Source organism: [Rhizobium] kunmingense (genome assembly GCF_977018605.1).
On the sequence record NZ_CDRNXG010000001.1, the window covers coordinates 1,092,501 to 1,150,171 of the forward strand.

52 protein-coding genes (2 of these 52 cut by a window edge) are annotated in these 57,671 nt (G+C 62.3%); 28 read left to right on the forward strand and 24 right to left on the reverse strand.

What is annotated here, in order from left to right:
• From hrpB to AC0JZ4_RS05505, 3 genes are all read left to right on the forward strand, one after another.
• A protein-coding gene (gene hrpB / locus AC0JZ4_RS05495) for an ATP-dependent helicase HrpB (RefSeq protein ID WP_471885413.1) crosses the window boundary here: on the forward strand, positions 1-1,735 show its 3' portion. The gene continues 746 nt to the left of window position 1, outside the view; only the last 1,735 of its 2,481 coding nucleotides appear in the window; its start codon lies off the left edge, out of view; the stop codon is at positions 1,733-1,735.
• 134 nt (positions 1,736-1,869) lie between these two features.
• Entirely contained in the window at positions 1,870-3,189 is a 1,320-nt protein-coding gene (locus AC0JZ4_RS05500) for an ActS/PrrB/RegB family redox-sensitive histidine kinase (protein WP_471885414.1), read from the forward strand.
• 64 nt (positions 3,190-3,253) lie between these two features.
• Positions 3,254-3,829 carry an ActR/PrrA/RegA family redox response regulator transcription factor gene (locus AC0JZ4_RS05505; protein WP_471885415.1) on the forward strand — a complete coding sequence of 192 codons (576 nt, stop codon included), beginning with the start codon at positions 3,254-3,256 and terminating at the stop codon, positions 3,827-3,829.
• 21 nt (positions 3,830-3,850) lie between these two features.
• Here the strand turns inward: AC0JZ4_RS05505 and AC0JZ4_RS05510 are convergent, their stop codons facing one another.
• Positions 3,851-4,339: an MmcB family DNA repair protein gene (locus AC0JZ4_RS05510; protein ID WP_471885416.1), complete on the reverse strand. Its 489-nt coding sequence runs from the start codon at positions 4,337-4,339 to the stop codon at positions 3,851-3,853.
• An 87-nt stretch (positions 4,340-4,426) separates the two neighbouring features.
• Positions 4,427-4,549 (reverse strand): hypothetical protein, encoded by a 123-nt coding sequence (locus tag AC0JZ4_RS05515; protein WP_471885417.1) that lies wholly within the window; start codon positions 4,547-4,549, stop codon positions 4,427-4,429.
• A 2-nt stretch (positions 4,550-4,551) separates the two neighbouring features.
• On the opposite strand from AC0JZ4_RS05515, the gene AC0JZ4_RS05520 reads away from it, so the two are divergent.
• Entirely contained in the window at positions 4,552-5,223 is a 672-nt protein-coding gene (locus AC0JZ4_RS05520; RefSeq protein WP_471885418.1) for a L,D-transpeptidase, read from the forward strand.
• 105 nt (positions 5,224-5,328) lie between these two features.
• On the opposite strand, the gene AC0JZ4_RS05525 is transcribed toward AC0JZ4_RS05520, so the two are convergent.
• The 6 genes from AC0JZ4_RS05525 to hslV all read right to left on the reverse strand — a co-directional run bounded on the left by AC0JZ4_RS05525 (position 5,329) and on the right by hslV (position 14,189).
• On the reverse strand, positions 5,329-7,506 hold the full coding sequence (locus AC0JZ4_RS05525) for a malate synthase G (RefSeq protein ID WP_471885419.1): 2,178 nt from the start codon (positions 7,504-7,506) through the stop codon (positions 5,329-5,331).
• Between the two features lie 106 nt (positions 7,507-7,612).
• Positions 7,613-9,622 (reverse strand): hydantoinase/oxoprolinase N-terminal domain-containing protein, encoded by a 2,010-nt coding sequence (locus tag AC0JZ4_RS05530; protein ID WP_471885420.1) that lies wholly within the window; start codon positions 9,620-9,622, stop codon positions 7,613-7,615.
• A gap of 53 nt (positions 9,623-9,675) precedes the next feature.
• A complete protein-coding gene (locus tag AC0JZ4_RS05535) occupies positions 9,676-11,103 on the reverse strand; it encodes a cytochrome P450 (protein WP_471885421.1) in 1,428 nt (475 codons plus the stop codon).
• Between the two features lie 41 nt (positions 11,104-11,144).
• Positions 11,145-12,080: a DUF1402 family protein gene (locus AC0JZ4_RS05540; protein ID WP_471885422.1), complete on the reverse strand. Its 936-nt coding sequence runs from the start codon at positions 12,078-12,080 to the stop codon at positions 11,145-11,147.
• Between the two features lie 199 nt (positions 12,081-12,279).
• On the reverse strand, positions 12,280-13,587 hold the full coding sequence (gene hslU, locus AC0JZ4_RS05545) for an ATP-dependent protease ATPase subunit HslU (RefSeq protein ID WP_471885423.1): 1,308 nt from the start codon (positions 13,585-13,587) through the stop codon (positions 12,280-12,282).
• Positions 13,588-13,661: 74 nt separating this feature from the next.
• A complete protein-coding gene (gene hslV, locus AC0JZ4_RS05550; RefSeq protein ID WP_471885424.1) occupies positions 13,662-14,189 on the reverse strand; it encodes an ATP-dependent protease subunit HslV in 528 nt (175 codons plus the stop codon).
• A 231-nt stretch (positions 14,190-14,420) separates the two neighbouring features.
• Here hslV and hisB point away from each other — a divergent pair, with 231 nt between their 5' ends.
• The 9 genes from hisB (at position 14,421) to coaA (ending at position 20,037) form a co-directional block, all read left to right on the forward strand.
• Positions 14,421-15,029, forward strand: coding sequence for an imidazoleglycerol-phosphate dehydratase HisB (gene hisB, locus AC0JZ4_RS05555; protein WP_471885425.1), 609 nt, complete (start codon positions 14,421-14,423; stop codon positions 15,027-15,029).
• Between the two features lie 20 nt (positions 15,030-15,049).
• On the forward strand, positions 15,050-15,532 hold the full coding sequence (locus AC0JZ4_RS05560; protein ID WP_471885426.1) for a DUF2628 domain-containing protein: 483 nt from the start codon (positions 15,050-15,052) through the stop codon (positions 15,530-15,532).
• Entirely contained in the window at positions 15,532-16,182 is a 651-nt protein-coding gene (gene hisH / locus AC0JZ4_RS05565) for an imidazole glycerol phosphate synthase subunit HisH (RefSeq protein ID WP_471885427.1), read from the forward strand. The genes AC0JZ4_RS05560 and hisH overlap by 1 nt, the downstream gene beginning before the upstream one ends.
• A 54-nt stretch (positions 16,183-16,236) precedes the next feature.
• Entirely contained in the window at positions 16,237-16,422 is a 186-nt protein-coding gene (locus AC0JZ4_RS05570) for a hypothetical protein (protein ID WP_471885428.1), read from the forward strand.
• A complete protein-coding gene (locus AC0JZ4_RS05575) occupies positions 16,419-16,970 on the forward strand; it encodes a hypothetical protein (protein WP_471885429.1) in 552 nt (183 codons plus the stop codon). Before AC0JZ4_RS05570 ends, AC0JZ4_RS05575 begins: the two co-directional genes overlap by 4 nt.
• Before the next feature lie 8 nt (positions 16,971-16,978).
• Positions 16,979-17,722, forward strand: a complete 744-nt coding sequence (gene hisA / locus AC0JZ4_RS05580; protein WP_471885430.1) for a 1-(5-phosphoribosyl)-5-[(5-phosphoribosylamino)methylideneamino]imidazole-4-carboxamide isomerase — start codon at positions 16,979-16,981, stop codon at positions 17,720-17,722.
• 103 nt (positions 17,723-17,825) lie between these two features.
• Positions 17,826-18,602: an imidazole glycerol phosphate synthase subunit HisF gene (hisF, locus tag AC0JZ4_RS05585; RefSeq protein ID WP_471885431.1), complete on the forward strand. Its 777-nt coding sequence runs from the start codon at positions 17,826-17,828 to the stop codon at positions 18,600-18,602.
• A 125-nt stretch (positions 18,603-18,727) separates the two neighbouring features.
• Positions 18,728-19,051 (forward strand): phosphoribosyl-ATP diphosphatase, encoded by a 324-nt coding sequence (locus AC0JZ4_RS05590; RefSeq protein WP_471885432.1) that lies wholly within the window; start codon positions 18,728-18,730, stop codon positions 19,049-19,051.
• On the forward strand, positions 19,048-20,037 hold the full coding sequence (gene coaA, locus AC0JZ4_RS05595; RefSeq protein ID WP_471885433.1) for a type I pantothenate kinase: 990 nt from the start codon (positions 19,048-19,050) through the stop codon (positions 20,035-20,037). Before AC0JZ4_RS05590 ends, coaA begins: the two co-directional genes overlap by 4 nt.
• Positions 20,038-20,050: 13 nt before the next feature.
• On the opposite strand, the gene AC0JZ4_RS05600 is transcribed toward coaA, so the two are convergent.
• From AC0JZ4_RS05600 to AC0JZ4_RS05610, 3 genes are all read right to left on the reverse strand, one after another.
• Positions 20,051-20,662 (reverse strand): alpha-ketoglutarate-dependent dioxygenase AlkB family protein, encoded by a 612-nt coding sequence (locus tag AC0JZ4_RS05600; protein ID WP_471885434.1) that lies wholly within the window; start codon positions 20,660-20,662, stop codon positions 20,051-20,053.
• A gap of 26 nt (positions 20,663-20,688) precedes the next feature.
• Positions 20,689-21,123, reverse strand: a complete 435-nt coding sequence (arfB, locus tag AC0JZ4_RS05605) for an alternative ribosome rescue aminoacyl-tRNA hydrolase ArfB (RefSeq protein ID WP_471885435.1) — start codon at positions 21,121-21,123, stop codon at positions 20,689-20,691.
• Between the two features lie 112 nt (positions 21,124-21,235).
• Positions 21,236-22,846 (reverse strand): phosphoenolpyruvate carboxykinase, encoded by a 1,611-nt coding sequence (locus tag AC0JZ4_RS05610; RefSeq protein WP_471885436.1) that lies wholly within the window; start codon positions 22,844-22,846, stop codon positions 21,236-21,238.
• 355 nt (positions 22,847-23,201) lie between these two features.
• Here AC0JZ4_RS05610 and AC0JZ4_RS05615 point away from each other — a divergent pair, with 355 nt between their 5' ends.
• The 12 genes from AC0JZ4_RS05615 (at position 23,202) to trxA (ending at position 40,836) form a co-directional block, all read left to right on the forward strand.
• Entirely contained in the window at positions 23,202-23,924 is a 723-nt protein-coding gene (locus tag AC0JZ4_RS05615) for a response regulator transcription factor (protein WP_471887801.1), read from the forward strand.
• A gap of 107 nt (positions 23,925-24,031) precedes the next feature.
• On the forward strand, positions 24,032-25,783 hold the full coding sequence (locus AC0JZ4_RS05620; protein ID WP_471887802.1) for a stimulus-sensing domain-containing protein: 1,752 nt from the start codon (positions 24,032-24,034) through the stop codon (positions 25,781-25,783).
• The gene (locus AC0JZ4_RS05625; RefSeq protein ID WP_471885437.1) at positions 25,780-26,247 is read left to right on the forward strand and encodes an HPr kinase/phosphorylase; all 468 of its coding nucleotides are present in this window, start codon (positions 25,780-25,782) and stop codon (positions 26,245-26,247) included. Before AC0JZ4_RS05620 ends, AC0JZ4_RS05625 begins: the two co-directional genes overlap by 4 nt.
• 124 nt (positions 26,248-26,371) lie before the next feature.
• On the forward strand, positions 26,372-26,773 hold the full coding sequence (locus AC0JZ4_RS05630; protein ID WP_471885438.1) for a PTS sugar transporter subunit IIA: 402 nt from the start codon (positions 26,372-26,374) through the stop codon (positions 26,771-26,773).
• 17 nt (positions 26,774-26,790) lie between these two features.
• Positions 26,791-27,066 carry an HPr family phosphocarrier protein gene (locus AC0JZ4_RS05635; RefSeq protein WP_471885439.1) on the forward strand — a complete coding sequence of 92 codons (276 nt, stop codon included), beginning with the start codon at positions 26,791-26,793 and terminating at the stop codon, positions 27,064-27,066.
• Positions 27,067-27,215: 149 nt separating this feature from the next.
• Positions 27,216-28,616 (forward strand): adenosylhomocysteinase, encoded by a 1,401-nt coding sequence (gene ahcY / locus AC0JZ4_RS05640; RefSeq protein WP_471885440.1) that lies wholly within the window; start codon positions 27,216-27,218, stop codon positions 28,614-28,616.
• Between the two features lie 207 nt (positions 28,617-28,823).
• Positions 28,824-31,394, forward strand: coding sequence for a sensor histidine kinase (locus AC0JZ4_RS05645; protein WP_471885441.1), 2,571 nt, complete (start codon positions 28,824-28,826; stop codon positions 31,392-31,394).
• Positions 31,391-32,917, forward strand: a complete 1,527-nt coding sequence (tsaE, locus tag AC0JZ4_RS05650) for a tRNA (adenosine(37)-N6)-threonylcarbamoyltransferase complex ATPase subunit type 1 TsaE (RefSeq protein ID WP_471885442.1) — start codon at positions 31,391-31,393, stop codon at positions 32,915-32,917. The genes AC0JZ4_RS05645 and tsaE overlap by 4 nt, the downstream gene beginning before the upstream one ends.
• A gap of 12 nt (positions 32,918-32,929) precedes the next feature.
• Positions 32,930-33,658, forward strand: coding sequence for a nucleotidyltransferase family protein (locus AC0JZ4_RS05655; protein WP_471885443.1), 729 nt, complete (start codon positions 32,930-32,932; stop codon positions 33,656-33,658).
• A 4-nt stretch (positions 33,659-33,662) separates the two neighbouring features.
• On the forward strand, positions 33,663-36,866 hold the full coding sequence (gene addB / locus AC0JZ4_RS05660; protein WP_471885444.1) for a double-strand break repair protein AddB: 3,204 nt from the start codon (positions 33,663-33,665) through the stop codon (positions 36,864-36,866).
• The gene (gene addA, locus AC0JZ4_RS05665) at positions 36,859-40,443 is read left to right on the forward strand and encodes a double-strand break repair helicase AddA (protein WP_471885445.1); all 3,585 of its coding nucleotides are present in this window, start codon (positions 36,859-36,861) and stop codon (positions 40,441-40,443) included. The genes addB and addA overlap by 8 nt, the downstream gene beginning before the upstream one ends.
• 72 nt (positions 40,444-40,515) lie before the next feature.
• Positions 40,516-40,836 carry a thioredoxin gene (gene trxA, locus AC0JZ4_RS05670; RefSeq protein ID WP_471885446.1) on the forward strand — a complete coding sequence of 107 codons (321 nt, stop codon included), beginning with the start codon at positions 40,516-40,518 and terminating at the stop codon, positions 40,834-40,836.
• A gap of 786 nt (positions 40,837-41,622) precedes the next feature.
• Here trxA and AC0JZ4_RS05675 read toward each other — a convergent pair.
• From AC0JZ4_RS05675 to AC0JZ4_RS05695, 5 genes are all read right to left on the reverse strand, one after another.
• Positions 41,623-42,966, reverse strand: coding sequence for a bifunctional folylpolyglutamate synthase/dihydrofolate synthase (locus AC0JZ4_RS05675; protein ID WP_471885447.1), 1,344 nt, complete (start codon positions 42,964-42,966; stop codon positions 41,623-41,625).
• 134 nt (positions 42,967-43,100) lie between these two features.
• Positions 43,101-44,009 (reverse strand): acetyl-CoA carboxylase, carboxyltransferase subunit beta, encoded by a 909-nt coding sequence (gene accD / locus AC0JZ4_RS05680; RefSeq protein ID WP_471885448.1) that lies wholly within the window; start codon positions 44,007-44,009, stop codon positions 43,101-43,103.
• A gap of 148 nt (positions 44,010-44,157) precedes the next feature.
• Complete coding sequence (gene trpA, locus AC0JZ4_RS05685; protein ID WP_471885449.1) at positions 44,158-44,997, reverse strand: tryptophan synthase subunit alpha; 840 nt, start codon at positions 44,995-44,997, stop codon at positions 44,158-44,160.
• A gap of 3 nt (positions 44,998-45,000) precedes the next feature.
• Entirely contained in the window at positions 45,001-46,221 is a 1,221-nt protein-coding gene (gene trpB, locus AC0JZ4_RS05690) for a tryptophan synthase subunit beta (protein WP_471885450.1), read from the reverse strand.
• Between the two features lie 11 nt (positions 46,222-46,232).
• The gene (locus AC0JZ4_RS05695) at positions 46,233-46,889 is read right to left on the reverse strand and encodes a phosphoribosylanthranilate isomerase (protein WP_471885451.1); all 657 of its coding nucleotides are present in this window, start codon (positions 46,887-46,889) and stop codon (positions 46,233-46,235) included.
• 356 nt (positions 46,890-47,245) lie between these two features.
• Here AC0JZ4_RS05695 and AC0JZ4_RS05700 point away from each other — a divergent pair, with 356 nt between their 5' ends.
• Positions 47,246-48,223, forward strand: coding sequence for a cell wall hydrolase (locus tag AC0JZ4_RS05700; protein ID WP_471885452.1), 978 nt, complete (start codon positions 47,246-47,248; stop codon positions 48,221-48,223).
• 97 nt (positions 48,224-48,320) lie between these two features.
• Here the strand turns inward: AC0JZ4_RS05700 and AC0JZ4_RS05705 are convergent, their stop codons facing one another.
• The 3 genes from AC0JZ4_RS05705 to AC0JZ4_RS05715 all read right to left on the reverse strand — a co-directional run bounded on the left by AC0JZ4_RS05705 (position 48,321) and on the right by AC0JZ4_RS05715 (position 51,071).
• Entirely contained in the window at positions 48,321-49,082 is a 762-nt protein-coding gene (locus AC0JZ4_RS05705) for a M48 family metallopeptidase (RefSeq protein ID WP_471885453.1), read from the reverse strand.
• A 90-nt stretch (positions 49,083-49,172) separates the two neighbouring features.
• Positions 49,173-49,655: a DUF2852 domain-containing protein gene (locus AC0JZ4_RS05710; protein WP_471885454.1), complete on the reverse strand. Its 483-nt coding sequence runs from the start codon at positions 49,653-49,655 to the stop codon at positions 49,173-49,175.
• A gap of 135 nt (positions 49,656-49,790) precedes the next feature.
• Positions 49,791-51,071, reverse strand: coding sequence for a polyhydroxyalkanoate depolymerase (locus tag AC0JZ4_RS05715; protein ID WP_471887803.1), 1,281 nt, complete (start codon positions 51,069-51,071; stop codon positions 49,791-49,793).
• A gap of 184 nt (positions 51,072-51,255) precedes the next feature.
• Here AC0JZ4_RS05715 and AC0JZ4_RS05720 point away from each other — a divergent pair, with 184 nt between their 5' ends.
• Positions 51,256-51,855, forward strand: coding sequence for a nitroreductase family protein (locus AC0JZ4_RS05720; protein WP_471885455.1), 600 nt, complete (start codon positions 51,256-51,258; stop codon positions 51,853-51,855).
• A 75-nt stretch (positions 51,856-51,930) separates the two neighbouring features.
• Here AC0JZ4_RS05720 and gyrB read toward each other — a convergent pair whose 3' ends face one another.
• From gyrB to AC0JZ4_RS05745, 5 genes are all read right to left on the reverse strand, one after another.
• The gene (gyrB, locus tag AC0JZ4_RS05725) at positions 51,931-54,366 is read right to left on the reverse strand and encodes a DNA topoisomerase (ATP-hydrolyzing) subunit B (protein WP_471885456.1); all 2,436 of its coding nucleotides are present in this window, start codon (positions 54,364-54,366) and stop codon (positions 51,931-51,933) included.
• A 147-nt stretch (positions 54,367-54,513) separates the two neighbouring features.
• Positions 54,514-54,870: a helix-turn-helix domain-containing protein gene (locus AC0JZ4_RS05730; protein ID WP_471885457.1), complete on the reverse strand. Its 357-nt coding sequence runs from the start codon at positions 54,868-54,870 to the stop codon at positions 54,514-54,516.
• Positions 54,867-55,430 carry a Smr/MutS family protein gene (locus tag AC0JZ4_RS05735; protein WP_471885458.1) on the reverse strand — a complete coding sequence of 188 codons (564 nt, stop codon included), beginning with the start codon at positions 55,428-55,430 and terminating at the stop codon, positions 54,867-54,869. Before AC0JZ4_RS05735 ends, AC0JZ4_RS05730 begins: the two co-directional genes overlap by 4 nt.
• A 10-nt stretch (positions 55,431-55,440) precedes the next feature.
• On the reverse strand, positions 55,441-56,565 hold the full coding sequence (gene mltA, locus AC0JZ4_RS05740; RefSeq protein ID WP_471885459.1) for a murein transglycosylase A: 1,125 nt from the start codon (positions 56,563-56,565) through the stop codon (positions 55,441-55,443).
• Positions 56,562-57,263 carry a Tim44/TimA family putative adaptor protein gene (locus AC0JZ4_RS05745; RefSeq protein ID WP_471885460.1) on the reverse strand — a complete coding sequence of 234 codons (702 nt, stop codon included), beginning with the start codon at positions 57,261-57,263 and terminating at the stop codon, positions 56,562-56,564. Before AC0JZ4_RS05745 ends, mltA begins: the two co-directional genes overlap by 4 nt.
• Positions 57,264-57,382: 119 nt before the next feature.
• Between AC0JZ4_RS05745 and AC0JZ4_RS05750 the strand changes: the two genes are divergently transcribed.
• Positions 57,383-57,671, forward strand: the 5' portion of a protein-coding gene (locus tag AC0JZ4_RS05750) for an FxsA family protein (protein WP_471885461.1). 254 nt of this gene lie beyond the right edge of the window; only the first 289 of its 543 coding nucleotides appear in the window; the start codon lies at positions 57,383-57,385; its stop codon lies beyond the right edge, outside the window.

Consider the following 57,671-nt stretch of genomic DNA (forward strand, 5'->3'; position numbering starts at 1 on the left):
GGAGACGGTGATTGCACCGCTCTATGGCAACCTGTCGCAACAGGAACAGGATCTCGCCATCAGGCCGGCACAGGAGGGCCGGCGCAAGATCGTGCTGTCGACCTCGATCGCCGAGACGTCAATCACCATCGACGGCGTGCGCATCGTCATCGACAGCGGCCTGCAGCGGCTGCCGGTGTTCGAACCGGCCACCGGCATCACCCGGCTGGAAACGGTGCGCGTCTCGCAGGCCTCGGCCGACCAGCGGGCCGGACGTGCGGGGCGAACGGCACCGGGCATCGCGATGCGGCTCTGGCACGCCGGGCAGACGGCGGCCCTGCCAGCCTTTACCCCGCCGCAGATCCTGGCGAGCGATCTTTCCGGACTGGTTCTCGACCTTGCCCATTGGGGGGTGACCGACCCTTCGACGCTCGCCTTTCTCGATCCGCCGCCGGCCGCCGCCTTTGCCGAAGCGAAAGGCCTGTTGCGGCAGCTCGGCGGGCTTGACGAGAGAGGCGCCTTGACGCCGGCGGGACGGCTGATGCGCGATCTGGCGCTGCCTCCCCGGCTCGCGGCCATGGTGCTTCATGCCGATCAGCGCGGGTTGGGGCGTATCGCGGCGGAGCTTGCCGTGCTTTTGACGGAACAGGGGCTGGGCGGCACCGATATCGATCTCGACGAGCGGCTGCGCCGGTTCCGCGCCGATCGCAGCGAGCGCGCGCAGTCGAGCAGGCGGCTTGCAGCGAGAATAGCGGACGGTCTGCCGCACCGGACACGGTCGAGCGATATCGCGACAGCCGGCTCCCTTCTGTTGCATGCCTATCCCGACCGGGTGGCGATGCAGCGCGGCGGGCGCGGGCGCTTCGTCATGGCAAACGGGCGCGGCGCCGAGCTGCAGCAGACGGAAAGGCTTGCGGCCTCAACCATGCTCGTCATCGCAGATCTGACCGGTCGCGCGGCCCAGGCACGAGTGCTGGCCGCAGCAGAGATTTCACGCGGCGAGGTGGAGGCGGAGCTTGGCGACGCGATCGTTTCGACGGAGGAATGCATTCTCGATCCGACCAGCCGCCAGGTGCGCGCCCGGCAGGTGACACGGCTGGGTGCCATCATCTTCGCCGAAAAGCCATTGCCGAGACCGCGCGGCGAGAAGGCAGCACAGGCGCTGGCCGGCGGCTTGCGCCAGTTCGGTCTGCAGGGCCTGCCGTTTTCGAAGGAAGCCCGGCAACTGAAGGAAAGGCTGGGCTTTCTCAATCGGTCGATCGGCGAGCCGTGGCCGGATGTCAGCGACGAAGCGCTGATGGGACGGCTGGACGCATGGTTCGTGCCGTTCCAGGCAGATGCCGCAGGGCTGGATCAGATTTCGGCGGAAAGCCTTTCGGAAGGTCTGCGCTCGCTTGTCCCGCATGCGCTGATGCGCGATCTCGACCGGCTGGCGCCAACGCATTTCGAAGCGCCGACGGGGCAGCGGCATCCGATCCAGTATGACGGCGAGGAGCCGATGCTGACGATCAGGGTTCAGGAACTGTTCGGATCGAGGGTTCACCCGTCGATTGCCGGGGGCCGCTGGCCGCTGCTTCTGGAACTCACCTCGCCGGCGCACCGGCCGATCCAGACGACGCGCGACCTCGTCGGGTTCTGGGCCGGTTCATGGAAGGATGTGCGTGCCGACATGCGCGGGCGCTATCCGAAACATCCATGGCCGGACGATCCGGCGAATGCCGCGCCGACCCACAGGGCAAAGCCGCGCGGCACGTGACCAACTATTGACGAGGGTCAATGCAAGGCCGCTGTAGCGTGACGGAATGTCACGCCGTTTGCATGGCAAATGCAATTTATAGAGACTGCAAAAACCGGGCAAAGAAACTGGACAGAAACGGGAAGCCGAAAGCCATGGTCATGAATGCGGAAACAGCCCTGTCGCGCGATGCGCAATCGGGGCAGTCCAGCCGGAATGTGCGTCTGCAGACGCTGGTGCGCCTGCGCTGGCTGGCGGTCGCCGGCCAGTGCGCCACCGTCCTTGCCATCTGGCTGATCTTCGGGTTTCCCCTGCCGATCGTCGAAGCGATCATCCTGATCGGCGCGCTGGCGCTTGCCAACCTCATCCTGTCCGCCTGGTTTCCGGCCACGCACCGGCTGGGACCGAAATCGGCGGTAGCGCTTCTATCCTTCGATCTTTTGCAGATGGCGGCACTTCTGTTCATCACCGGCGGGCTCGGCAATCCGTTCGCACCCTTGATCTGCGTGCCGGTGATCATCGCGTTCGCCTCGCAGCCGCTGCGGCATTCGCTGCTGCTGCTCTGTTTCGCCCTTCTGTGCACCACGGCGCTCGCCTTCTCCCATTACGATGTTCCCTGGTACGAGGGCCAGCAACTTGCGATCCAGCCCATCCTCGAACTCGGCATGTGGTTCTCGATCGTGTCGATGATGGTGTTCGCCGCCTTCTATGCCTATCGCGTATCCCACGAGGCCAACCTTCTGGCCGATGCGCTGGTGGCGACGGAACTGGTTCTGGAGCGGGAAAAACATCTGTCGCAGCTCGACGGGCTGGCGGCAGCCGCAGCCCATGAGCTCGGCACCCCGCTTGCAACGATCAGCGTCGTTGCCAAGGAGATGGAACGCGAGCTTGGCGAGGACGACCGCTTCCGCGAGGATGTGCAGTTGCTGCGCAGCCAGAGCGAACGCTGCCGCGATATCCTCAGGCGGCTGACATCCATGTCGGCCGAGGGCGACGAACATCTGCGGCGCCTGCCGTTCTCGTCGATGATCGAGGAGGTGATCGCGCCGCACCGGCAGTTCGATATCGATATCCGCCTGATCGAGACGAAGGGCGACGGCCACGAGCCGGTCGGGCAGCGCAATGCCGGCATTCTCTACGGTCTCGGCAACCTGATCGAGAATGCCGTCGACTATGCCAAGACGCAGGTGACGATCACGACCGGCTTCGATGCGCAGCGCGTGACGATCATGATCGAGGACGACGGTCCCGGCTACGCACCCGACATCCTGTCGCGCATCGGCGAGCCCTACATGACGACGCGCGCGAGAGAGAGCAACGAGACCGCCGGCGGCCTCGGCCTCGGCCTGTTCATCGCCAAGACATTGCTGGAGCGTTCGGGCGCCTCGATCCGCTTCAGCAACCGCCAGCCGGGTGAAGCCGGCGCCCGGATCAGAATAGAATGGCCAAGATCGACAATGGATGGTCCAATTTGATCTGGCTCCAATTCGAATTCCTCTGATAGTGTTATGGGGGTCCATCGGCCCCGGAGAATAAGAGATGGAAACGACATTGCTGAACTCCAATCCCACAGACGCGGACTATATCGGTCCCGATGCGTCGCTTCTGCTCGTCGATGACGACGGCCCCTTCCTTCGCCGGCTGGCGCGGGCCATGGAGACGCGCGGCTTCGCCGTCGAGGCCGCCGAGACGGTCGCCGACGGTATCGCCAAGGTTCGCCAGCGGGCGCCGAAATACGCGGTCGTCGATCTGCGGCTGGGCGACGGCAACGGCCTCGACGTGATCGAGACGATCCGCCAGTACCGCCAGGATACGCGCGTCATCGTGCTGACCGGCTACGGCAATATCGCAACCGCGGTGACCGCCGTTAAGCTCGGCGCGGTCGACTATCTGTCCAAGCCCGCCGATGCCGACGATGTGTTCAATGCGCTGACGCAGAAGCCGGGCGAGAAGGCAGACCTGCCGGAAAACCCGATGTCGGCCGACCGCGTGCGGTGGGAGCATATCCAGCGCGTCTACGAAATGTGCGAGCGCAATGTTTCCGAAACGGCACGGCGGCTCAACATGCACCGTCGCACGCTGCAGCGGATTCTGGCAAAGCGGGCGCCGAAATAGGCTCCCGCATCACCGAACGGCTCAAACCTCGTCGAAATTCTTGCCGGTGGACCATTCCGCAAGCATCAGCCGATGGGCGGCCGTCCGGGCAAAATCGAGCATCAGCGCCTTGCGGGTCGCGGGCGCAAGCCTGTGCAGTGGAGCGTCGCGCATCAGATGCGCGCCATAGCCATCCGACAGGATGAGCCCGCAATCTTCCGGGAATATGTCGAGCGGCACGTCCTTGTGCGTGGCGAACAGCAGGCGGTCGCAACAGGCCCGGTACTCCGGCCACTTGCGATCGACGCGAAAATCCTCGATCGAGGTCTTGATCTCGATGATCCAGATTTCGCCCTTGTCGGAGACCGTGATCAGGTCGGCGCGGCGACCGCCCGGCAACACCATTTCCGGCACGATCGCGTGGCGCATGTCGTGCAGCAGGATCTGCGCGCCCTTGCGCACCATCATGGCGCGGCCCGATTGACGCCCGTCGATCAGCGGATTGTCGTTCACGACGTTCAGAATGGTCATTCAAAACTCCCGCAGGCGCCGGCGCCGCCCGCTGTAATTCCCGTCGTCCGTGCCCGCTCGCAATGTTGCAAAAAGGCAATGATTTTTTCAATTCGTTGGCGGGTCTCCCGCACTGCGATAACGCGCCTTGCCAAGTGCAATCGAATGGAAAATAACCATTTCCAAGGGCGCTTCGACGCCCGCTTCAATCATTCGTTCATCAAGAGACATCCATGCGCTTCCGCACAAGCATGCTCGCACTCGGCCTTCTGGCAACTGCTGCCCTGGCCGGCTGCTCGACAACGTCCGAAACGGCAAGGTCCGATGCACCCGTCCGCGTCGAAACGGCCCAGATCTTCACCGACGGCTACGGCTCGGTGACCGATGCAGGTTACACCCTGCCGGCGATCCCGATCAACCGCGTCGACAAGAAGTATGTGCGCCAGATCGTCAATTACGAGACGGCGGAAAAGCCGGGTACGGTGATCGTCAACACGCGCGAGCGCTTCCTGTATTACATCATGCCGGGCGGCCGTGCGATGCGCTACGGTATCGGCGTCGGCAAGCAGGGCTTCGCATGGTCGGGCACGGCTTATGTCGCCTGGAAGCAGGAATGGCCGATGTGGCACCCGCCGAAGGAAATGGCGGCGCGCCGTCCCGAAATCGCCCGTTACGTCGAAGGCGGCATGGGCCCGGGCCTCAACAACCCACTCGGCGCCCGTGCCATGTATCTGTTCAACGAAAAGGGCCAGGATACGCTGTTCCGCCTGCACGGCACGCCGGAATGGGCCTCGATCGGCACCGCCGCCTCGTCGGGCTGCATCCGCCTGATGAACCAGGACGTCATCGACCTCTACAGCCGCGTCCGTCCGGGCCGCAGCACCAAGGTCGTCGTGATCCAGTAAGCCGGATACGCTTTCACAAGAAAAGCCGCCGAGGATTTTTCCCGGCGGCTTTTTTATTGGCGGCGATGGGAGCAAGACCCGCAAGCGGGCCGTGCTCGGTAATCGTCAGGCCTTCGCCTTCAGCTCCAGCCGGCGGCGATGCAGCACCGGCTCGGTATAGCCGTTCGGCTGTTCACGCCCCTTCAGCACCAGATCGAGCGCCGCCTGGAAGGCGATCGAGCCGTCGAAATCCTCAGCCATCGGCACATAGAGCGGGTCACCGGCATTCTGACCGTCGACGATCTTGGCCATGCGCTTCATCGTCTCGACGATCTGGTCCTGCGTGACCACCTTGTGGTGCAGCCAGTTGGCCATGTGCTGGGCCGAGATGCGCAGCGTCGCACGGTCTTCCATCAACCCGACATTGTTGATGTCCGGCACCTTGGAGCAGCCGACGCCCTGGTCGATCCAGCGCACGACATAGCCAAGAATACCCTGTGCGTTGTTGTCGAGCTCACGGCTTATTTCCTCCGGCGTCCAGTTCGGGCGCGGCGCGACCGGCACGGACAGGATGTCGGAGAGTTTTGCGCGGGCGCGGCTCTTGAGGCTCTTCTGCACCGCCGCCACATCGACCGTGTGATAGTGGGTGGCATGCAGGGTCGCCGCCGTCGGTGACGGAACCCAGGCTGTGTTGGCGCCGGCCTTCGGGTGGCCGATCTTCTGTTCCAGCATCGCTGCCATCAGGTCGGGCATGGCCCACATGCCCTTGCCGATCTGCGCATGGCCGGACAAGCCGCATTCGAGGCCGATATCGACATTCCAGTTCTCATAGGCCGCAATCCACGCCGCCTGCTTCATGTCGCCCTTGCGGATCATCGGCCCGGCTTCCATCGAGGTATGGATCTCGTCGCCGGTGCGGTCGAGGAAGCCGGTATTGATGAAGACGACGCGATCCTTTGCGGACCGGATCGCCTCCTTCAGGTTGACCGTCGTGCGGCGCTCCTCGTCCATGATGCCCATCTTCATGGCGTTCTCGGCCAAGCCGAGAACCTTCTCGACGCGCGAAAAGATTTCGGCGGCGAAAGCCACTTCTTCCGGTCCATGCATCTTCGGCTTGACCACATACATGGAGCCGAGACGCGAGTTTTTACGGCGACCTTCCGCGCCGCCCGGCCGGCCGATATCGTGGATGGCGATCAGCGCCGTCACCATCGCATCCATGATGCCTTCCGGCACCTCGTTTCCGTCGCGATCGAGGATCGCCGGGTTGGTCATCAGATGACCGACATTGCGCACCAGCATCAGCGAACGGCATTTAAGCTCGAAGGTGGAGCCGTCCGGCGCCGTGTAATCCAGGTCCGGATTGAGCTTGCGGGTAAAGGTCTTAGCCCCCTTCGACACCTCTTCCGTCAGGTCGCCCTTCATCAGGCCCAGCCAGTTGCGATAGACGACGACCTTGTCGTCCGCATCGACGGCGGCGACCGAATCCTCGCAGTCCATGATCGTGGTGATCGCCGATTCGACCCAGACATCCGAAATATGCGCCGGATCATCCTTGCCGATCGCCGTCGTCGCGTCGATCAGGATCTCGACATGCAGATTGTTCTTCTTCAACAGGATCTGCGTCGGCGCGGACACCGCCCCCAGATAGCCGGCAAACTGCGACGGATCGGTCAGTCCCGTCAGCTGCCCGTCGGCCAGCGTCACGAACAGCGCCTCGTCTTCAACCTTGAAGGATACGGCATCCGTCCAGCCGGCGCCGGAAAGCGGAGCAGAGCGATCGAGGAAATCACGCGCCCAGGCGATGACTTTCGCGCCGCGGACCGGATTATAGCCCTTGCCCTTCTCAGCGCCGTCAGCCTCGGAGATTGCATCGGTGCCGTAGAGCGCATCGTAGAGCGAACCCCAGCGGGCATTGGCGGCATTCAGTGCATAACGTGCATTCATCACCGGCACGACGAGCTGAGGACCCGCGATCTGCGCGATCTCCGGATCGACATTCTCGGTCGAGACGGCAAAGTCCGGCCCCTCCGGCAGAAGATAGCCGATCTCGCGCAGGAAGGTTTCGTAGGCGGCAAGATCGCTCGGCGCGCCGTTCTGCCTGTACCAGTCGTCGAGCTTTGCCTGGAAGGCATCGCGTTTGTCCAGGAGGGCGCGGTTCTTCGGCGCAAGGTCATGAACGATCGCCGAGAAACCGGCGAAGAAATGATCCTCATCCACGCCGGTGCCCGGCAAGGCTTCCTCTACCAGAAAGCGGTGAAGTTTCTCGTCGATCTGCAGGCCGGCAATATCCTTGCGTCGCATGCGGTTCCTCCCTCGAGTATGCATTTTGTCTTTGTCCACTTTGCCCGCGACATGACGGGTGTCAATGCAGCGAAAGCCCAAGGCGGTTCGGAAAAGGCGGTTCGGATCAGCCTTGTCCGCGCGTCATCCGCGGTCTGCCTGTCGCAGTCGCCACGATACGCGCCTCGACCAGTTTCCGCGTGCCCTCCACTTCGGCAGAGGCGATATCCGTCTCGACCGATATCAGGATATCGTCGGCTCCCTCGTTCCGCGCGCGCTCGCGCGCCACAGCCTGCGCCCTTTGCCGCGCGGTTTCGAGCGCCGCGGCCTCGCCGATCACCGACAGCGTCTCGCCGGCGCCGGCAACGGTATAGATCCCCTCTTCCGGCGAGGTAACCGAGACCGCGACGACGATCCTGATCTGGCCGACCACGGCGCCGATCGCGTTGGCGACATCGGCATCCGCCGGAATGATGCATTCGGCCCCCAGCATGGCGGCGATCGCCGGATAATAGGCGGGAGCCGACGCGCCGAGACCGACGAGCGGGCGATCGAGTGCCAGCGAGAACCGTGCGATCCCCGGCATGCGCCGAAGCGCCCGATCGACGACTTTCGAGACCGCCGGGTCGATCGCGTCACTGCCGTCTTCCGCCAGGCAGGCGGACAGCACCACTTCCGAGGATTGCCGCGTCAGCCGGGTAACGATCATCTCAGCAAGCTCTTCCGGCGAGGAGGCGATCTGCCGCCCTGCCCCGCTTTTCCTGCGCACCGCGATCTGCAGCCCGATCCGGGCGGCATCGCCGTTCCACTGGTCTTGCCGGCCCAGAACATGCAGCGCATCGGAGGGCGTGACACCGCTCAGATGCACCAGTCCGCGGGCAACCAGCCTGTCCAGCACGGACCTCTGCGAATTCATCGTCAGCAGCGCATTCAGCGCGACAGGTACGCTGCCGATTCTTTCAAGCAGCGCCTTTTCCTGCGGCTGCAGCCCGTTGTCCTCCGGCTCGCCGGCCATGATCCGCACGGCAAAACGGCCGTCATGCCGTCCCGCATGGGCACTGCGCATTTGCAAGTCGAGGACGGACAGCACGGCCTCCCCGTGTATCGCGGCCAGCAGGCTGAGCGGCAGCAGCCGGCGCGGGCCGAGCGTGATCTTCGCATCCAGTCCGCGGTCATCGACATGCACCTCGGAATCGCCGCCAAGTCCGAAGGTGCGCAGCGCCACCGCCTCGACCATCGTGTCATGCCCGCCCACATGAGCGCCGTCCGGTGCGAGCCTTGGGCGGCCGTTCTCGAGCACCGCGACATCCGTCGTCGTGCCGCCGATATCGGAAATGACAGCCGCATCCAGTCCGGTCAGATAACAGGCGCCGACAAGGCTTGCGGCCGGACCGGAGAGGATCGTCTCGATCGGCCGAAGCCGCGCCTCAACCGCCGACATCAGCGCCCCGTCGCCGCGCACGACCATGACCGGCGCATCGATACCCGCGCTTGCAAGAAAGGCCTCGGTCGAGCCGATCAGCCGGTCGATGATGGACACGAGACGGGCGTTCAGAAGCGTCGTCAGCGCACGCCGCGGGCCGCCGAGCCGGGACGACAGTTCATGGCTGCAGGTGACCGGCTTGTCGGTCAGTTGGCGAATGCGATCGCGCACGCGTATTTCATGATCCGGATTCCGCACAGCGAAATAGCCGGCGACGGCGAAGGATGAGACGGTGGGGCCAAGCCCCGGCAGGGCTTCTTCCAGCGCCGTTATGTCGAGCGGCGTTTCGTTGCCGTGAACATCATGGCCGCCGGGCAGGAAGATCACCGGATCGGTCCCAAGCGCCTCCGACAATCCGCCCCGCGCAACGTCGTCCGGGGCAAAGCCGATCATCACCAGCGCAGCCCTTTGCCCCTGCCCTTCCACAAGCGCATTGGTGGCAAGCGTGGTCGACAGGGATACCATGGCTATGTCGGTCGCCTCGGCGTCACTTTTTCCAAGCGCGGCCTGCACGGCACCGGCAATGCCTTGCGACAGATCATGACGGGTGGTCAGCGATTTTGCCTTGGCGATAACGCCTTCGCCCTCGCGAAAGAGAACTGCATCCGTGTAGGTGCCGCCCGTATCGATGCCGAGAAGAAGAGGTGAGACCACGCGACAGTTCCCGAATGCTGATACAGCAATCAATAGCGCATGGCCTGCCGCATTCAATCGCCGATTGGAGACACATTCTGCCGGAGGCTCACCCGCATCGGCATGCCGTCGCGCGGCTGGGTGGTCAGTTTCTGCACCGGCCAGACCTGCGTTCCCGGCACCACATCGAACCGATAGCGCCGCATCAGTGTGGCAAGCGCAATCACCGCTTCCTGCATGGCAAAGGTCGCGCCGATACAGGTGCGCGGCCCGGCACCGAAGGGCAGATACTGGAAACGGCCGATCCTGCCGCGATTTTCAGGCAGGAACCGCTCCGGCATGAAGGCGCGTGGCTTTTCCCAATACAGTTCGTGGCGATGCAGGGTCCAGGGCATGACGAGAATGGTGACGCCCGCCTCGATTTCGATCGTCTCGCCGGTCGGGCTCGTCCACCTGTCATCGGCGATCGCCGCACGGTTCAAGGAAGGGGCCGGCGGGTAAAGCCGCAAAGCCTCCTCGAACGCGGCACGCACCCAGGGCATCAGCTCCAGCCATTCGACCGGCTCGGCGCCGGTTGCCAGAACCCTGTCGATCTCCGCTTCCATCGCCTCGCGCACATGGGGCGACTGGGCAACACAATAGAGCGTCCAGGCCAGCGCGCGCGCCGTCGTCTCGTGCCCGGCGCCAATGAATGTCAGGATATTGTCCTCGATTTCCTCCAGCGTCAGCCCCGACGGGCCCTCAAGCTGCAAAAGCAGGGTGAGGAAATCCTGCGGCACGTCATGGGGCGTCTCGCGCATCCGCTTCTGCCGCAGCTGCATGGTTTCGGAGACGATGCTGCGGAATTTGTCCAGCACCTTGCGGCCGCCGATGCGCGTCAGACGCGGCACCCATTGCGGTGCGCGCAGAAGGTCCATCGGGTCGACACGGCCCATCCGGTGCAACAGATTGTCGACGTCATCGGAAAAACTCTGGCTCTTGGTGACGATCTGACCCGAGAAAAGGGTTTCCGACAGCATCGAATAGGCCAGCTCCGTCATGTCGACGGAAATGTCGTGGATCGTACCGCCGGAGCCGTCTTTGCCCACCGGGGCATATTTCTGCACATATTCCTCGGACTTCGCCAGCATCTGTCCGGCAAAGCCGCGCGCGTGGCGCGGCGTGAAGACCGGCGCCATCGCCTTGCGCGAGCGCTTCCATACGGGACCTTCCGCCGTCAGCAATCCGTCGCGCAGGATGGGCCGCAGGATCAGCTGGCGGATTTCCGACATTTCGTAATTCGCCGCGTTGTCGACGAGGACATGGCGGATCAGGCCCGGATCGTTGACGATGATGGTCCTCTCCTTGAAGAACCGCGTCTTGATCCAGGGCAATGTGTAGGATGGCACGCCCCAGAGCTCCAGGGGGTTGCGCATGACGGTGCGGATCACTTCGAGCCGTGACGGTATGCCGGTGCGCGGCATCGGCGCGGGCGGTACAAAGGGGTCCGGGCGGGTATCCATGAACCCTCCTCTTCAATTCCTGATCTTGACGATATCAGGCCTCAGAGCAGCGATTTCAACTCCGCGATCCGGTCATTGACCAGCCAGCCGTAATAGTTTTCCTGCGGCAGGCCACCACGGGACTTGAGCGCTGCGGCACGCTGGGCCGAACCACCGGTGTTATAGAGCGTCGCCGTGATGCCGGGGTTGTTGGAAATATCGACATCGGCGATCTGCTTGTAGTCATCGATCGAGCGGCGAATATTTGCGGCCATATAGGCCAGCGACTTGTCCGGGTCCATGATCGCGTCATAGACGTCCGCGGCCTTGTTCTCGTCGAGCTTCGGATAACCGGACGAGCGCGCCACGGCATCGGAAAACATCAGTGCCGTCAAGGGATTGATCTGGCCGAGACCGAAAGTCTGGCCGGCATAGAAGGGCTGAAAGAAGACCGCGCTGAAACGGTTGTCGGGAAAGGCCTTGCCATCGACCCGGCGGCCGCGAAAGCTCTTTTCCCAGACATTTTCGCGGCAGGTCCACAGGCTGTAGCTGTCTTTCCTTGCATCGCAGGCGGAAAGCTGCGGCCGTTCGAGGAACGCCTCGATACTTTCGCCATCATAGGCGAAGCGGAAGGCGTTGCCGGCATAGGACGCGGCCTTGATGTAATAGCTCTGCAGCCGGTCATAGGCGTCGACATTATAGGTATGCTCGCCGACGATCGCGCCGACCATATGGATCGGATCGATGCCATAGGCGGAGGCCGTCGACTTGATCTTGCCGATCAGCGTCCTGTCGGTGGCCAGCAGGTCGCGGATCTTGTCATATTTCTCGTCGAAGCTCGTCTTGCCGGCACGGGTGCGGCGCACGGATGCACCCGGCACGTTCGGCTGCACGGCATTGCGATTGCCTTCCGGAACGACGGTCATGGCCATGACCGGCTGGGAAGACGAAACCGCCCAGGCGGCGGTGAGGAGCAATGCGAGCAGATGACGTTTCAATGTTATTCCGTGTCCCAGCGTTGGTCTTCGCCAGTTCCGGCTCCAGACACCACGACGCATGGTCACGCCGTCCGGGCCTTCGCGAAAGCGCGTCACCCATACGGTAATAGAGGCCGCAATGTCGAGACAAGGGCATTCAAAATAGCGTCAGGACAAGGAGAAGTGGCAGCCGGACGTTGCCCGGCTGCCACGTTATCGATCAGAGAATGTAACGCGACAGGTCGGTATCGGCCGCCAGATCGCCCACATGCTTGCGCACATATTCGGCATCGATCTTCACCGAAGTACCGCCCTGATCCGGCGCCGTGAACGAGATTTCGTCCAGCACCCGCTCCATCACCGTCTGCAGGCGGCGGGCACCGATATTCTCCACCGAGGAGTTCAGGTGAACGGCGACGTCCGCCAGGGCATCGATCGCATCATCGGTAAATTCCAGCGACAGATCTTCCGTCCCCATCAGCGCCTTGTACTGGCGGATGAGGCTCGCTTCGGTTTCCGTCAGGATGCGGCGGAAGTCTTCCTTGGTCAGCGGTCGCAGCTCGACGCGGATCGGCAGGCGGCCCTGAAGTTCCGGTAGAAGATCCGAGGGCTTGGCCACATGGAAGGCACCCGATGCGATAAACAGGATATGGTCCGTCTTCACCGGTCCATATTTGGTCGAAACCGTCGTGCCTTCGACGAGCGGCAGCAGGTCGCGCTGCACGCCTTCACGTGAAACACCGGCACCCATGCCGCCGTCACGCGCCGCGATCTTGTCGATCTCATCGAGGAAGACGATCCCATCGTTTTCGACCGAACGCACGGCCTCGCGCTGAATGACCTCATTGTCGATCAGCTTGTCGGATTCGTCGCGGATCAGCTCGCCATAGGACTTGGACACCGTGGTGCGCACCTTCTTGGTACGCCCGCCCATGGCCTTGCCGAACATTTCCGACAGGTTCAAGACGCCGATATTGGCGCCCGGCATGCCTGGAATATCGAAGCCGGGCATGCCCGACCCGCTATCGGCCACCTCGACTTCGATTTCCTTGTCGTCCAGCTCGCCGGCGCGCAGCTTCTTGCGGAAACTTTCGCGGGTGGCGGGCGACGCGGTGGAACCGACCAGCGCATCGAGCACCCGTTCCTCGGCACTCTGGTGTGCCTTGGCCTGCACTTCCGAGCGCTTCTTTTCACGCACGAGGCCGATACCGACCTCGACGAGGTCGCGGATGATCTGCTCGACATCGCGGCCGACATAGCCGACCTCGGTGAACTTGGTGGCTTCGACCTTGATGAAGGGGGCGCCGGCAAGCTTGGCGAGACGGCGGGAGATTTCCGTCTTGCCGACGCCGGTCGGGCCGATCATCAGGATGTTCTTCGGCATCACTTCGTCACGCAGGCTCTCGTCGAGCTGGTGGCGGCGCCAGCGGTTGCGCAGCGCGATAGCCACGGCGCGCTTGGCATCGTGCTGGCCAATGATATGCCGATCGAGTTCGGAAACGATTTCGCGGGGAGAAAAATTGGTCATGTGATCCTCTCGGCTTTCCCGTTGCGGCCGGCCATGGCGGCCCGGCCCGCGGGACCCTTTTGGGAATGGGATGGTTATTCGGCGTCGAGGGTTTCGACGACGAGATTGTGGTTGGTATAGACACAGATGTCGGCTGCGATATCGAGCGCCTTGCGGGCGACGTCATCGGCGGATTTTTCCGAATCCATCATCGCACGGGCTGCGGCAAAGGCGTAATTGCCGCCGGAGCCGATGGCGATCGTACCGTGTTCCGGCTCCAGCACATCACCATTGCCGGTGATCGCGAGCGTCGTCGTCTTGTCGGCGACCAGCATCATCGCTTCGAGATTGCGCAGATACTTGTCGGTGCGCCAGTCCTTGGCAAGTTCGACTGCGGCGCGCATCAGCTGGCCGGGATATTGTTCGAGCTTCTTTTCAAGCCGGTCGAGCAGGGTGAAGGCATCCGCCGTGGCGCCGGCGAAACCGGCGATCACATCGCCACCCTTGCCGATGCGGCGCACCTTGCGCGCATTGCCCTTCATCACCGTCTGGCCAAGGCTCACCTGGCCATCGCCGGCCATCACCACCTTGCCACCCTTGCGGACCGTAATAATCGTCGTCATCAAGACACCCTGTCTGCCCCTTTAAAAAAGCGGGCCCTCTAACTTCAGGAAATCCCGCCAAACCACGCTGGCTTTGCCGGGACCGTGTTGACACCTATGTAAGTGGCAAACAGACGAATGCAATCGGCCCGTCCGCTATCGACGCAGTGTCCGCAACGGCCCGTGCTTTTGCTGGATATTTCACTGTCCGGCTGATATGGAGCGGCCAAGAAAAGCATGGAGCAGAGCCTGATGGGCGAAACAGCCGCCGCACGCGTGGGAAGCATCTCCCGCAAGACCAACGAGACCTCCGTCTCCGTTACCGTCAATCTGGACGGCACCGGCGCGGCCAAGATTTCGACGGGCGTCGGCTTCTTCGACCATATGCTCGACCAGCTGGCGCGACATTCGCTGATCGACATGGAGATCGACGTCAAGGGCGACCTGCATATCGACGACCACCACACGGTGGAAGACACCGGCATCGCAATCGGCCAGGCGATTTCCAGAGCGCTCGGCGACCGGCGCGGGATCACCCGTTACGCCTCGCTCGATCTCGCCATGGACGAGACGATGACCAAGGCGGCAGTCGACGTTTCCGGCCGTCCGTTCCTCGTCTGGAACGTCGCGTTCTCGGCGCCGAAGATCGGCACGTTCGACACCGAACTGGTGCGCGAATTCTTCCAGGCCTTAGCGCAAAATGCGGGGATTACCCTGCATATCCTCAACCATTACGGCGCCAACAACCATCATATCGCCGAGACTTGCTTCAAATCCGTGGCGCGCGTGCTTCGCACCGCCGTCGAAATCGATCCGCGGCAGGCCAATCGCGTCCCTTCGACCAAGGGAACGCTTGCCTGACCGTTTCCGGGAGTTGATCCTTGAGAAGCTATCTCGTCTTCACACCACCGGGCGGTGCCGAAAAGGACCACCGCTCCACCCTCGTCCTGCCCGACGGGTTTTCCTGGACGGCGTTGCTGTTTCCTTGGGTCTGGCTTGCATGGCACAGGCTCTGGCTTGCGGCCGTCCTCGTCTTTGCGGTGCAGATCGCAAGCGGCATGCTCATCGACAGGCCCGGTCTCTGGCTTGCCGGCACATTGCTCGGTTTCGCCGTCAGTCTGCTCGTCGGCTTCGAAGGCCGCAATTACCGCGGCAATGCCCTCATCCGCCGCGGCTGGACACTGGAAACCGTCATTCCGGCCCACGATCTGAACACGGCGGAAGCGATCTATTTTTCCGGGCTGCCTCAGCCTGAAACACAGCCCATGCCCGCTTCGGCGGACTGGGCCAAGAACAAGACACAGCCGGCCGCAACGGGCTGGCAGGGTCCGGCACTCGGGCTCTTCGACCACGGAGGACGCTGATGCGCGTCGCAATCATCGACTACGGATCGGGCAATCTCCGCTCCGCCACCAATGCTTTCGAACGTGCCGCCCGCGAGGCAGGCATCGACGCCACGATCGAGCTGACCGACAGTCCGGATGCCGTTGCATCGGCCGACCGCGTCGTGCTGCCGGGCGTCGGCGCCTATGCGGATTGCCGCGCCGGCCTTGCCTCCGTCTCCGGCATGCATGAAGCATTGATCGAGACGATCGAAAAGAAAGCCCGCCCCTTCCTCGGCATCTGCGTCGGCATGCAGCTGATGTCCTCGCGCGGGCTGGAAAAGACCACGACGGCAGGTCTCGGCTGGATCGGCGGCGACGTCATCGAAATGACGCCATCCGACCCGACGCTGAAGATCCCGCAGATCGGCTGGAACACGCTGACCCTCAACAGCCCTCACCCGCTGTTTGACGGCATCAAGACGGGACCGGACGGGCTGCATGCCTATTTCGTCCATTCCTACCATCTGGCAGCCGCCAATCCGACCGAGGTGATCGCCACGACCGATTACGGCGGCGCGATGACCGCCTTTGTCGGCCGCGACAACATGGCCGGCGCCCAGTTCCATCCGGAAAAGAGCCAAAAACTCGGCCTCGCCCTGATTTCCAACTTCCTGCGCTGGAAGCCGTAGCCATTTCCAAAGCGCGGAATCCCTATTATATTTGCGAGGCACAAGGAGGCATCTATGACCAAGGCGCCTAAAATCGCAAAATCCGGATTGATTTCCTATACGCTGAAGCGCTCCAGGCCAGGCCAGTCGGTGATCTCCGATGTTGTCCTTCCGGACGGACGGATCATCCGTCGCGTCGACGAGAGCCTGCACCGCAAGGCGCTTGTCAATGCGGCGAAGGCCTACAAGGAAAAGGCATGACCTCTTCCGAACAGCGAGAGGAACCTGACGAAGCGGTCACCCAACGCGACTACAATCGCGTGCTCGAATACTACATTGATGACGACGGCAACGGCGACATCGATCTTGTCGGATTGATCGCCTACTCACTCTACAAGCGCCAGAAGCGGGACTGGATCATCAAGCACAGGGCGCAAAATGACGGGCGTAAACCAACAGGCAGCGAAATTGCCGCCGTTACGACCAGCTACCTTACCGAAGACGTCAGGAATACTCTGCGCGCTCGCGCATCCGATTTGTTGAGCGGCTATGCGGATACCTATGTCCAAGCGCTTGAGCCGACGATCAAGATCGGCGCTCTGAATAGCGAGATGCTGAGACAAGCGAGAGATATTGAGAATTCGATCAAGAACCAATCGAATTTCTGGTCTCAAGTCGGAACCGGTCTAGTTGCAACTGTCATATGGACACTTCTCGTCACTGGACTTGTTCTGACGGCCTCGCTATTCGGCTCCGACATCATAGATGCGGCAGGCATCTTCAACACATCACCCGCCCCCACGAATTGAATAGAATTATGATCCTCTTCCCAGCTATCGACCTGAAAGACGGCCAGTGCGTTCGCCTCAAGCTTGGCGACATGGAGCAGGCCACCGTCTATAATCCCGACCCCGGCGCCCAGGCGAAAGCCTTTGAGGACCAGGGTTTCGAGTGGCTGCATGTCGTGGATCTCAACGGCGCATTCGCCGGCGAGAGCGTCAATGGCGCGGCCGTCGATGCCATCCTAAAGGCGACGAAGAACCCGGTGCAGCTCGGCGGCGGCATTCGCACGCTCGATCATATCGAGACCTGGCTTTCGCGAGGGCTTTCCCGCGTCATCCTCGGCACCGTTGCGGTTCGCGATCCGGCGCTCGTCATCGAGGCCTGCAAGAAATTTCCGGGCAAGGTCGCCGTCGGCATCGATGCCAAGGGCGGCAAGGTTGCAGTCGAGGGTTGGGCTGAAGCCTCCGAACTCGGCGTGATCGAGCTGGCGAAGAAATTCGAGGGCGCCGGTGTCTCGGCGATCATCTATACCGATATCGATCGCGACGGCATTCTCGCCGGCATCAACTGGGCCTCGACGCTGGAACTGGCGGATGCCGTCTCCATCCCGGTTATTGCATCCGGCGGCCTCGCCTCGCTCGAGGACATCCGCCGCATGCTCGAACCCGATGCCGCCCGTCTCGAAGGCGCCATCTCCGGCCGGGCTCTTTATGATGGTCGTATCGACCCGTCCGAGGCGCTGGCGCTCATCCGTGCCGCGAAGGGCAAGACCGCATGACTCTCAAAGCCCGCGTCATCCCCCGCCTCGACGTCAAGGACGGCCCGCGCTGCCCGCAGCCGCACAGCGGCGAGGACAGGCAAACTAAAATGGAGGCCGTCCGATGACCCTCAAAGCTCGCGTCATTCCCTGTCTCGACGTCAAGGACGGCCGCGTCGTCAAGGGCGTCAACTTCGTCGACTTGATCGATGCCGGCGATCCGGTGGAGGCCGCCAAGGCCTATGATGCCGCCGGTGCCGACGAACTCTGCTTCCTCGACATCACCGCCTCGTCCGACAATCGAGACACGATTTTCGACGTCGTCGCCCGCACCGCCGAGCATTGCTTCATGCCGGTCACCGTCGGCGGCGGCGTGCGTCAGGTCGGCGACATCCGCAAGCTGCTGCTGGCCGGTGCCGACAAGGTCTCGATCAATTCGGCCGCCGTCAACAACCCGGATTTCGTCGCCGAAGCCGCCGACAAGTTCGGCAACCAGTGCATCGTCGTGTCGATCGACGCCAAGAAAGTGTCCGCCACCGGCGAGACCGACCGTTGGGAAATCTTCACCCATGGCGGGCGCAACGCCACCGGCATCGATGCGGTCGAATTCGCCCGCAGAATGGTCGAGCGCGGTGCCGGCGAACTGTTGGTCACATCGATGGATCGCGACGGCACCAAGATCGGATACGATCTGGAATTGACGCGCACCATTGCCGACAGCGTTCGGGTGCCCGTCATCGCGTCCGGAGGCGTCGGCAATCTCGACGATCTTGTCGCCGGGGTGAAGGAGGGCCATGCGACAGCGGTGCTTGCCGCGTCGATTTTCCACTTCGGCACCTATTCGATCGGCGAGGCGAAGCGTTATATGGCGGAGCATGGCATCGCCATGCGGCTCGACTAGAGCGTGTCGCTCGAAAGTGGTTGCCGGTTTCGAGCTAAAGACACGCGCAAAAATAAAAGGCTAAAGCGTGCAGAGCGAATCTGAAAATCGCGATACGCTTTAGAACCGGGCCGGAGGAGAGAGTTTTGAGCGAATTTACCCTGAGCGATCTGGAAAAGATCGTCGCCGCGCGGGCGAAAGCCTCGCCGGACGAGTCCTGGACGGCAAAACTTGCCGCCGCCGGCCAGACCAAGGCCGCCAAGAAACTCGGCGAAGAAGCGGTCGAAACGGTGATCGCGGCCGTGGCGCAGGACCGCAAGGAACTGGTGTCGGAAAGCGCCGACCTGATCTATCACCTGTTAGTCGTATTGAATATCGCCGACATTCCGTTGCAGGATGTGCTCGACGAACTTCAACGCAGGACCGGCCAGTCGGGCTTGCAAGAAAAGGCAAGCCGGCCGAAGTCATGAGTAGCGCACCGCAGCCCGCCGATGAGCGGCAAGCCGTCCCGATGACCGAGTTCTATTCTCCCTATCATCACTTCAGCGCTGAAGAATGGGCGCGTTTCCGCGCCGATACGCCGCTGACGCTGACCTCCGAGGAAATCGCCCGGCTGCGCTCGCTGGACGACCCGATCAACCTCGACGAAGTGCGGCGCATCTACCTTGCGCTGTCGCGCCTTCTTTCCACGCATGTGGAAGCCTCGCAGCGGCTGTTCCGGCAGCGCAACCGCTTCCTTACCCTGCCGGATGTGTCCAAGACGCCTTTCATCATCGGCATCGCCGGATCGGTCGCGGTCGGCAAGTCGACAACCGCCCGCGTGCTGCAGGAACTTCTCGCCCGCTGGCCATCCAGCCCGAAGGTGGATCTGATCACCACCGACGGCTTTCTCTATCCAAACGCCGTGCTCCAGCGTCAGGACATGATGCAGCGCAAGGGTTTTCCGGAAAGCTACGATATCGGCCAGATCCTGCGATTTCTGTCAGCCATCAAGGCCGGCGAGCCGAACGTCAGGGCACCGCGCTATTCGCACCTGACCTATGACGTGCTGTCAGACGACTACACGCTGGTCGACCGGCCCGACATCCTGATCTTCGAAGGCATCAACGTGCTGCAATCGCGGGCGTTGCCGACGGATGGAACAATCGTGCCGATCGTCTCGGATTTCTTCGACTTCTCGATCTATATCGATGCGGACGAAGAGCAGATCCACCAGTGGTATGTGCAGCGCTTCATGAAGCTGCGCGAAACCGCCTTCCGCGATCCGACGTCGTTCTTCAAGAAATACGCGGCGATCGATACGGATGCGGCGCTCGAGGTCGCCGAGGGTCTTTGGGAAAACATCAACCTGAAGAACCTGCGCCAGAACATTCTGCCGACCCGCCCGCGCGCCGACATCATCCTGCGCAAGGGCCGCGATCACTTCATCGAAACGGTGTCGCTCAGAAAACTGTAGCCGGATTCAACACTCACGGACCGACGCGACGGAGCGTCAGATTGATCCGGCCGCCGTTTTTCAGAAGCGTCGAGGTGTTGGGATAGATGCGGTCGACGCCGTGGAAGGCAAGCCGCCCCTCCCCGCCGAGGATCACGACATCGCCGCTCGACAGCCTGAACGAGCCGGTGGGGTCTTTTCGCTCCAGCCCGCCGACGCGGAAGAGGCAGGTGTTGCCGAGCGAAATCGACAGGACCGGTGCGGAAAAGTCGGTCTCATCCCTATCCTGATGCAGGCCCATTTTCGCATCATCGGAATAGAAGTTGACGAGGCAGGCCTGCGGCAGATCGGGATGGCCGGAAAGCGCGGTCCAGAGTTCTAACAGTTCGGGAGGGATCGCCGGCCATGGCTTGCCTGTTGCCGGGTGGGTGGGCTGGTAGCGATAGCCGCGCTCCCTGTCGGTCACCCAGCCGAGCGCGCCGCAATTGGTCATCCTGACCGACATCGGCTTGCCCGTCCCCGGCATCACCGGCGTATAAAGCGGCGCCTCGGCGACGATCCCCCGAATGACCTCGACCAGATGCTCCTGCGCCGGCCGATCGAGATAGGCCGGAAGATGCCGGATACCGTTCATCAGCGTCGCCATGCCCTCTCCTCCTCTTCCGTTCGGCTTCAGTCTCCGCTCGGCTTGCCGCGCATCTTCTTGATGTCGGAGCGCCCGGATTTTGCCTTCAGCCGCCGCTCGACCGAGCCCTTGGTCGGCCTTGTCGCCTTGCGCACCGGCGGCGGCGGCTTGGCGGCCTCGAGGATCAGCTCCTTCAGCCGTTCTCGCGCCTCTTCCCGGTTGCGTTCCTGGCTGCGCGACTTGCTCGCCTCTATCATCAGCACGCCGTCCTTCGACACCCGCTTTCCGGCAAGCTTCAAGGCATTCGTCTTGACGCGCTCGGGCAGAGACGGCGAGTTGACGATATCGAAGAACAGTTGAACCGCGGTCGAGACCTTGTTGACATTCTGCCCGCCGGGACCACCCGCCAGAACGAACTGTTCCGTCAGTTCCCATCCGGCGATGGTGATGCGGCTGTTGATGATAAGCGGATTGCTGGCCATGGTCTCGAATTCTAGCGACTGGCCGGCATCTTTCCCATAAAGCCGCACAAAAGAAAACCGCCGGCCGGGTATTGCCCGACCGACGGTTCCACGTGAATCACACGTTTTGCGCTTATTCGGCTGCGACCAGCAATCCAGGCGCTGCATCCTTGACCTTGGCATCGACATGCGCCTCGAACTTTTCGAAGTTCTTGATGAACATCGAAACGAGCTTGGCCGCCTGGTTGTCATAGGCCAGTCCATCGGCCCAGGTCGAACGCGGGTCGAGAATGGCATTCTCGACGCCATCGACCGCAACCGGAACGGCAAAGCCGAAATTGGCGTCGGTGCGGAACTCGGCATTCTTCAGGCTGCCGTTCAGCGCAGACGTCAGAAGCGCGCGGGTCGCCTTGATCGGCATGCGGCGGCCGGTACCGTAGGCGCCACCGGTCCAGCCGGTGTTGACCAGCCAGCAGTCGACGCCGTGCTTGGCGATCAGTTCCTTCAACAGGTTGCCGTATTCGGCCGGATGACGCGGCATGAACGGCGCGCCGAAGCAGGTCGAGAAGGTCGCTTCCGGCTCGGTCACGCCCTTTTCCGTGCCGGCCACCTTGGCGGTATAACCGGACAGGAAGTGGTACATCGCCTGTTCCGGCGTCAACCTTGCAATCGGCGGCATGACGCCGAAGGCATCGGCCGTCAGCATGATGATCGTCTTCGGATGGGGCGCCAGACCGGTTTCCGAGGCGTTCGGGATGAAGTGCAGCGGATAGGCGCTGCGGGTGTTTTCCGTCAACGAATTGTCGTCGAAATCCGGCACGCGGTTCTCGTCGAGAACGACGTTTTCGAGAACGGTGCCGAAGCGACGGGTCGCGGCGTAGATTTCAGGCTCGGCTTCGGCTGACAGCTTGATCGCCTTGGCATAGCAGCCGCCTTCGAAGTTGAAGACGCCGTTTTCGCCCCAGCCATGCTCGTCGTCACCGATCAGCGTACGGGCCGGATCGGCCGACAGCGTCGTCTTGCCGGTGCCGGACAGGCCGAAGAACACGGCGGTATCGCCTTCAGCGCCGACATTGGCCGAGCAATGCATCGGCATCACGCCCTTGGCCGGCAACAGGTAATTCAGGACGGTGAAGACGGACTTCTTGTTCTCGCCGGCATAGGAGGTGCCGCCGATCAGAACGAGACCATTTTCCAGATCGCAGGCGATCACCGTTTCGGAGCGGCAGCCATGGCGCTCCGGATCGGCCTTGAAGCTCGGCAGGTTGATGATCGTCAGCTTCTGCTGGAACCCGGACAGCGTCTCACGCTTGGGACGGATCAGAAGGTTGCGGATGAACAGCGCATGCCAGGCAAGCTCGGTGACGACGCGGGTCGGCAGGGCGTTTTCGGCATCGGCACCGCCGACGAGATCCTGCACATAGAGTTCGCGGCCGGCGGCATGGGCCAGCATGTCGGCCTTCAGCACGGCAAAGTGCTCCGGCGACATCGGCTTGTTGTTGTCCCACCAGATCTTGGTCTCGGTCGAAGCATCGCGAACGACGAACTTGTCCTTCGGCGAACGGCCGGTATGCTGGCCGGTGACGGCGCGCAGCGCGCCATCGGCGGTCAGCGTCGCCTCGCCCTTGCGCAGCGATTCTTCATAAAGCTCGACCTCGGAGAGGTTGTAGCTGACGCGTGCGACCTTATCGAGACCGATCGCTGCAACACCGTTTGCCGGATTATAAAGTCCAAGCTCTTCCATACGCGCCTAACCTCCGTCTACTATTTCTACGATTGGCCGTGGCTTGAAACTAGAGCCTGTTTTTTAAAACGGCAAGCCACCTGATTTAAATAGATCAACAAAATCAATAATTTAATCGATTTAAAGAAATCTATTTCGCTTTAAATCGGTTTATTGGGCTTTTTGATGCGCCTGATAAACGGCAGGAATGCGGCCATTTGCGACCCTGCGGCGCGCGCACCGCCAAACACTCTCCCTTTGACTTTGCCACAATTTGTTCCACCTTTCCCCCCATGTAGCGCTTGGCGAGGGCTGGGAACCGATGAAAACGGTCATTCCAGGAGATGCGCACGAAATGGCAATGGAGACGGACGGTATGCAGACAATCGCGCTCGTAGACGACGACCGAAACATTCTCACCTCGGTGTCGATCGCGCTCGAGGCGGAAGGCTACAAGGTCGAGACCTACACGGATGGCGCATCGGCGCTTGACGGTCTGGTCGCCCGGCCACCGCAGCTTGCCATCTTCGACATCAAGATGCCGCGCATGGACGGAATGGAATTGCTGCGCCGCCTGCGCCAGAAGTCCGATCTTCCGGTCATCTTCCTCACCTCCAAGGACGAGGAAATCGACGAACTGTTCGGCCTCAAGATGGGCGCCGACGACTTCATCACCAAGCCGTTTTCCCAGCGCCTGCTGGTGGAGCGGGTGAAGGCGATCCTGCGCCGTGCGGGCAGCCGCGATCTGCAGGCACCGGGCGGCGTGAAGGCAACGCCGGAACAGCTGGCGGCACGGACACTCGAGCGCGGCCAGTTGCTGATGGATCAGGAACGCCATACCTGCACCTGGAAGGGCGAGCCGGTGACGCTGACCGTTACCGAATTCCTCATCCTCCACTCGCTGGCGCAGCGTCCGGGCGTGGTCAAGAGCCGCGACGCGCTGATGGATGCCGCCTATGACGAGCAGGTTTATGTCGACGACCGCACCATCGACAGCCACATCAAGCGGCTGCGCAAGAAGTTCAAGATGGTTGACACGGATTTCGACATGATCGAAACGCTCTATGGTGTCGGTTATCGCTTCCGCGAAGCGGCCTGACGCGCGAAAGTTACGACAGCTTAACTTGAAGCCACGACCGGGCCGGCGATAGATTGGCCCGGCGGAAGGACCAGGACGTGGCAGACAGACTGCTCGAAAATCAGCCGATCGGTGTAGCCCCGGTGAGACGCAGCGTCCGCCGGATCTGGCCCCGCTCGTTCACACTGATCCGCCGCCTGTTCGGCCATGCAGTGTTTTCCAGCCTCACGCGCCGTATCCTGTTCTTCAATATCGCCGCGACCGTCGTTCTCGTCGCAGGCATCCTCTATCTCAACCAGTTTCGCGAAGGGCTGATCGATGCCCGCGTCGAAAGCCTGCTGACCCAGGGCGAGATCATTTCCGCCGCCGTCTCGGCTTCGGCTTCGGTCGATACGAACTCGATCACCATCGATCCGGAAAAGCTCCTTGAACTGCAGGCCGGCCAGAGCATCACGCCGGTGCCGAACGACGAGGATCTGGATTTCCCGATCGACCCGGAACGCGTCGCACCGGTCCTGCGCCGGCTCATCTCGCCGACCCGCACCCGTGCCCGCCTGTTCGATGCGGATGCCAACCTGCTGCTCGATTCGCGCCATCTGTATTCGCGCGGCCAGGTTCTGCGATACGATCTGCCGCCGGTCGAAAACGAAACCCAGACCTGGAGCGAATGGACGTCCGGCCTGTTCAACCGGCTGCTCCAGCCCGGCAACCTGCCGGTCTACCGCGAAGCGCCGGGCGGTGACGGCTCGATCTATCCGGAAGTGATGAACGCCCTGACCGGCGTGCGCGGCGCGCTCGTGCGGATCACCGATCGTGGTGAGCTGATCGTCTCGGTCGCCGTTCCCGTGCAGCGTTTTCGCGCCGTGCTCGGCGTCCTGCTTCTGTCCACACAGGCCGGCGATATCGACAAGATCGTCCATGCCGAGCGGCTGGCGATCATGCGCGTCTTCGGCGTCGCGACACTCGTCAACATCGTGCTGTCGCTGCTTCTGTCCTCGACGATCGCCAATCCGCTGCGTCGGCTTTCGGCTGCCGCCATCCGGGTTCGCCGCGGCGCCAAGCAGCGCGAGGAAATCCCGGATTTCTCCTATCGCCAGGACGAGATCGGCAACCTGTCGATTGCCGTGCGCGACATGACCAATGCGCTTTATGACCGTATCGACGCGATCGAAAGCTTTGCCGCCGATGTCAGCCACGAGCTGAAAAACCCGCTTACCTCGCTGCGCAGCGCCGTGGAAACCCTGCCGCTGGCGAAATCAGAGGAATCCAAGCGGCGGCTTACCGAGATCATCTTCCATGACGTGCGCCGCCTCGACCGGCTGATCAGCGACATTTCCGATGCGTCGCGCCTCGATGCGGAACTGGCGCGCACGGATTCGGCGCCGATCGACATGGAAACGCTGGTCACCAACCTTGTCGATATTTCCCGGCAGATGCGCACCGGCCGCAAACCGGTCGAGATCGATCTCGGCGTCGACGACAAGGGTCTCGAAAAGGGAGCCTTCGTCGTCAATGGCCATGACCTGAGGCTCGGACAGATCATCACCAACCTGATCGAGAACGCACGCTCCTTCGTGCCGGAAAAGAGCGGCCATCTCACCATCCGCCTGTCGCGGCAGAAGGACCGGGTGGTGATCACCGTGGATGACAACGGCCCCGGCATCCAGGCAGAAAATATCGACCGCATCTTCGAGCGTTTCTATACCGACCGCCCCGACGGCGAGAGTTTCGGCCAGAATTCGGGGCTGGGCCTGTCGATCAGCCGGCAGATCGCCGAAGCCCACGGCGGCACGCTGAAGGCGGAAAACGTGCAGGACAAGGCCCAGCACATTACCGGTGCGCGCTTCATCCTGTCGCTTCCGGCCGGCAGCAGCGCGTGAGCGGCCCGCCCTTCAACATTCATGCAACGGCGATTGCCGTCGAAGGACGCGGCCTGATCTTCGTCGGCCCGTCCGGCGCCGGCAAGTCGATGATGGCCTTCCAATGCCTGACGATCGCCCGAAGGCTGGGGGGCAAGGCAGCCCTTATCGCCGACGACCAGATCTTCGTCAGCCGCAGCGACGACCGCATCATCGCCACCTGCCCGCCCTCGATCGCCGGCATGATGGAGCTGCGCGGCAGCGGCATCGTGCGGATGGAACATGTGCCGTCGGCTGCTCTCGACCTTGCCATCCGCGTGGTTTGCGCCGGCGACGCCGAGCGTCTTCCGCCGCAAGGAGAGCGGTTTTCGCTCGGGGACGCCGGCGACCTGCCTATGGTTCGGATCATAGCCAATGCGGCCGATCCACTCGCCGTCATCGGTGCCCTGATGCCCGCCTGGCGAGAGGGGTCCACGATTTGGTGAGCGGGGCAGCGATTTTTTTAACTTGAACTTCAACGCTAGTTGGCGAAGATGGCAACCCGCCGCTTTACGGCACCAGTGCGTTACGATATGGGCCGCGAGTTTTGAAATCAGGGGGCGTATTTTCATGATCGGACTGGTGCTTGTCACCCATGGCAAGCTGGCTGAGGAATTCAAACATGCCGTCGAGCATGTGGTTGGTCCGCAGAAATTGATCGAAACCGTCTGCATCGGTCCGGAAGACGACATGGATCAGCGGCGGCAGGATATCCTCGACGCCGTCGGGCGCGCCAATGCCGGAAACGGCGTCATCATCCTGACCGACATGTTTGGCGGAACGCCTTCCAACCTCTCCATCTCCGTCATGGAAAGCGGCACGACCGAAGTGATCGCCGGAATGAACCTGCCGATGCTGATCAAGCTTGCCGGCGTTCGCGGCGAAAACGACATGGAGCGGGCGCTTGCCGAAGCCTCCGAAGCCGGTCGCAAATACATCAACGTCGCCAGCCGCGTCCTGAGCGGCAAATAAGAGCGAGACCGAACAGCATGTCCGCCCTCACCCGCCAATTCACCATCGTCAACAAGCGTGGACTGCATGCCAGGGCGTCGGCCAAGTTCGTGCAGATGGTCGAGGGCTATGACGCCAAGATCGTCGTCTCCAAGGACGGGATGAGCGTCGGCGGAACATCGATCATGGGCCTGATGATGCTGGCAGCCTCCACCGGCTGTTGCATCGACGTCGCGGCCGAAGGCAATCAGGCGACCGACGCTCTCGATGCGCTGGAGGCCCTGATCGCCAACAAGTTCGGCGAGGAAACCTGACAGGCTCCGTCACATAAACATATAAAGACCTCTTTATATCGACATTGCAACTGGGTCGGAAGCCTGCTAAACCGCCACCCAGTTTGCCTGCCCATGCCCAATTGGCGCCGGTGGGCCGCATGACAATGCAACGAGATCTGGAGAGCTTCATGAGCACCGAAAAAGACTACATCGTCGCGGATATCAACCTTGCCGACTTCGGTCGCAAGGAGCTGGATATCGCCGAAACCGAAATGCCGGGCCTGATGTCCTGCCGCGAGGAATTCGGTGCGTCGAAGCCGCTCAAGGGTGCGCGCATTTCCGGCTCGCTGCACATGACGATCCAGACCGCCGTTCTGATCGAAACGCTGCAGGCGCTCGGCGCCGATATCCGCTGGGCCTCCTGCAACATCTTCTCCACGCAGGACCATGCCGCAGCCGCAATCGCTGCCGCCGGCATCCCGGTCTTCGCCGTGAAGGGCGAGAGCCTGACCGAATATTGGGAATACACCGACAAGATCTTCCAGTGGTCTGACGGCGGCTTCTCCAACATGATCCTCGACGATGGCGGCGATGCCACCATGTACATCCTGCTCGGCGCCCGCGCCGAAGCCGGTGAAGATGTCCTGTCGAACCCCGGTTCGGAAGAAGAAGAGATCCTGTTCGCGCAGATCAAGAAGCGCCTCGAAGCTTCGCCGGGCTGGTTCACCAAGCAGCGCGACGCGATCAAGGGCGTCACCGAAGAGACGACGACGGGCGTTCACCGCCTGTACGAACTCTCCAAGAAGGGCCTCCTGCCCTTCCCGGCGATCAACGTCAACGACTCGGTCACCAAGTCGAAGTTCGACAACAAGTACGGCTGCAAGGAATCGCTGGTCGACGGCATCCGCCGCGGCACCGACGTGATGATGGCCGGCAAGGTTGCCGTCGTCTGCGGTTACGGCGACGTCGGCAAGGGTTCGGCCGCCTCGCTGCAGGGCGCCGGCGCCCGCGTCAAGGTGACCGAAGTCGACCCGATCTGCGCCCTTCAGGCCGCCATGGACGGTTTTGAAGTCGTGACGCTCGAAGACGTCGTTGCCACCGCCGACATCTTCATCACCACGACCGGCAACAAGGACGTCATCCGCATCGAGCACATGCGCGAGATGAAGGACATGGCGATCGTCGGCAATATCGGCCATTTCGACAACGAAATTCAGGTCGCGGCGCTGAAGAACCTCAAGTGGACCAACGTCAAGCCGCAGGTCGACATGATCGAGTTCCCGAAGGGCAACCGCATGATCCTTCTGTCGGAAGGTCGCCTCCTGAACCTCGGCAACGCAACGGGTCACCCGTCCTTCGTCATGTCCGCCTCGTTCACCAACCAGACGCTGGCACAGATCGAGCTGTTCACCAAGGAAGGTGAGTACAAGAACGACGTCTATATCCTGCCGAAGCATCTCGACGAAAAGGTCGCGCGCCTCCATCTCGGCCGCCTCGGCGTCAAGCTGACGGAACTTTCCGAGGAGCAGGCTGCCTATATCGGCATCTCGCCGCAGGGTCCGTTCAAGGCGGAACACTACCGCTACTAATCCGTAGCCGGTTAATCCACAACATGTTGTAGCCGCAGCCTTGACAAAAGGCTGCGGCTTCTTTTTTGCCGCCACGCCTTCCCGCCCCCTGCCCCAGCCAGTATTGTTTTGAGACTTGATTCGACCTGTCCACGCCGTCGGCTTCGGGCAAGGTGCGAAGTGGTATGTCTTGTCGATGAGCGGCAATTGGACGGAGACACACCGGTCATGACGGTAAAAAAAATGAGCCTGCTAGAGCAGGCCGATCCAATTCTTGGCCTGGGTAACGGCGCCCGCAAGACCCCGCATGCACCCCATGGTGGCTATGCGAAGGCGGCGTTTGCGGGCATCGCACGGCGCATGCGGCTGCTCCTCTCCGGCACCTCGCTGGTCGCGGTTCCGACCGTGGCGATGGCGCAGGAAGATGCCGCCGTCTCCCCGCTTTTCTCATCCGCCGAAGTGATCGTCTCGTCCATCGTGCTCGGCGCGCTCGGCGCTGCCCTGCTTGCTGCCGTCTGGCTGGTACGCCAGCGTGGCAACATGGAAGCCGAAGGCGAGGAAATGCGCAGCGCGCTCTCCGACGCGCAGCAGCGGATTTCCAAATACGAGGCCCTGATCGCCGACAAGAACCGCCGCATCGTCGTCTGGGAAAGCGGTTCGTCGAAGGCCGAACTGCTCGGCCAGTTGCCGGTGGAGACCGGCGCGCCGCAGGTCGACAGTGAATTCCTTGCGTTCGGTCGCTGGCTGCGCGCCAGCTCGGCAGCCGACCTCGACAAGGCGATCGACCTGTTGCGCAGCCATGCGCGCAGTTTCGACATGATCGTGGAGACGGCCCGCGACGAAGTGCTGGAAGTCCAGGGCCGCGTGTCCGGCGGCAAGGCTTTCGTCCGCTTTCTGGCGCTCAACAACCTGCGCGCCGAACTTGCCGAACTGAAGATCGAACGCGAGCGTCTGACAAGCTCGATCTCCGTCTTCCAGTCGCTTCTCGACGCGATCGAGCAGCCGGTCTGGCGGCGTGACGGCCAGGGGAAGCTTGCCTGGGTCAACCATGCCTATGGCGATGCCGTGGATGCCAGCAATCCTGAAAAGGCCGTTGCCGAAGGCCGCGAGCTGCTCGGCACCGTCAGCCGCGAGATGATCCGCGCCAAGGCGACGACGACCTCGCCGTTCCACGACCGCCTGTCGACCGTCGTGCATGGCAACCGCACGGTGCTCGATGTCGTCGACGTCGTCTCCACCGATGGGTCCGCCGGCATGGCGATCGACGTGTCGGAAGCGGAAACGGTGCGCGAGGAGCTGAAGCGGACGCTGAAAAGCCATGCCGAGACGCTCGACCATCTGGCAACGCCCGTCGCCATCTTCGACAGTGCCCGGCGGCTGCAGTTCTACAACCAGGCCTTCATGCAGCTCTGGGGCCTCGACCTGCCGTTCCTGGAATCGAAGCCGGACAATAGCGAGCTTCTCGACCGGCTGCGCTCCAACGGCAAACTGCCGGAACAGCTCAACTGGCGCAACTGGAAGGAAACGGCGCTTGCCGTCTACCAGTCGCTCGACACCAGGACCGACACATGGCATCTGCCGAACGGCCAGACGCTGCGCGTCATCGCGACGGCCCATCCGCAGGGCGGCGCGACTTGGGTGTTCGAGAACCTGACGGAACAGGTGGATCTGGAAGCCCGCTACAACACGCTGGTCCAGGTCCAGGGTGAGACGATCGACCATCTGACCGAAGGTGTCGCGGTTTTCGGCCCCGACGGCCGCATTCGCCTGTCCAACCCGGCGTTCCGGGCGCTGTGGGGCATCACCGCCGAACAGGCGCATCCCGGCAATCACATCAAGACGATCGAGGCCGCCTGCTCACCGTCCTACGACAAGCCCGACGGCTGGCGCCGGTTTGCCCAGGCATTGACCAATTTCGACGACGAGCGCGCCTCGCTGCAGGGCACGTTCGAGCTCTATTCCGGCATCATTCTCGACTATGCCGTCACGCCGCTGCCCAATGCCCAGACGATGCTCACCTTCGTCGACATGACGGCAAGCGTCAGCGCCGAAAAGGCGCTGAAGGAAAAGAACGAGGCGCTGCGCAAGGCCGACGAGCTGAAGAACGACTTCGTCCAGCACGTTTCCTATGAACTGCGTTCGCCGCTGACCAACATCATCGGCTTTACCGATCTCCTGAAGACGCCGGGCATCGGTCCGCTGAACGACCGACAGGCCGAATATATCGACCATATCTCGACCTCGTCCTCCGTGCTTTTGACCATCGTCAACGATATCCTCGATCTGGCAACCGTCGATGCCGGCATCATGCAGCTCAACTATTCCGAAATGGCGATCGAGGACCTGCTCGACGATGTGGCGATGCAGATCGCCGACCGGCTGCAGGAAAACAACATGACGCTGGAAATCATCGCGCCGGCCGGCATGGGCACGATCATGGCCGACCAGCAGCGGTTGAAGCAGATCCTGATCAAGCTTCTGACCAACGCCACCAATTTCGCCCCCGACAATTCGACCATCACGCTGAACTGCTGGCGCGATGCGACCAACGTGTTCTTCTCGGTGCGCGACCGCGGACCGGGCATTCCGCCGGACATGCTGAAAACCGTATTCGACCGGTTCCGGGCGCAGGCCAAGGATGGGCGGCGCAGCGGCGCGGGGCTGGGCCTTTCGATCGTCGAGAGCTTCGTCAACCTGCACCATGGCGACGTCAATATCGACAGCCGCGCCGGCGAAGGCACGACGGTCACCTGCCGCATTCCCGCAATCTCGCCGGCTCACTCGGTCGCCGCCGAATGACGGCCGGCTCGGCTCTTTCGCTTTACCTTTCCGGCGAAGACGAGACGATCAGGCTCGGCGAGGATCTGGCGCTCGCCTTTCGCCCCGGTGATTGCGTTGCGCTCTCGGGCGATCTCGGGGCCGGCAAATCGACGCTCGCCCGCGCCCTCATTCGCGCCGTCGCAGACGATGCCGATCTCGATGTGCCGAGCCCGACCTTCACACTGGTTCAGCTTTACGAATTGCGCATTCCCGTCGCGCATTTCGATCTTTACCGGCTGGGTGACGCGTCCGAACTCGACGAGCTGGGTTTCGACGAAGCGCTGGCGTCGGGCATCTGCCTCGTCGAATGGCCGGAAATGGCCGGCGACCTCCTGCCCCGCGACCGGATCATCATGAAGCTGGAGCATGAAGGTGCCGGGCGGCGGGTGACGATTTCGGCTCCGGAGGCGGCCCTTTCCCGCATCCGCCGCGTTCTGGCGATCCGCGAATTTCTGGGCGTCCACGGCTATCCGAAAGCCCCTCGCCGCTTCCTGACAGGCGACGCCTCGATGCGGGCCTATGAAAGCGTGACGACGGATGAGGGCGAAACGCTGATCCTGATGGACTGGCCGAAACGGCCGGAAGGTCCGCCGGTTCTCGACGGCAAACCCTATCCGAAGGTCGCCCATATCGCCGAGGACGCCTATCCTTTCGTGGCGATCTCGCAATACCTGAAGAGCCTCAGCCTTTCGGCACCGGAGGTCCTGCATGTCGATTACGATCAGGGCATTCTGCTGATCGAGAATTTTGGCAGCGACGGCGTTCTCGACGACGACGGGCAACCGATTGCCGAGCGCTACCGGGAAAGCGTCGTGGCGCTTGCCTATCTGCACGGCCATGTCACGCAGCAGGATCTGCCAATAGAAAGTGGGCCGATCGAAAATGGTCCGATCCATCGCGTGCCGGATTTCGATCCGACCGCGATGAAGATGGAAGCGCGGTTGCTGCTCGACTGGTACCTGCCGTGGAAACGCGGCGAACAGGCTGGCGAAGACGAGCGGGCCGAGTATCTGGCGATCTGGGACGGGCTGATTGCCGAGCTTGGTACAGCAGAGAAGAACCTGCTGCTGCGCGATTTCCATTCGCCCAACATCATCTGGCGGGGCGAGCAATCCGGCGTCGCCCAGGTGGGCATCATCGATTTCCAGGACGCGATGATCGGGCCGACGGCCTATGATCTTGCCTCGATCGTGCAGGATGCGCGGGTCGATATTCCGAAGCCGCTGGCCGATCAGATGATGATCGACTACGTGACGCTGCGGCGCTCGCTCGGGTCCTTCGACGAGACCGCCTTCATGAAATCCTGGGCAATCATGGCGGCGCAGCGCAACTGCAAGCTGGCGGGCCTGTGGGTGCGGCTGAAGGAGCGCGACGGCAAGCCGCAATACATGAAGCACATGCCGCGGACGCTGAGGCACCTTTCGACAGCGCTTGCCCATGAAACGCTCGCCCCCTTGCGCGATTGGTGCTCGCGGGCTGGAATAGAACTTTCCGAATCATAGAAGTCGAGTGCGATGACAATCAGGCAGGCGATGGTGCTGGCGGCGGGTCTCGGAACGCGTCTGCGCCCGATTACCGACAGGATGCCGAAGCCGCTGGTACAGGTTTCCGGCAAGGCGATGATCGATTACGGCCTCGACGCACTGGCCGATGCCGGGGTTGAGGTAGCCGTCGTCAACGTGCACCATTTCGCCGAGATGATGGAAGCGCATCTGGCCGCCTATAAGCGGCTCGATATCACTATTTCCGACGAACGCGACGAACTGATGAATTCGGGTGGCGGGCTGAAGAAGGGTCTGGCCCTCCTGCCCCCCGGCCTCACCTTCGTGATGAATGCCGATCTCTTCTGGGTCGGCGAACAGCCCGGTCAGGCTACCAACCTCGAAAAATTAGCCGGATTCTTTGATCCCGCGACGATGGACATGGCCCTGCTCTGCGTGCCGTTGGAGCGCACCACGGGCCATAACGGCAAAAGGGATTTTCAGCTGAATGCCGATGGTCGTTTGTCCCGCTACACGGACGGTGACAATCCGGTCGTCTATGCAGGGGCGATCGTCCTTCATTCCTCTCTGCTCGACGATGCGCCGGACGATGCCTTCAACCTCAACATCTATTTCGACCGCGCGATCGAAAAAGGCCGGCTGTTCGGTCTCGTCATGGACGGCGAATGGATCACCGTCGGCACGCCGGACGCGCTGCCGCAAGCCGAGGCGGTGATCGCCCGGCATCTGGCGGAGGGTTGAGGCCATGGCGGCATCCGACCCGAGCCGCATCTTTTCCATCCCCTCCGGCGTGCCGTTTCTCAGAACGCTCGCCGCGTCGCTGTGCGACGGCCGCCTGGATGCCGATTTCCGCTACGATCCATCCGATCCGATGTCGCTGGCCGACGTGACGATCTTCGTGCCGACGCGCCGTTCTGCTCGCGTGCTGCGCTCCGAATTCGTCGAGCTGCTCGGCGGCCGCGCCGCGATCCTGCCGGTCATCCGCCCGCTTGGCGAGACCGACGACGACAGCGGTTTCTTCGATCTCGTGGCACCCGAGGAAATGGACCTGGCGCTGCCGATCGGCGGCACGACACGGCTTCTGGAACTGGGACGGCTGATCCTGGCATGGCGCAACCAGTTGCCGAAAGTGGTGCTGGACGTGCATTCGGAATCGCCGCTCGTGGCCCCGGCAAGCCCGGCCGATGCGATCTGGCTGGCGCGGGCGCTGGCCGAACTCATCGATGCGATCGAGACCGAGGAGCGCGACTGGGCGGATCTTGAAAACCTGCAGACCGGCGAACATGCGCTGTGGTGGCAGCTGACCGCCGAATTCCTGAAGATCGCCAGCGCCTTCTGGCCGATGCGTCTCGACGAGCTGAAACGCTCGTCGCCGTCAAAGCACCGGGCCGCCATCCTGCGCGGCGAGGCGCGGCGGATTGGCGAGCGGGCGCATAAGGGACCGGTGATCGTTGCCGGTTCGACCGGCTCTGTGCCGGCAGCGGCTGAGCTGATCGCGGCGATTTCGCGCCTGCCGAACGGAACCGTGGTGCTGCCCGGCCTCGACATGTCGATGTCGGAAGAGCAATGGGCGATGGTGGGCGAGGAAGCCTTTGACGGAAAGCCGGACCCGGCAAGCCGCAGCCATTCGCAATTCGGTCTCTCGCGGCTTCTGAAAAAGATCGGTGTGACGCGGGCCGACGTGACTGTCGTTGCGGAAGCACCGGCCGATCTCGCCTTCCGGGCCGAAGCAATCTCGCAGGCGCTGGTGCCGGCCAAGGCGACGGATCGCTGGAGCACCTGGCGTAACGAGGCCGACCCCGACCGGCTGCACGGCGCCTTTGCCGATGTGTCGCTGATCGAGGCGGCGAACGAGCGCGAGGAAGCGGTGGCGATTGCGATCGCGCTGCGGCTGGCGCTGGAAAAGCCCGGCAAGTATGGTGGCGCTGCCGTGGCGGCGCTGATTACCCCCGACCGTGCGCTTGGCCGCCGGGTGACGGCGGAACTTGCCCGTTTCGGCATTCTCGCCGACGATTCCGCCGGTCTGGCGCTGTCCGGCACGCCGCAGGGAACGCTGACGCAGCTTCTCTTGGAAGCGACGCTGCGCCCCGGCGATCCGGTGGCGATCGTCGGATTGCTGAAACATCCGCTGATGCGGCTCGGCCTGCCGCCGGCGGACCTCAGGGCTGCAATCGATGCGCTGGAGGTTCTGGCCTTGCGCGGCGGTATCGGCGAGATGGATATCTCGACGCTCGGGCCGACCCTCGAAGCGCAGATCGCGGCGATGCCCGACGACACGCACATGCCGCAATGGCGCGCTTCACTGCCGGAAGTTGCCATAGAGCAGGCGCGCAATATCGCGGCGAAGATTACCGCTGCCGTGGAACCTCTGGTCAGCGCCTTCGTCGCCCGCCGGCCGGACGGGCGCGGGCTGACGGCAAAGCTGCCGCTTTCCGAATGGGCGGCGCGCACTGGACGCGTGCTGGAAGCGCTTGCAATCGACGAACGGGGCGATCTTGCCGCTCTCTGGTCGGGTGAGGCAGGCGAGCAGCTTTCGGGCATGCTTTCGGAAGTGATCGAGGCGGACGGACAGATCGAAGCGGACGGGCCGCAATGGATCGATATCGTCATGGCGCTGACGACGGGAGCGGCGGTAAAGCCGCGGTCGCTGGCGCATCCGCGCGTCTTCATCTTCGGTACGCTGGAAGCACGATTGCAGAGCGTCGACACGATGATCCTCGGCGGGCTGAACGAAGGCTCGTGGCCGGGGCAGACGGTCAACAATCCTTTCCTCTCCCGTTCGATGAAGACCGACATGGGGCTGGAACCGCCGGAGCGACGGATCGGCCAGCTGGCCCATGATTTCGAAATGGCCTGCGGCACGCGCAACCTGATCCTGTCGCGCTCGATGCGGCAGGGCTCGACGCCGACCGTTGCATCCCGCTGGCTTCAACGATTGCTGGCGCTGGGCGGCAAGAGCTTTGCCGACGAACTGAAGGCGCGTGGCGAAGATTTTCGCCAATGGGCATCGCTGATCGACAAGGGCGATAACCAGCCGCCGGCGAAGCGCCCTGCCCCGACGCCACCGGCCGACAAGCAGCCGACAAAATATTCCTTCAGCGAAGTGGGCCGGCTGCGGCGCGACCCCTACGCGGTCTATGCAAGGCGGATATTGCGGCTCGATCCGCTTTCCCCGTTCAACGAGGATCCCGGCGCACGCGAACGCGGCAATCTCTATCACGCGATCATCGACCGCTATACGCGACAGGGCCACAAGCCGGGTACGAATGTTTCACGTGAATCCATGATGTCGATCACGCATGCGCTTTTCGACGAGGAGCAGTTGCCGCTGCATATCGACCGCGTCTGGCGGCCGCGCTTCATCGAGGTGGCGAAGGCGTTTCTCGACTGGGAGGAAAAGCGGGCGCCGGAACTGCGCAGCACGGTGACGGAAGCGGGCGGCGGCTGGGAAGTGCCCATGGCCGGCATCTATGTGACCGGGCGGGCCGACCGCATCGACATCATGGCCTCCGGCGCGGCCGACATCATCGACTACAAGACGGGTTCGAGCCCGACGAAATCGCAGGCACGTTCACTGCTTGAGCCGCAGCTTGCGCTGGAGGCGGCGGTGCTCAAGGCCGGCGGCTTCAAATCTCTTGGGCCCCAGCAACCGGGCGATCTTCTCTATGTCCGGCTCAAGCCCGGAGACCGGTTCGCGTCGGAGAGCGTCAACAACGAGGGCACGACGGCGACCGCCAGAAACCAGCCGAAATCGGCGATCGACCTGGCGGAAGAGTCCATCGAGCAGCTGACCAGGTTCGTGCTGAAACTGCGGGCCGGTGAAGCCGGGTTTGCCTCGCGGCTGGTGCCGTTTGCGCAAGGAGACTTTGGCGGCGAATACGATCACCTCGCCCGCGTTGCCGAGTGGTCGACGGCAGATGACGACGGAGAGGCGGAAGGCGATGAGTGAGATCAGCCTCGATACCATGAACGACAGCGACCTGCCGAAGGGTGACGATCCGGCGCGGTGGATCGACTGGACGACGGTGCAGCAATCACGCGCTTCCGACCCGGCAAGCTCCGCCTGGGTTTCGGCCAATGCCGGATCGGGCAAGACGCATGTTCTGACGCAGCGGGTGATCCGGCTGCTGCTGGCCGGCTGCCGCCCCTCCTCCATTCTCTGCCTCACCTATACGAAGGCCGCAGCGTCGGAAATGTCGAACCGCGTCTTCCAGCGGCTGTCGGAATGGACGGTGCTTTCCGACGAGGAACTGGCGAAGCGGATCACTGGCATCGAGGGTGCTGAGCCGGATTCCTTCAAGCTTGCCGAAGCGCGGCGGCTGTTTGCCAAGGCGCTGGAGACGCCGGGCGGATTGAAGATCCAGACCATCCACGCCTTCTGCGAGGCGCTGCTGCACCAGTTTCCACTGGAGGCCAATGTCGCGGGACATTTCTCCGTGCTCGACGATCGTGCCGCGACGGCGCTGCTGGCCGAAGCGCGGCGCTCGCTTTTGACGGCGACCTCAGCGGAAGACGATCCGGATCTGGCGGAAGCTTTTGCACATGTGCTGGATCTCGGCGACGAGTTCGGGCTCGAGACGCTGCTTGCCGATATCGTCTCCAACCGCACGGCAATCCGGCGTTTCACGGCTCAGGCCGAGAAGCGGGACGGGATCGATGCGGAGTTGCGAAGCATGCTGGGGCTCGGGGCCGACGATACCGAGGCGAGCATCGCCGAAAGCTACTGGCCCCTGCCCGGCCTTTCGGGGCTGACGCTCGATCTCTATCTGTCGCTTGCCGACCAGAAAGGCGGATCGACGGTTCATGAGGTCGCCTATGGTCTGCGGACCGTGGCGAAGGAGCCGGATGGTTTCAGGCGGGCGGAGTATCTGGAACGGATCTTCCTGACGGCCAAGGGTACGGTGAAGGCGGATCGCAGCCTGATTGCGGCGGCGATGACGAAGATCGCGCCCGAACTTTCCGGCGCTATAGATGCGGCCCGCGAGCATGTGCTTGCCTGCCGCGAGCGGATGCGGCTCTTGCGGATGTTTGCGGCGACCCGTGCGGCGCTGACGCTCGCAGCAAGGTTGACCGACGATTACGAGGACCTGAAGAAGGGCCGCAGCCTGCTCGACTTCGAGGACCTGATTGCCCGCACAGCCGATCTTCTGACCCGCGACGGTGTCGGTGCCTGGGTGCATTACAAGCTCGACCAGGGCATCGACCACATTCTCGTCGACGAGGCGCAGGATACGAGCCCTGTCCAGTGGACGGTGATCAAATCGCTGGCGGAGGATTTCTATTCCGGCACCAGTGCTCGCGAGACGCGGCGGACGATCTTTGCCGTGGGGGACGAGAAGCAGTCGATCTATTCGTTTCAAGGCGCGCGGCCTGAGCGGTTTGCGGAAGAGCGGCATGCGACGCAGCGGCAGGTGGCCGAGAGCGGGCAGCCGTTTCACGCCATACGCCTGCCGCTTTCCTTCCGTTCCACGGCGGATGTGCTTTCGGCCGTCGACCAGGTGTTTTCGGTCGAGGACAATGCCAGGGGTCTGTCGGCGATCGGCGATGCGGTGCAGCACCGCTCCAACCGGATGGGGCATCCCGGCATCGTGGAACTGTGGGACGTGGTGGCGCCCGACGTGGCCGAACAGGACGAGGACTGGACGGCGCCGTTCGATTCCACGCCGGACAAGGCCCCGGTCGCGATCCTTGCCAACCGGATCGCATCGCGTATCGGCGAGATGATCGGCCGCGAGACGGTGATCGAGAAGGGCGTGGAACGGGCGATCGAGCCGGGCGATATCCTGGTTCTGGTGCGCAAGCGTGATGCCTTCGTCAATGCGCTGACGCGGGCGCTCAAGCGGCGCGACAACATTCCCGTCGCCGGTGCCGACCGGTTGCGGCTGACAAGCCATATCGCGGTGCAGGACCTGTTGGCGCTCGGGCGGTTTCTGCTTCTGCCGCAGGACGATCTTTCGCTGTCCGCCCTTTTGAAAAGCCCGCTGTTTGATCTTTCCGAAGACGACGTGTTCGAGGTCGCGGCGCTGCGGCCGGAGGGGGCGAGTGCGTGGTCGCAGCTTTTGCAGCTGGCGCAGGATCAGCCGGAGCGGTTTGGCGACACGGTGGATCGGCTGCAGCATATGCTGACGCTATCGCGGCTATTGAGCCCGCATGATCTTTTTGCCCGGCTGCTCGGACAATATGGGGGACGGCGAAAATTTCTCGGGCGGCTGGGGACCGAGGCGGGCGACATTCTCGACGAGTTCCTGACCTTCGCGCTGGACCATGAAACATCCGGCCTGCCGGGGCTGCAGGCCTTCGTTTCGACACTGGAGCTTGAAAGCCCGGAGGTGAAGCGCGAGCAGGATGGTGGGCGCAACGAGGTGCGGATCATGACCGTGCACGCCTCCAAGGGTCTGGAAGCGCCGGTCGTGTTTCTCGTCGACAGCAATTCCAAGGCGTTCATTGCCGGCCATGTGCCGAAATTCCGCTTCCTGAAGACGCCACAAGGCGATGTGCCGGCCTGGTTGCCGGGCAGCGGCATGGGCAATGGGCTTACCAATGCCGACAAGGACCGGCTGGAGACGCTGGCCGAGGAAGAGTATCGGCGGCTGCTTTACGTGGGCATGACACGGGCGGCCGACCGGCTGACGGTCTGCGGTTATCGCGGAGTGCGCGACAACCCGGACAGCTGGCAGGCGATGATCGGCCGGGCGCTTGTCCTCGACGAGGCGCATTGCGCTGCCAAGACATTCAGCGGGCCGGAAGGCGAATGGGGCGGGCTGACATGGCGGTTGCCGGTGATTGGCGGCAAAGCGGTGCCGAAGGCGGAGCCAGGGGCTGCTCATGCGGGCGAAGGTGACGGGGCGAAGGCCGCGCTCCCCCCTGCCCTGTTCAGGCCCTTGCCGCCGATGAAGATATTGCCGCGACCGCTCAGCCCGTCGGGGGCCGGGACGATGGTGGATGACGATGCGGACGACCTGATCGTCACCTCGCCGCTGTTCGGCGAAAAGGCATCCGGCAGTCTGGCGCTGCAGAAGGGCAAGCTTACCCACCGCATGCTGCAGATGCTGACGGAGTTTGACGATCATGAACGGGAGCCGGCCGCACGGCGTTATGCGGAGCGGGCCGCGCGCTACTGGCCTGCCACGGAGCGTGAAAAGCTGGTGGCCAGCGTGATGGGCGTGCTTGCCAACCGCGATCTTGCGCCTGTCTTTTCCGCCCGCAGCCAGTCGGAAGTGTCGATCATGGGGACGCTGACGCTTCATGGCGACGACTTTGCCATATCGGGCCGGATCGACCGGCTGGTCGAGACCGAGGACCGGGTGATCATTCTCGACTACAAGACCAACCGCATGCCGCCGGGAACCGTGGAAGCCGTGCCGCTGACGCATCGGGCGCAGCTTGCCATCTACCGGGAGATCCTGGCGCCGCTTTATCCCGGCAAGGCAATCGACTGCGTGCTGGTCTATACCGAGACGGCGCATGTGATGCCATTACCTGTCGACGTGCTGGCGCAGTCGCTTGCGGAGCTTACGACAAAGTGACATGACGGACATTGAAAATGATCGATACCGATCTCACATCTGCACCAACGAAGAACTGCGAAGGAGAGCCCGATGGCTACCGTGAAAGTCGATAACAGCAACTTCCAGGCCGAAGTTTTGAATTCCGCCGAGCCGGTCGTCGTGGATTTCTGGGCCGAATGGTGCGGCCCGTGCAAGATGATCGCTCCGAGCCTCGACGAGATCGCAACCGAGATGGCCGGCAAGGTGAAGATCGCCAAGCTGAACATCGACGAGAACCCGGAACTGGCCGCCCAGTTCGGCGTCCGCTCGATCCCGACGCTTGCCATGTTCAAGGGCGGCGAAGTGGCCGACATCAAGGTTGGCGCCGCTCCGAAGACGGCACTGTCGGCCTGGATTTCCGGCGCCGCATAAGTTTCCCACTTCTTAACGAAGTGTTTCACGTGAATCCAAGAACCCGGTTGAGCGATCAGCCGGGTTTTTGTTTGGGCGGGTTTCGCCTGCCGCTCTCCTTAACGGCAACAAGACAGACTCCGCCCTTGGCGATCCTGGAATTTTCGAAATTCGGCCGGGACACGTCGGGTGTCTCGAATTTAGTTTAGTAGGTGACACACGACGTGCCCCGTTCGGTGTGTTTTTCCACGCAACTCCGGTCCGTCTACAGCGACTGGGCTTATTGACTTCGCCAGCCGGTTTGTGTGCGACACACGCACGCCCTCACCGGAGGGGGCGGACCATTTTCTGCGCAGCCCCGCATGTCCCGCTTGCATCAGGGCGGCCCATGCGATCACCGGTGCCGCCTCGCCGGCAATGCTGACCGGTGTAGCCGAAGCGGAACGGGGCGATTATAGGCACAGGTTGAAAGCACGGGGATGAGACTGCTTGCAAGCCGTTGATATCGTTGAATCGGCGTGCAGATTTTCGGAAGTGAGGGTGGTTTTTGGGGAGGAAAAGGCTTCGATTTGGGAGTTGAGAGTGGGGCTGATCCCCTCACCAACAAAATCTAAGACTTAGCCTTTGGCTAAGATCTTGATTTTGTATCCTCTCCCACAAAGGGGAGAGGTAGAGCGTCGAGTTTGCCGCTGCCTTATCTCTCCCCCTTGTGGGAGAGAAAGCGATTTCAACATCTTAGCTTCAGCTAAGTGTTAGAAATCGCAAGTGAGGGGATCGGACGTATCCCCCTACCCTACCCCGCTCGCCTCACGTCGGCGGCGTGCCGTTGTCGGCGAGAACGTTGCCGGCGAAGTAGAGGGAGCCGCCGATGAGGATGCGCGGGGCGGCGCGGCCGGGGATCTGGCGGAGGGTAATTTCCTGAAGCGCTTCCGTGACGGAGCCTGCGGGTTCGGCAACCAGGCCGCCGTCGAAGGCGGAGTGGGCGAGTGCGACGGGATCGAGACCGGCTTCGGTGTCGCGGATGCGGACGGTGAAGACGTGTTCGGCTAGATCGGCGAAGGCACGGAAATAGCCGACCGGGTCCTTGGTGTTGATCATGCCGGTGATGAGGTAAAGCGGGCGCGACTGGCGTTCCTCGAAGGCGGCCATGGCTTCGGCAACCGCCTCGCCGCCGGCCGGATTATGGCCGCCGTCAAGCCAGATCTCGGCACCTTCCGGCGCGAATTCCAGCAATTTTCCTTCCGATATTTTCTGCAGCCGGGCCGGCCATTCGACTTCCGTCATGGCCTTTTCCATCATTGCATCGGTGACCGTGAAGCCAGCAGCCTTCACGGCACGGATGGCCGCTGCGGCATTGGCGAACTGATGGCGACCGGGCAGGCGCGGCAGGGGAAGGTCGTGAAGGCCATCCTCATCCTGATAGATCAAGCGGCCGAATTCCTCGTGCGCCGAATAATCCTGACCATAGACGGAAAGCGGGCAGCCGAGCCGATCGGCCGTTGCGACCAGCACTTCACGGGCAGCCTCGAATTCCTGGCTGCCGATGACGACCGGGCGGCGGCGCTTCATGATGCCGGCCTTTTCGGCCGCGATCAGTTCCACCTTGTCGCCCAGATAGGCCTGGTGATCGAGCGCGATCGGCATGATGACGGAGACGGCGGGATCGGTGATGACATTGGTCGCGTCGAAACGGCCGCCGAGGCCGACTTCGAGGAGGACGGCATCGGCCGGCTGCTCTGAAAAGAGCAGGAAGGTGGCCGCCGTCAGGATTTCGAAGACAGTGATCATCTTCCCGTCGTTGGCGGCTGCGACCCGGCGCAGCGCATCGGCAAGAAGCGCATCATCGACCAACTGTCCGCGCCCACCCTTCGTACCGATACGGAAGCGCTCGTGCCAGTTGACCAGATGCGGGGATGTGTGGACGTGGACGGCATGGCCACCCGCTTCGAGCAGCGCACGACAGAAGGCGGTGCAGGAGCCTTTGCCATTGGTGCCGGCGACATGGATGACCGGCGGTATTTTCAGCTGCGGATTGCCGAGTGCTTCGAGAAGCCTGCTGATGCGTTCGAGCGAGAGATCGAAGCCCTTCGGATGAAGGGTCATCAGCCGCTCGATCTCCTGTTCGGCCTCGCTTGAAACGGGCTGGTTCATGGTCGACATCCCGTTGCTCCGGCTGTTGTCTGAAATCAAAACGGTCCCGCCTTCAGTCGAAGGCGAAACCGGGCTTTTCTCTATCTCAACGCGGCAGCGACAAAACCGTTTCCGACCTTGCCGCGCGGCTTAAATCAGGCGGTGGCTGCAACCGGTTCAGGCTGCGGCTGCGGCGCAGGCAGCACTTCCTGTACCGGCAGCTTCATCAGCATGCGGATGATGCGGGCGAGCGTTTCCGGAATGTCGTGGCGCTTGACCACCATATCGACCATGCCGTGTTCCAGCAGGTATTCGGCGGTCTGGAAACCTTCCGGCAGCTTTTCGCGCAGGGTCTGCTCGATGACGCGCTTGCCGGCAAAGCCGATTTCGGCGCCCGGTTCGGCGATATGGACATCACCCAGCATGGCGTAGGAGGCCGTAACGCCGCCGGTCGTCGGGTTGGTGAGGACGCAGATGTAAGGCAGGCCCGCTTCCTTGAGCATGTCGACGGCGACGGTGGTGCGCGGCAGCTGCATCAGGGACAGGATGCCTTCCTGCATGCGGGCGCCGCCCGAGGCCGGGAAAATGATCAGGGCGCATTTTTCCTTCAGCGCGCGCTCGGCGGCCTTCACGATCGCCTCGCCTGCGGCCATGCCGAGCGAGCCGCCGATGAAGTTGAACTCGTGCACGACGGCGACAAGCTTGACACCTTGGACATTGCCGAGACCCGCGAGGATCGTATCCTCCTGCTCGGTCTTCAGGCGGCTATCCTTGAGGCGATCGGCGTATTTCTTGCTATCGCGGAATTTCAGCGGGTCCTGGGCGACCTTCGGCTGCGGCAGGGCTTCGAACTCGCCACCGTCAAACAGATCCCTGAGACGCGCCTTGGCCGGCATCTTCATGTGGAAGCCGGAGGCGGGAATGACCCACTTGTTCTCTTCGAGGTCCTTGTGGAAGACCATCTCGCCGGTTTCAGGGCACTTGATCCAGAGGTTTTCCGGAACTTCGCGACGACCCAGCATGGAATTGATGCGCGGTCGAACGTAATTGGTGATCCAGTTCACTTGGGGGGGTACTCCGATAAAATAGTGTCGGGCCTGAAGCGTGTACGATCCTTCGGATCGCCTGCCACGCTTCAGTTCTCAATTCTCAGGCATGCCTTCCTCCCGAAACCGGTGGCGACTTTCGGGAGGCATGCCCTATGTGGGCCGGTTATTCGGCGGCAACAAGGCGGGCGGAACGCACGCCGGTCGAAAGGCCGCGAACGAAGGTGGAAACGGCGGATACCGTATGCGGGGTGGCGGCGCCATCCGCTGTCAGGCTGCCGGCAACCTGGGCGACGATCGCCGTGCCGACGACGACGCCATCGGCAGCCGCACCGATCGCCTTGGCATGATCGGCCGTCTTGACGCCGAAGCCGACGCAGACCGGCAGGTCCGTATGATCCTTGATGCGGGCAACGGCGCCCGAGATCAGCGACGGATCCGGCAGGGCCGAACCGGTGATGCCGTTCATCGAGACATAGTAGACGAAGCCCGACGTGTTGGTGAGCACGGTGGGCAGACGCTTGCCATCGGTGGTCGGCGTCGTCAGGCGGATGAAGTTCAAGCCCTTTGCCAGCGCCGGGATGCAGAGTTCGTCATCCATTTCCGGCGGCAGGTCGACGATGATCAGGCCATCGATACCGGCTGCGAGCGCATCCTCGACGAATTTTTCGACGCCGTAGACATAGATCGGGTTGTAATAGCCCATCAGGACGATCGGGGTCTCGGTATCGCTCTCACGGAAATCGCGGGCGAGATCGAGTGTCTTTGCCAGCGTCTGGCCGGCCTTCAGGGCGCGCTGGCCGGCGAGCTGGATGGTCGGGCCATCGGCCATCGGATCGGAAAACGGCATGCCGAGTTCGATCACGTCGGCACCGGCTTCAGGCAGAGCCTTCATGATGCCGAGCGAGGTTGCGTAATCCGGATCGCCGCCCATGAAATAGGTAACGAGAGCGGGGCGACCTTCGGCCTTCAGCCTGGCGAAGCGTGTGTCCATACGAGCGGTCATGTCTTACAGCCCCATTCCGAGAATTTTGCCGACGGTGAAGATGTCCTTGTCGCCGCGACCGGAGAGGTTCATCAGGATGATCTGGTCCTTGCCCATCTTCGGCGCGCGCTTGATGACTTCGGCAATCGCGTGGCTGGGTTCGAGCGCCGGGATGATACCTTCGAGCTTCGTCAGAAGCTGGAAGGCTTCGAGCGCCTCGTCATCCATGATCGGCACATATTCGGCGCGGCCGATATCGTTCAGCCAGGAATGCTCGGGGCCAATGCCCGGATAATCAAGGCCGGCGGAGATCGAATGACCTTCGAGGATCTGGCCGTCCTTGTCCTGCAGCAGATAGGTGCGGTTGCCATGCAGCACGCCCGGCGAGCCAGCGGTGATGGAAGCGCAGTGTTCGTTGCCATCGAGGCCGTGGCCGCCGGCTTCGACGCCGACGATCTGGACGCTCTCGTCATCGAGGAAGGGGTGGAAGATGCCGATGGCATTCGACCCGCCGCCAACGGCGGCGATGACGACATCCGGCAGCTTGCCTTCGGCTTCGAGGATCTGCTCGCGGGCTTCCTTGCCGATGACGGCCTGGAAATCGCGGACCATTTCCGGATAGGGATGCGGGCCGGCGGCGGTGCCGATCAGGTAATAGGTATCGTCGACATTGGTGACCCAATCCCGCAATGCCTCGTTCATGGCGTCCTTCAGCGTGCCGGAGCCGGCCGTGACGGCCTTAACCTCGGCACCCAGAAGCTTCATGCGGAAGACGTTCGGCGCCTGACGCTCGACATCGGTTGCGCCCATATAGACGACGCAGGGGAGACCGAAGCGGGCGGCGACGGTGGCAGAGGCCACGCCGTGCTGGCCGGCACCGGTTTCGGCGATGATGCGGGTCTTGCCCATGCGCTTGGCGAGCAGGATCTGGCCGATACAGTTGTTGATCTTGTGCGAGCCGGTGTGGTTCAGCTCCTCACGCTTGAAATAGATCTTTGCGCCGCCGAGATGTTCGGTCAGGCGTTCGGCGAAATAGAGCGGGCTCGGACGGCCGATATAATGGGTGCCGAGGTCAGCCAGCTGCTTCTGGAACTCCGGGTCGTCCTTCGCCTTGTTCCATTCTGCCTGCAGATCGAGGATCAGCGGCATCAGGGTTTCGGCAACGAAACGGCCGCCGAAGATGCCGAAACGGCCGTCTTCATCGGGTCCGGAGCGGAAGGAATTGGGTTTTGGCGTCTCGTTCACTCTCTGCTCCTTCAGCGCTTCCCGGCCTTCGCATCGGCGATGGCATCGAAGAACGCGTCGATCATTGCAAGATCCTTGATGCCCGGCGCGCTTTCCACGCCGGACGATACATCGATACCGGTTGCCCGCGTGGAAGCGAGCGCGGATGCGACATTATCCTTGTTGAGGCCACCGGAAAGCATGTAATCCACGCTCTCGTCAAGCGAGGCCATCAGGTTCCAGTCAAAGGAAACCCCGTTGCCGCCCGGCAGTTCCGATCCTTTCGGCGCCTTGGCATCGAAAAGAAAGCGGTCGGCGACGCCGATATAGGGATCGATCCGGTCGAGATCTGCGGCTTCGCGGACGGAAAACGCCTTCATCACCGGCAGGCCGTAGAGCGCCTTGATGTGGAGAATACGTTCCGGGCTCTCGTGGCCATGCAGCTGCAGGATATCGGGCTTGAGGAACGACACGATGTCGTCGAGTTCCTCGTCATCGGCATCGACGGTGACGGCGACGATTTTCACCCGGCCACGGACCCGGTCGGCCAGATCTCCGGCGACGTCGGGCGCGATGTTGCGCGGGCTCTTTTCAAAGAAGATGAAGCCGATGTGGCTCGCGCCGCGTTGAACGGAGCGATCAATCGCCTCGGCGGTGCTGAGGCCGCAAATCTTCACGTCAGTTTTCATGACGGCGAAGTGACACGAAATACCCGAAGAGTCGAGGTTATTCTGCTATTTCCGGGTTGAATATGGCCCGTGGTGCAGGTGCTTCCGGAGGCCTCATACGTTCCGAATCGGGACAGTTTCACGGATCGTGAAAGCCTGTTATATGAGATTTCACTTACAAATGTTTCGGTCGCCATTTTCCGGAAAAGGAATGGAATTTCCATAACTTGGCGGGCGATGAAAGATAATTGATAAACGCGTTGTTTTAGGGTAGCTTATTCCAAGCCGACGGGAATTCTGGAATTTTTTGGCGGGACAAGATGGCAACGATCACGAGAGCTGCATTCAAGGCAGCGCTTTGTTTGGCTGCAGGAGGCTTGCTCTCCGCATGTAACAGCACACAGACGGCATCGACGCTCGATACGAAGGGCAAGTCGACGAAGATTGCGGCGGCGCAGGCCGAGCCTGCAAAGCAGGTTTACAGCTACACCGCAAAAGACCGCGAATGCCTGAAGCGGGCGATGTATTTCGAATCCAAGCGCACCAGCGAGAACGGTTTCATCGCCGTCGGCAGCGTGGTAATGAACCGGCTGACATCCGGCATCTATCCGGAGACGATCTGTGGCGTCGTGGCGCAGAAGAACCAGTTCGCGCCGGGCGTGATGAGCCGCAGAATGGACGAGCATACGGCGCCGGATCTCGACAAGGCAGCCGATGCGGTGCTGAAGGGCGCGCGCCACCCGGATGTGAAGCACGCGATGTTCTTCCACACCAAGGGCTATTCCTTCCCCTACAAGAACATGCATTACGTGGCATCTGCCGGCGGCAACGTGTTTTACGAGAAGCGTGGCCGCGACGGCGAATTGCAGACACCCGAGCCAATGGCCGCAGATAGCTACGTTCTGGCCTATGCTTCGGCCAGCGGCACGCAGAGCCCGGCTGTCGCTGCGACGACCGCTCAGCAGGCATCGACGTCGACAGCCGTTGCTGCCGCCAATGCCGCGGCTCCGGCGACGGCAGGCGTCTCTGCCCAGACCGCACCCGCGGCACCCGCAACCGTGATGGCGGCCTATCAGCCGACCAATGCGAACCCGCCGCTTGCGCCGGTGATCACCGCGGCTATCGCCCGCGCCAGCATGGCCGAAGCTTTCGATACGTCCTATTCGGTGCCGCAGAATTCCTCGGTCAAGCAGCCTGTGGTGCAGCCCGCGAGCTTCTCCGACGCGATGAACATTCCGGTGCCGACCGAGCGCCCGGAAAAGCAGAAGCGCGCAGGTGCCGGCATGGCGATGGCCGATACCGTGACCTCCCCCAGCCAGGAAAACTGGATGATGCGGACAGGTGACTGGCAGTAACGCCGGATCTCACGCAAAGGATGCCTTGCAAAAGCCCGGTCTGGATATCAGCCGGGCTTTTTCGTGTCAGAGGGTTTGCTGGTTAAATTGAAGCGCTCTAGCTGAAATCGATGGCGTGGAGCTGCGAACCGTGAACTTTCAGCCAGCGGCGGGATTCTTCCATCGTCGGGCAAAGCTGGCGGCAGAGCGACCAGAATTTCGGCCCGTGATTCATTTCCTTCAGATGCGCAACCTCGTGGGCGGCGAGATAATCGATCACCGCCGGCGGGGCCATGACGATGCGCCAGGAAAAGCTCAGGTTGCCGTCCCAGGAGCAGGAGCCCCAGCGGCTTTTCGTATCCTTCATCGTCACAGATGCGATCGGCTTGCGGATGGCGGCGGCATGGCGACGGGCCAGGCCCTCCAGCTCGGTACGGGCCTCCTTCTTGAGGAAGGTCGAGATCCTGCGGCCGATATGCTCTTCCAGTCCGCTGACGCGCAGGACCGGCTTGCCATCGATGACGGCGGCTTCCGTCACGCCGCGCAGAGAGCCGGTGTGCTCGATGCGATGGAGAACCCCGCGAAGAAAGATTTCGCCACCAGGGCGGATCGGATTGTCCTGCGGGAATTTCGCCAGTTTCGTGCGCAGCCAGCCATCGTGGCGGGAGAGAAAGTCGTCGACCTCGTAATGCTTGAGGCCGACCGGAATGGTGAGGTTGAGGGCGCGGCCGCCGGGTTCGATACGCAGAGTGATGCGTGTCGCGCGGCTGTTTTCCCTGATGGTCAGGGGCAGCGCCCGATCGCCGACCGACAGGGTGCGCTTGACCGTTTCCAACGGTTTCGTTCCACGGCGGACAGGCTTCTTGAGGAGCGCGAACATACTGTCTCTTAGCCGATTCCCTGGCAAACCCGCCATCAAAAAAGCCGGCACCGCAAGGTGCCGGCGTCGAGAATTCATCAATTCCTGCGATCAGACATCGACGATCGGCTGATCGGGCCTGGAGTTCCCCTGGGAGTTCCCCTGGCGGTTCTCTTCGTGGTTCTCTCGGGGGTCGCCCTGGGGCCGGTTCTTGCGATCACGCATGAAACGATCGAATTCCTCCTGATCCTTGGCGCGGCGAAGCTCGCGAGCATAGGTATCGAATTCTTCCCGCATCTCATCAAGCCTGCGGCGTTCTTCCTCCAGCCGGTCGAGTTCGGCCTTGCGCCAATCGTCGAAGGCGACGTTGCCGGTGGAGAAATGCGTGTTGTAGCGGCGGCTCGCCTTGCGGCAGCCGGCAAACCATTTATCGGCGCGATCATTGGCGTTGCGCTTGAAGCCGCGAAGCCGATCCCCGAAGATTATATAGGCGAGCATAGCCAGGCCGAGGGGCCAGAAGACTATGAAACCGAGCACCATGAGAGCAATGGTGGCCGGCGTCCACTCCGGACGGATCAATGCAGACTGGTTCATGGGTCACACCCTTGACGTTTAAGCGGGTGGCCATATGCCAGCCCGACGGGAATCGATTTGGTGAGCCGCAAACCGCGCTTCAAGAAGACGCCGGATTAAATTAGAGAAGATGCTGATAGATAAGCCAGAATTCGATCAGCCCGGCTTGCGCCCTGCTCTCGGTCTGCGGACCGGCTTCACTGCCTGCACCATCGCGTTGGCAGCGACGAAATCGACGATGCGCGGCACGATTTCCTGCCTGAAACGCGAGCCGTTGAAGACGCCGTAATGGCCGACATCCGGCTGCATGTAATGGGACCGTTTCGCTGCGGGGATATTGGGGCAGATCGTGTGGGCGGCCTGCGTCTGGCCGACGCCGGAAATGTCGTCGTTCTCTCCCTCGACGGTCATCAGCGCGACACTGGTTATCGCTTTCGTATCGACGGGGACGCCACGATGCCGCATTTCGCCCCTGGGCAGCGAGTGGCGGATGAAGACGGTATCGACGGTCTGGAGATAGAATTCCTCCGTCAGATCCATGACCGCCAGATATTCGTCGTAGAATTCGCGGTGCTTTTCGGCCGATTCACCATCGTGCTTGACCAGATGCTCGAAGAATTCGCGATGCGCCATGACGTGGCGGTCGAGGTTCATCGACATGAAACCGGACAATTGCAGGAAGCCGGGATAGACCGGACGCATGAAGCCCGGCTGCGGAAAGGGCACCGTCATGACGACGTTATCCTTGAACCAGTCGAGCGAGTGTTCCTTGGCGAGATTGTTGACCCCCGTCGGGTTTATGCGGGTATCGATCGGACCGCCCATGAGGATCATCGAGGCAGGCCGGAACGGGTCGCTGCGCGCTTCCATGACGGCGACCGCGGCGAGAACCGGCACAGACGGCTGGCAGACGGCGACCACATGCGTACCGCTGCCCAATTCATGCAGCATATCAATGACGTAATCGATATAGTCGTCGAGATCGAAACTGCCCTCGGTAACCGGCACCATGCGGGCATCGACCCAGTCGGTGATGTAGATATCCGCGCTCGGGAGCAGCGCTTCGACGGTGCCGCGCAGAAGCGTGGCGTAATGGCCCGACATCGGCGCGACCAGAAGTATCTTCTCGCCCGCCGGCTTTTGCGGCGTCAGGGCGCGCTCGAAGTGAAGAAGATTGCAGAAGGGCTTCGACCAGATGACCTTTTCGGTGACGGCAACGGGGGCGCCGTCAATGACGGTTTCGCCGATACCGAATTCCGGCTTGGCATAGCGGCGCGTGGCGCGCTCGAAAACTTCGAGCCCGGCGGCAAGCGTGCGCCCCATCAGGGTTTGGGACAGCGGATTGAGCGGATTTCCGGCGACGTGGCGAAGTGCTTCGGCACCGGCACGGAACGGCGCCATGGCGGCATGGTTCAATTCATACAGCTGATAGAACATGATCGCGCTGCCTTTCATGGCGGTGCTCTCCTCCATTGCAACCGGCGCGATGAAACGCCAGCCTCCTCTTCCCTCACGTCAATCTATGACCGATGCGGCCCTGCTTGTCACGCACGCGCTCGATCGCCGGCTTGCCTCACCGGGTGGCGCGCTTATGCTGGTGGCGAAGCCAAGGAGGCAGATGATGACGACAAGCAATTCCCGCAGTTCCGAGTTTCCGATCGACACGTTCTTTCTCGACCGCTGGTCTCCGCGCGCCTTTAGCGAAAAAGCAATCGACCGCGAGACGATGCTGACCATTCTGGACGCCGCGCACTGGGCCCCCTCCTCCGGCAACAACCAGCCCTGGCGCTTCTTCTTCGGACTGCGCGGGACACCGGAATTTTCCACCCTTCTGGAGCTGCTTGTACCGGGAAATCAGCGCTGGGCGCAGAATGCGGCAGCGCTGGTGATCATCGTATCGAAGACCTACCGGGTCTCGAGCGACGGGTCGAAGAAGACCGCCCATACGCATTCCTACGATACCGGGGCAGCCTGGTTCTCCTGCATCTGCCAGGCGATGAAGCTTGGATACCACGCGCATGGCATGGAGGGGTTCGACATGAAAAAGGCGGCCGAGGTGCTGGGCCTGCCGGAAGGGTATCGCGTCGAGGCGGCCGCGGCGTTCGGCGAGATGGCCGACAAAGAGACCTTGCCGGAGGACCTGCAGGAGCGGGAGAAGCCGAGCGGACGCAAGACCGTCGAGGAGATTGCCTTCGAGGGACGTTTTACAGGCCAAGCATGAGCCGCCCGATCATTCGCCGATCAAGCAAACGGGGCCAAAAGGCCCCGTTTTTTCGTGATCGGATAGGAACCAACCTCAGATATCGAGGTTGGCGACGCTGAGCGCGTTGTCCTGAATGAACTCGCGGCGAGGCTCGACTTCGTCGCCCATCAGGCGGGAGAAGAGGCCGTCGGCATCGGTCGCATCGTTAACCCTGACCTGCAGCAGCGAGCGGACGTTCGGATCCAGCGTCGTTTCCCAGAGCTGCTCGGCATTCATTTCGCCGAGGCCCTTGTATCGCTGCATCGACAGGCCCTTGCGGCCGGCGGCGAAGATGGCGTCGAGAAGCGAGCGCGGGCCCGGAAGGTCCTGCTCACCATCCTTGCGGCCGAGCTTCGGCAGCGTACCATAGATATCGTGAAGGCGTGTCGCCATCTGGTCGATATGGCGGGCATCCGCCGAGCCGATCAGGGCATTGTCGATGAACGCAACTTCGCGAACGCCGCGAACCATGCGCTCGAAGCGCAGACCGCCTTCATCCGTCACGTGGCCGCTCCAGCCGCGTTCGGTCTCTTCCGCGATCGTATCGAGACGACGGGCGACTTCATCGGCCGTCTGCTGGGCGCGTTCGCGATTGTCGGTCAGTTCGGGATTGAGCGCGCCGGCAATGGCCGCCTGCTCGATAAGCGAACGATCGTAGCGGGAATGCAGCCCATCGATCAGCGAACGAATGCGCAAGGCATCCTGAATGACTTCGCGCAGATCCTGCCCGACGCGGACCTCGCCCGAACCGAGCGTCAGACGCGCATCCTCGATACCCATCGAAATGAGGTATTCTTCCAGCGCCGCCTCGTTCTTCAGGTACTGGACCGACTTGCCGCGTGATACCTTATAGAGCGGCGGCTGAGCGATATAGATATGGCCGCGCTCGATCAGCTCCGGCATCTGACGGAAGAAGAAGGTCAGAAGCAGGGTGCGGATATGGGCACCGTCGACATCAGCATCCGTCATGATGATGATCTTGTGGTAACGCAGCTTGTCGGCGTTAAATTCGTCCTTGCCGATCGACGTGCCGAGCGCGGTGATCAGCGTGCCGATTTCCTGGCTGGACAGCATCTTGTCGAAACGGGCTCGCTCGACATTGAGGATCTTGCCACGCAGCGGCAGGATGGCCTGGTTCTCACGCGAACGGCCCTGCTTTGCCGAACCACCCGCACTATCACCCTCGACGAGGAAGACTTCGGATTTCGCCGGGTCACGCTCGGAGCAATCGGCGAGCTTGCCGGGCAGCGAGGCGATATCGAGCACGCCCTTGCGGCGGGTGAGCTCTCGCGCCTTGCGGGCGGCTTCACGAGCAACGGCGGCTTCAACGACTTTGCCGACGAGTACCCTGGCTTCCGCCGGGTGTTCCTCGAGCCAGTCGCTGAGCGCCTCGTTGACGAGGTTTTCAACGACCGGACGGACTTCCGACGAGACGAGCTTGTCCTTGGTCTGCGACGAGAATTTCGGATCCGGAACCTTGACCGAGAGAACGGCGGTCAGGCCTTCGCGGCAGTCATCGCCAGTGAGCGAGACCTTTTCCTTCTTCATGATGCCCGACTTGTCGGCATAGGACGTGATCTGGCGTGTCAAAGCGCCACGGAAGCCGGCCATATGGGTGCCGCCATCGCGCTGCGGGATGTTGTTGGTGAAGCAGAGCACGTTTTCGTGATAGCTGTCGTTCCACCACATCGCGACTTCGACCGTCATCCCGTCCTTTTCGCCCTTGATGGCGACCGGACGTTCCACCAACGGCTTCTTGGCGCGATCGAGATAGGCGACGAAGGCTTCGAGGCCGCCGTCATAGACCATCTCCTCCTCGCGGATATCCGGCTTGCGGCGATCGGTGAGCCGGATTCGCACGCCGGAATTCAGGAAGGCGAGTTCGCGCAGACGGTGTTCGAGCGTGTTGTAATCGTACTCCGTCATGGTGAAGGTCTGCGGGCTGGCGAGGAAGGTGACTTCCGTGCCCGAACGACCTTCGTATTCGCCGATGACTTTCAGAGGCTCGTCGGCCACCCCATGGGTGAAGCCGATCTCGTGGACCTTGCCGTTGCGGCGGATCTTCAGCTTCAGCCAGACGGACAGCGCGTTGACGACCGAGACGCCGACGCCGTGCAGACCACCGGAAACCTTGTAGGAATTCTGGTCGAACTTACCGCCGGCATGCAGCTGGGTCATGATGACCTCGGCAGCGGAAACGCCCTCTTCCTTGTGGATGTCGGTCGGGATGCCTCGGCCGTTATCGGTGACCGAGACGGAACCATCAGGGTTCAACGTGACGGTGACGATATCAGCATGGCCGGCCAGCGCCTCATCGATGGCATTGTCGACGACTTCGTAGACCATGTGGTGAAGGCCGGACCCGTCATCGGTGTCGCCGATATACATGCCCGGACGCTTGCGTACGGCATCGAGCCCCTTCAGGACCTTGATCGAATCGGCACCATATTCTGCACTCGCACCATTTTCGCTGGCGGGTAGATCGGTCATTCAGTTTCTTCCAGGTTGGTTCTATCTCGGTGACGCGCGAATCACCGCCGGGTCCGGTCCAAATATATAGGAAATCCCGCACGGCTTCTAAAGGTCGAGCCAAGCCGATACGGCAGGAAAGCCGTGGAGTTCCTCAAGAAAAAGCGGCTAAGAGGGGCGCTTCAGGATATTCAGCATATCCTCTACCACGTCAGGCTGCAAACTGCGAATCCGTTTGGCCAGTTCGTTGGCGAGAACGGTGTATTGCGGCGGCAGGCCGGAGGTATCGACCGTAACGCGCGGCGCCGACCCGTCGGCCAGCGCGAAAAGGTCCTCGGCCTCATCCCAGATGATATTGAAATAGCCGGCGATGCGCTGCAGAAGTTCGAATGTCGGCTTGCCGCGCTTGCCGTGTTCGAGCGCCGAAAGATAGGCGGGCGTGACGCCGATCGCCTGGGCGAGCGCCTTCTGGGTGACGCCCTTGCGTTCGCGCAACTGCCGGAGCGCCTGGCCAAACGGCGTCATAGGGAGACCTGGCCGACGCGGGCAAGCCTGACATAGAGCGCGCCCTCGCCGCCATGGTGCCTTGCAGCCCATTCGTAGGACGAGATCAGGAAGCGGAATTCGGGCTTGGAAAACCATAGGGGAACCGCACGGCGCAGCGCCCCTTCGCTGCCCATGGACGAGCCCTTGCCGGTGATGACGAGGACGTGGCGCAGGCCGCGATCATGGGCACGGTAGATGAAGTCGAGAAGCAGATCGTGAGCTTCCGACTGAAACAGGCCATGAAGATCGAGCCGCGCCTCGATCGCGAGGCGGCCCTTGGCCAGCTTCTTCTTCGTCGGCTTTTCGAGCGGCTGATGGAAACCGCTCGGCTTTTTTGCCTTGCCTATCTGTTCGACCGGCTTTTCGGCGACTTCACGCGGCCTTGCGGCGGCCTGCGCATCGTCCTCGGCCGCGCGGGCGGCGAGTTCGGTCTCGAAGGCAAGGATGTCGCGTTCACGGCCAGGCATGGCCCGCGTGGATTTCGCCACCTTGCCCCAGAGTATCCGTTCCTCGGAATTGAGTTTGCGTCCGCTACTCATGCCCGTCCGCTCATGATCCGTATCTTGCCGCCGCCGTGTTCGGCACGAGGATATAGAAGTCCGCCGCGTTTTTCACCGTGCCTGCCTGTTCGCCGGCTTCATAGCCTGAACCGGTAAAGATATCACCGCGGCTGGGACCGACGATAGCAGAGCCGGTATCAAGCGCCAGCATGAGCCGGGAAAAGGGCTTTCCGCCGCCGAGATGGATGAGGGTCGGGGCGTGGATGAAGAAGGGGAAGCCGAATGTGTGGATCATGCGATCCACCGCAAGCGAGCGACCCGCAACGAGCGGGACCTTCGCGGCTGCGATCGGGCCGAGGTCCCCGGAAGAGACATCGGCATCGCGGAAGAAGATGTAGGAGCGATTGTGCCAGAGGACCTCATCAACCTTAGCCGGATTCATCGTCAGCCAGGCGCGGATGCTCTGCATCGAGATATTGTCGCTGGCAATTTCACCGCGATCGATCAGCAGCTTGCCGATCGGTGAAAACGGGTGGCCGGCCTTGGCGGCATAGGTGATGCGACGGATACGGCCATCGGGATAACGCAGCCGCGCTGCCCCCTGGACATGGGCGAAAAAGACATCGACCTTCGAGCGCGCCCAGGCGATTTCGAGGCCTTTTCCTTCAAGGTAGCCTTGATCGATGGCTCGGCGGTCCGGATAGGCGGTGATGCCAGATCCGGTGTCGCGGGCGAACATGTAGCCGGAGTCCAATTCAGCGGGGCGCGTGTCGTCGTCGATATCGACGAGATCGCCGGGGCGGAAATAGAAGGGATGGGCCCAGGTCTCATCCTGTGCCACCGCTACCTCGACCTCGGGTTCGTAGAAGGCGGTGACGAGACCGGGCTTATCGTCATCGCGGCGGATGAGGAAAGGGGTGCAGCGTTCTTCGAAGAAACGACGTGCCTGCTCCGGACCGGCATCTTGATCGTGAGATGCAGCTGCCTCCAGCAGGGGAAGGAGATCATCTGCTGACAGGCCGAGTGCGCCGGTGCGATAGGGTTTTACGTCCCGGATGTGGGCAAGCGACCGCGCCATGGCGTCGAAGAGTGGGCTTGGATCATCACCAGCCCACCCCGGAAGGTCGCAAAAGGATACGGGTTTGAGGCGGTATCCCGGCGCGGTGCTGGTCATTGCTCGGATTCGGTGGCGATCAGCTTCCAGTTCGGATCCTTCGAACGCACGTCGCGGGCGAAGGTCCAGATGTCGGTGACTTCCGCCACGGCCTCCTGATCGCCGTCGATGATCTTGCCGTCCTTGTCGAGCGTGGCGGAAATCAGCTGGCTGACGATGCGGATGGTGACCTGGGCCTCGGACTGGATGAGGGCGGCGCCGGTGAGGGCGGCCTTGTCGATGCCGACAAAGGTGGACTTGACCACTTCACCGCGCGATTCGCGATCCCGGATGGCGGCATCGAAACCTTCGAAGACTTCCTTCGAGAGAAGGCCCTTCAGGGTTTTGCGATCGCCATCGGCAAAGGCCATCACGATCATTTCATAGGCCATCTTGGCGCCGTTGAGGAATTCCTTCGGCTGGAAGGACGGGTCGGCCTTGATGAGGGCTTTCAGGCCGTCATTGAGGGTGGTGCCCGGCTTTGCCATGGCGTCCGCGTCGGAAAGCCGCTGATCCTCGTCGCCGGCCTCCTTGCGGGGCAGGGTCACAACCTTGCCGTCATCCGGCGATCCCTGGTTCTTCAGCACGTCACGCGGGCTGTAGGGGTCCACGGGCGGTTTCTCATTTCCGGTGCGCCGACCGAGAACGCTGCGCAGTTGCAGGAAGATCAGGACGGCGGCAACAAGGAAAAAGAGTGTAATCAAGTCGTTTGAGCCCATAATAACCCGCGATTACCGTTTAAAAGTTGAATTCTCATTCTCATATAGGCTGGATATCGCCATCTTCAAATAGCGAAGGTGTGAGCTTAAAACACGTCGTTCATAACCATTGACGGATCATGCGCCCAATTTTGCCTCTTGTCCTCCTTCTCGCCTGGCCTCTGGCCGAAATCGCCGGCTTCGTCGTGGTCGGTCGAACGCTCGGTCTGTGGTGGACGCTCTCGCTCGTCATCCTGACGGGACTGCTCGGCGCCTATCTGCTGCGGCAGCAGGGCCTGCATCTTCTGAAAAAGCTTTCCGAGGACAGCCAGCGGGGCGAAATTCCCGCCGGTGCGGCGGTGGACGGCGCGATGATCGTGGTGGCCGGCATTCTGCTGCTGCTGCCGGGTTTTCTCACCGATATCATCG

Excerpts from the sequence above, each read along its gene's own strand:
- AC0JZ4_RS05500 (WP_471885414.1), top strand. The coding sequence starts at position 1,870 with ATGGTCATGAATGCGGAAACAGCCCTGTCGCGCGATGCGCAATCGGGG.
- AC0JZ4_RS05505 (WP_471885415.1), top strand. The coding sequence starts at position 3,254 with ATGGAAACGACATTGCTGAACTCCAATCCCACAGACGCGGACTATATC.
- AC0JZ4_RS05510 (WP_471885416.1), bottom strand. The coding sequence starts at position 4,339 with ATGACCATTCTGAACGTCGTGAACGACAATCCGCTGATCGACGGGCGT.
- AC0JZ4_RS05515 (WP_471885417.1), bottom strand. The coding sequence starts at position 4,549 with ATGTCTCTTGATGAACGAATGATTGAAGCGGGCGTCGAAGCGCCCTTG.
- AC0JZ4_RS05520 (WP_471885418.1), top strand. The coding sequence starts at position 4,552 with ATGCGCTTCCGCACAAGCATGCTCGCACTCGGCCTTCTGGCAACTGCT.
- AC0JZ4_RS05525 (WP_471885419.1), bottom strand. The coding sequence starts at position 7,506 with ATGCGACGCAAGGATATTGCCGGCCTGCAGATCGACGAGAAACTTCAC.
- AC0JZ4_RS05535 (WP_471885421.1), bottom strand. The coding sequence starts at position 11,103 with ATGGATACCCGCCCGGACCCCTTTGTACCGCCCGCGCCGATGCCGCGC.
- hslU (WP_471885423.1), bottom strand. The coding sequence starts at position 13,587 with ATGACCAATTTTTCTCCCCGCGAAATCGTTTCCGAACTCGATCGGCAT.
- hslV (WP_471885424.1), bottom strand. The coding sequence starts at position 14,189 with ATGACGACGATTATTACGGTCCGCAAGGGTGGCAAGGTGGTGATGGCC.
- hisB (WP_471885425.1), top strand. The coding sequence starts at position 14,421 with ATGGGCGAAACAGCCGCCGCACGCGTGGGAAGCATCTCCCGCAAGACC.
- hisH (WP_471885427.1), top strand. The coding sequence starts at position 15,532 with ATGCGCGTCGCAATCATCGACTACGGATCGGGCAATCTCCGCTCCGCC.
- AC0JZ4_RS05570 (WP_471885428.1), top strand. The coding sequence starts at position 16,237 with ATGACCAAGGCGCCTAAAATCGCAAAATCCGGATTGATTTCCTATACG.
- AC0JZ4_RS05575 (WP_471885429.1), top strand. The coding sequence starts at position 16,419 with ATGACCTCTTCCGAACAGCGAGAGGAACCTGACGAAGCGGTCACCCAA.
- hisA (WP_471885430.1), top strand. The coding sequence starts at position 16,979 with ATGATCCTCTTCCCAGCTATCGACCTGAAAGACGGCCAGTGCGTTCGC.
- hisF (WP_471885431.1), top strand. The coding sequence starts at position 17,826 with ATGACCCTCAAAGCTCGCGTCATTCCCTGTCTCGACGTCAAGGACGGC.
- coaA (WP_471885433.1), top strand. The coding sequence starts at position 19,048 with ATGAGTAGCGCACCGCAGCCCGCCGATGAGCGGCAAGCCGTCCCGATG.
- AC0JZ4_RS05600 (WP_471885434.1), bottom strand. The coding sequence starts at position 20,662 with ATGGCGACGCTGATGAACGGTATCCGGCATCTTCCGGCCTATCTCGAT.
- arfB (WP_471885435.1), bottom strand. The coding sequence starts at position 21,123 with ATGGCCAGCAATCCGCTTATCATCAACAGCCGCATCACCATCGCCGGA.
- AC0JZ4_RS05610 (WP_471885436.1), bottom strand. The coding sequence starts at position 22,846 with ATGGAAGAGCTTGGACTTTATAATCCGGCAAACGGTGTTGCAGCGATC.
- AC0JZ4_RS05615 (WP_471887801.1), top strand. The coding sequence starts at position 23,202 with ATGCAGACAATCGCGCTCGTAGACGACGACCGAAACATTCTCACCTCG.
- AC0JZ4_RS05630 (WP_471885438.1), top strand. The coding sequence starts at position 26,372 with ATGATCGGACTGGTGCTTGTCACCCATGGCAAGCTGGCTGAGGAATTC.
- AC0JZ4_RS05635 (WP_471885439.1), top strand. The coding sequence starts at position 26,791 with ATGTCCGCCCTCACCCGCCAATTCACCATCGTCAACAAGCGTGGACTG.
- ahcY (WP_471885440.1), top strand. The coding sequence starts at position 27,216 with ATGAGCACCGAAAAAGACTACATCGTCGCGGATATCAACCTTGCCGAC.
- AC0JZ4_RS05645 (WP_471885441.1), top strand. The coding sequence starts at position 28,824 with ATGACGGTAAAAAAAATGAGCCTGCTAGAGCAGGCCGATCCAATTCTT.
- tsaE (WP_471885442.1), top strand. The coding sequence starts at position 31,391 with ATGACGGCCGGCTCGGCTCTTTCGCTTTACCTTTCCGGCGAAGACGAG.
- AC0JZ4_RS05655 (WP_471885443.1), top strand. The coding sequence starts at position 32,930 with ATGACAATCAGGCAGGCGATGGTGCTGGCGGCGGGTCTCGGAACGCGT.
- addB (WP_471885444.1), top strand. The coding sequence starts at position 33,663 with ATGGCGGCATCCGACCCGAGCCGCATCTTTTCCATCCCCTCCGGCGTG.
- addA (WP_471885445.1), top strand. The coding sequence starts at position 36,859 with ATGAGTGAGATCAGCCTCGATACCATGAACGACAGCGACCTGCCGAAG.
- trxA (WP_471885446.1), top strand. The coding sequence starts at position 40,516 with ATGGCTACCGTGAAAGTCGATAACAGCAACTTCCAGGCCGAAGTTTTG.
- AC0JZ4_RS05675 (WP_471885447.1), bottom strand. The coding sequence starts at position 42,966 with ATGAACCAGCCCGTTTCAAGCGAGGCCGAACAGGAGATCGAGCGGCTG.
- trpA (WP_471885449.1), bottom strand. The coding sequence starts at position 44,997 with ATGACCGCTCGTATGGACACACGCTTCGCCAGGCTGAAGGCCGAAGGT.
- AC0JZ4_RS05695 (WP_471885451.1), bottom strand. The coding sequence starts at position 46,889 with ATGAAAACTGACGTGAAGATTTGCGGCCTCAGCACCGCCGAGGCGATT.
- AC0JZ4_RS05705 (WP_471885453.1), bottom strand. The coding sequence starts at position 49,082 with ATGTTCGCGCTCCTCAAGAAGCCTGTCCGCCGTGGAACGAAACCGTTG.
- AC0JZ4_RS05710 (WP_471885454.1), bottom strand. The coding sequence starts at position 49,655 with ATGAACCAGTCTGCATTGATCCGTCCGGAGTGGACGCCGGCCACCATT.
- AC0JZ4_RS05715 (WP_471887803.1), bottom strand. The coding sequence starts at position 51,071 with ATGTTCTATCAGCTGTATGAATTGAACCATGCCGCCATGGCGCCGTTC.
- AC0JZ4_RS05720 (WP_471885455.1), top strand. The coding sequence starts at position 51,256 with ATGACGACAAGCAATTCCCGCAGTTCCGAGTTTCCGATCGACACGTTC.
- gyrB (WP_471885456.1), bottom strand. The coding sequence starts at position 54,366 with ATGACCGATCTACCCGCCAGCGAAAATGGTGCGAGTGCAGAATATGGT.
- AC0JZ4_RS05730 (WP_471885457.1), bottom strand. The coding sequence starts at position 54,870 with ATGACGCCGTTTGGCCAGGCGCTCCGGCAGTTGCGCGAACGCAAGGGC.
- AC0JZ4_RS05735 (WP_471885458.1), bottom strand. The coding sequence starts at position 55,430 with ATGAGTAGCGGACGCAAACTCAATTCCGAGGAACGGATACTCTGGGGC.
- mltA (WP_471885459.1), bottom strand. The coding sequence starts at position 56,565 with ATGACCAGCACCGCGCCGGGATACCGCCTCAAACCCGTATCCTTTTGC.
- AC0JZ4_RS05745 (WP_471885460.1), bottom strand. The coding sequence starts at position 57,263 with ATGGGCTCAAACGACTTGATTACACTCTTTTTCCTTGTTGCCGCCGTC.